Origin of the sequence: Roseibium sp., from assembly GCF_965276855.1 — a bacterium.
Taxonomy (GTDB): domain Bacteria; phylum Pseudomonadota; class Alphaproteobacteria; order Rhizobiales; family Stappiaceae; genus Roseibium.
This window is the reverse complement of the sequence record NZ_OZ255700.1, coordinates 4,008,716-4,065,425: the sequence shown is the minus strand read 5'-3', so window position 1 is coordinate 4,065,425 and position 56,710 is coordinate 4,008,716. Positions and strand designations below refer to the sequence as shown.

Sequence of the window (56,710 nt, the reverse complement as noted above, 5' to 3'; positions counted from 1 at the left end):
GAGCCGGGCGAGCTCCTGTCCCAGCATGTCCGGGAGGTCTTTTTTCTCTGATTGGCGGGTTTCAAGAGCCCGCGTAAGCAATAGCCCGCCGTCTGGATCCATGTACACGGGCGAAACGGCAACGCCCAGATCGGCGGCCAATTGCAAATTGTGGGCCTCTGCAAACCGGTCCACCAATGCTTCGGATCCGGCCTGACCGATACGCAAAAAGAACACGCCCTCCTGAGCCGAGATCCGCAAAACCTGATTGCTAAGACCATCCTTCCGCTCTGCAGACAGCACTTCTCCAAGAACAGCCTGGAGATCTGAATTGTTGTGCAGAACCTTTTCCAAAACCACTGATGGGCCGGCTGGTGTCATTGTGGAGGAATGTGGCAAGAAGAGCCTTTGACGTCTGACCGAAGAATTGAACGAGGACCCATGCAGGATATCCCCGCGCCCCATATCATCATCACCTATTGCCGCCAATGCAATTGGCTGCTCCGCTCGGCGTGGATGGCGCAGGAAATCCTGTCGACCTTTTCTGAAGAGGCGGGCGCCGTCACACTTGTTCCCGGCACAGGCGGGATTTTCACCATCACATGTGACGGCAGGCCGGTTTGGGACAGAAAAACCGACGGCGGCTTTCCGGAGGCCAAAATCCTGAAACAACGGCTTCGCGATTTGCTGTGGTCGGACAAGGATCTGGGGCATTCAGACACACCCGGCAGTCGCGCGTAGGATATTCCCGCCTGGGTAGAAACCCGTAGACAAGCAGAAATCGCAAAATATTCGGCAAAATTGCCTAAAATTCGGATCTTGTTAAATCCATTCCGGCACACTTGCAGGCGTTTTCAGACTGGACTGGGGCCCGCCCAATGCGCTTGCCAAATATGTCGTTCTTGAACTGGCCGATCAAAACACAACTTCAGATCGGCTTTGGCGCAATGCTCTTGTGCTCCGTCGGGGTCGGTGCCGGCGGATACCTCGCCGCGAGCCAGGTTCAAGAGTCCGTCACAACCTCAAAGGCGGCAAGTGATCTTCTGGGAGATATCCCGCCACTGCTTGCAGGTGCCGAAGCGTTCGGGCGCGACGGCACTGAGCAGACCGCCAGTGTGGTTGAAACGAGCATCAACACATTATCTGCAAGCAGCGATGAACTGGCCCGGAACAAACCAGAGGCCGCACAGCAGCTGACCCTGGCTGTTAGGGAGCTAGAAGTAAGCTTCCGCAATCTGAAAAACACCCGAAGTGCCCGTGATGAAGCGATTTCAAATCTTGATGGTTTGACATCTGGCCTGGTTGAAACGACCAACGAGGTGTTTGAACAGTACAAGGCCTTGGAAGCTTACCGTCTTGGTCTTGCCCTCAACAACGAAGGCAAGATGAACAACCTTTCCAAGGTCGCCCCGCGTCTTGCAGACATGCGGATCGCCGCGATCGTTCTGGAGCAGGAAACCAAAGCCTTTGTCAACGCACCGGACAAGGCAAACGCCAAAGCGCTTTCTGAGCGTGTCAAGGCGCTGGACAAGGACGCCAAGGCTGTCCGGCGTACCGTGAAGACAAAAACGCTCAGAGCCTCTGTCAAGGATCTCACCAAGGCGGGTAAAGCGTTTGAAAAACAAATCAAAGCGCACCTGAAGGCCGGTGCCAGCGACGGGACCGCTGCGGTTTGGTCCGAAACCTTCCAACCGGCTGTAGAACAACTCGTCGGCCTTACTACAACGATCATTGCAGAAGCCGAAGCGCCAATTGAGGAGCTGACGGCGGAATTGCGCGGGTTCGACAAAGCGACCGCAGACATCGCGCTCCTGTCCAATTTTACACAAGGCGTGGCCCGCAATGTCCTTGGCGTGCGCAGCGCCTATGCAGAGTACCTGACCACGTCCTCAGAAGCTTCGAGTGCCGCCTTTCAGACCTATCTCGGCGAAACCGAAACCCAGCTGGACGCTCTGGAAGGCATTCGCCAGTCATCCCTTCAATCCACGTCTGACAAGGCCTTTCTGGATCTTTTGAACGGTCCTTTGAACACGCTTGTCACGGCCGGTGGTGAAGCGCTGCCGGTCCTGCGCGCAACCTTTGCTGATGTCGTTACGAACAGCGATGCACAGAAGACCGGGCAAGCCCAATTTGCAACCGCAGCTTCGGCATTGAGCGAACAGGCAAGCACCATCAGCCGTGCCGCGGGTCTGACGGCCGTCTCCTCAGCAGCCACTGCCCGAACGCAGATTTCTATCGCCCTGCTGGTCGCATTGGTCATTGGTGTTGGTTTTGTCGTTCTCTTGTCAGGCGCGATCATTCGTCCGCTCCGATCCCTCACCAACGCCATGCGGCAACTGCAAGAGGGTCAAACCGACCTCAACTTGACCGCCGATAGCCGTAAGGATGAAATCGGAGACATGGCCCGCGCGGTCGGCACCTTCCGGGATCGCGAAGTGGAGCGTGTCGAACTGGAGCAACAGACCCAACGCGATGCGGAAACCGCGCTCAAACGCCAGCAGGCTGTCGATGCACTGGTTACCGAGTTCAGAGCTGATATTGAAGCCGCCCTGACCTCCGTCAATGGCAACATGCGGCAGCTTGAAGACACTGCCGAACATCTAACTGGAATTGCCCGCTCGACAACGGACAAAAGCGAAAACGTCAGCCATGCCTCAAGCCAGGCAAGCGACAACGTCCAGACGATTGCGGCTGCAACGGAGGAACTTTCAGCCTCCGTTCAGGAAGCCGGGCGGCAAGTCAACGCTACGCTCGGCCGCGTTGAAGACGTGACCCAAGCGACCCGGACGTCCAATGATCAGATCAAGGGACTGTCAGCCGCTGCTGAACGGATCGGTGCCGTGATCCAGCTCATTCAGGACATTGCCGAACAAACCAACCTTCTAGCTCTCAACGCAACAATCGAAGCCGCACGCGCCGGCGATGCAGGCAAAGGCTTTGCCGTGGTCGCAGCGGAAGTCAAGGAACTGGCGACGCAGACGTCGAAGGCAACCGATGAGATTTCCGGTCAGGTCTCGGAAATCCAAGGATCCACTGAAGCTGTCGTGGCAGCGATTACGGAAATCATGACCATGATGGACGAGGTCAACGAAACCGCAGCTGCAATGGCGGCATCCGTCGAGCAGCAGGCTGGCGCCACCTCCGAGATCTCTTCCGGTGTGACACAGGCAGCCGGTCAAACGGCCAGCGTTTCCGAAACAATCGGAGATCTCTCCCGCGGCTCCGGTGAAACCAGCCAGTCCGCCGCACAGGTTGAATCCATCGCGGATGAGGCCACACGGGAACTGGATGGTGTCACCCAACGGATCGACAGGTTCCTGAAGGACGTCGCTGCCGCTTAGGGAGGGTAAAGATTTAAAACGAGGTTGTATTTTCTGGTTACTCACTAAGATTGCATGATCTCAACAACAAAATCGGATTGCATAGAATTCCTTTTAGACCAACGCGTTCAATAAACTACTTTTAGGTGTATTAGAACGCGCATTCAACCGTATTGACAGGGAAATGTCGTTAATAAAGTATTAACGGCGATGTTTCGATGTGGATGGGCTGGAAATGCGCGGTTCGAATTTTGCAAGATTTTCCGTTTCAATTTTTTTGATGTTCATGTTGGCCAGTTGCGTAGGAGAAAATGGACCGATGCGCATGTCGGTGGCTCCTGTGATCGACAAAAATGAGATAATCAAGTCAAGTTCTGACGCCAAAGCTATCATTGATGCACTGAAACGAGATGCTGCGATTTCCAACGGGTCAAGCAATGACTATTACCTTGCGACTGTCGCAGGTTTCAATTTCGTCGACGATCAATGCGCAACCTATTTTGACAAGTTATTTCATCTAAACCGCCAAAAGAATGCTCTTAAAAGCGGTCTTAATTCTTTCAACAGAACTACCAACGCAATTCTGGCAATAACAAATGCCTCCACACTTTCGATGACGATCGTTGCGCAAGCATTTGGGATCACTTCCGAACTTGTCGATATTGTTGCAGGAACATACCTTTACGAGCTACCGCCTTCAGCAACGCTATCTTTCGTGAAACAGACACGGATTGCATATCGGCGGGGAGCTGAAAATATCAAGGCTCAAATCAATTCACCTGCAGTGGCTTACCGCCAAATTCAGGCTTACTTATCGCTATGCCAACCGCCAACAATTGAAGCTATGTTGAGTAAACACGTAGCAAATGTTGCGGGAATTCCCCAGACAAATGATGGGGAAGTGAATGTATTGGTGACTTCGGCTCCAACAGCAGATGCCTTACCCGCTGTGGAGCAGTTTTTACAATCTTCTTTTGACGTTCTGAACACACCGAACCAACCTTCGCCTGGGAAAACCGGTGGCAATGGTCTTCAACTCACCTCATTTGAAGCCAGCTTGACTAAAGAAGTGGTCGTCAGTTTTCAGGCAGCTCTTTGTGTAGAAACAGATGGCGTATGGGGGGCAGCGACCCGAGCCGCATTAGTCGAGTTTTTTAATGGAACCGGTTCACCCAGGCCGGATATTGCCCAAACAGGCCTGAAAGGAAATGACGATCTGATCAAACTAAGGGAAGCAGTGGCACTGCACCCGGTATGCAACAATGGCGAGCACAACAGCGCATTCCAACTTGGACAACTTGCAACATAAAACACTTATTCCGAGGAAAATTACTGCCTTTAATATTACTTCGGGAGACTTGTAATGCCGGTAATGATTACGACACGTACGCTGAGAGACGCTCCTTTTGGAAAAACCAAGAACATACAAGCGGAAGGCGGGACCCCTGTTAAAATACTCGATGACACATCATCATCAGCTTGGATAAATATTGAACTCCTGCATACAGGACTTTCCCCAAACCCAACGGGTTGGGTCAGCCGAAAATCTGTCGATCCAAATTCTGATGTCCTTGGGCCACTTAACAAGTCATTGTTTGCAATGGAGTGCGTGGTGTCAGCAAAAACATTTGGTATCAGCGCTCATTATATGATGGCTGTTGCTCAAATGCGCACCAATGTCACTGACGGTCCGTCTGGAACTCAACGGCATGGGCCATTTGGCTTTACCGATGCGGAATGGGAAGCGTTCCGACGCAATCACGAGTTTAATATCGACTTCTCATCAGCGAGTCGCGCAAGCTGGATTGCTCAATGCTGGGTATTTGCTTCACGAACTCATGTTGTACAATCGAAACTCGCAGATCTGCTTGGCAATCAACCGCAGGCCGTACAATTGGCTTTGGCACACATGATCGGGGCAACCGCGGCCACATTATGCATAAGATCGACAAATGCATTGGTAACTGATGTGCTGTCCACTGTAGACGTATCTGATCTTCAGTCCGAGGGATTAGACTCTGCTCTTCCGATTACAGATTTCGCAAATCTCCTCGGCGGCAAGACAGGTCATCAAGCAATAGAAGCAACCGCCAAAGCACTTCAAACATCGCTGGATGAGGTCTCGGATTTCATAAAGACCAGCGACGCCAACCTGATCAAGTTTGCTCAGGAACATTTACAGAAATCAGATAGTCAATCTGATTACACATCAGCGACAGAAATTGCCGGCAAACAAATTCGATACGAAGCACCAGACGGATCAATATTGTTGAAGAAGGGTGGCAGCGTCTCTTGGCGGTATAATAATCCTGGCAACATAACGAAAAGCACCTTTGCCAATAACAATGGCGCAATAGGGAACGGAACCAAATTCGCCATCTTTCCTTATGAAGACGTTGGCTACAAGGCACTCCAGACCCTTCTCTCAGGTAACAGCTACCGCAATCTGTCATTGCTCGAGGCCATGCGTAGATATGCTCCAGAAGCGGACAATAACCAACCGCATCAATATGCAGATTTCCTCTCCAATCTTACAGGAATATCTTTAGCACAGGTCATAGGAACTGTTTCACCAGACAAATTCGAAGCATTATGCCAAGGAATAAAAAGGTTTGAAGGGTGGAAGATAGGAACCGAAGAATTCACCCCAGGCACTACAGTTGTTTCACACCCAAGAACAGTTGACGCGATTGTGCGATCCGCAACACGGGAATGGGAACATTGGGGCAAGTCGACATGGAACACGATAACCAACACCAAGAACATAGGCCAGACTGAGCGCAGCCCAGGATATGCCGAATATGTTTATGACAACTACTATAAGGCGGCAGTAAAGGATCCGAATCCGGCTAATCGGCAGCATATGATCAAACGTATCAAGGAGGCCTCAGGTGTATCCTTGTATGCGTGGTCAGCAGTTGGGCTCTCCGGCATTTTTCATAAAGCAGGTATTCCCTTTGACGCGTTGCCGTTCGCACAAAGTCACTCAGTCTATATTCGAGCGTCAGTCAAAGCGCGGAACGATCCCCAGACGTCGACGATGTATGCGGGTTATGTCATTGATGAAGTTGCCCCTGAAGTGGGAGACATTGTTGGTTATGCTCGCGGTACCAGCGGACAATTCAGCCTACAGGATGCTCGAAACTGGTATAAAAAAACCGGCGCCTATAAATCTCATGCAGACATTGTAGTTGCCAAACGCGCTGGTGAAATCGATGTAATAGGTGCCAACGTATTGGATTCCGTAACAAAGAAAACCCTCAGAACCGACCCTTTAACCGGAAAACTGATTGATACATCCCACGCTTGGTTTGTAGTGATGAAAAGAAGACTGCCAAACTAACTCATTCGGCCAATCTGCCAAACAAGTCAAAGCAACCGCCGATCACGCAACCAGCGAGCTCAGCACCGCCAGCAGTCGCGTCCACCATTTCTTAAAGGACGTCGCCGCTGCCCAACACCGCATCGGCTCTGGCCCCGATCCTGTCCTGAACTCGCGCTCAGACCGGCTGGCCATCCGCATCAAGTGCCAGTGGCCCCAAACCCGATCTGAAGTGCTGAACGCAGGTTCCCCTGGGTTTTGTGTCTTACGCAGGCCAAAACGAGCCGCTTTTCATTATCCAAACGCCGCAAACACGTGACAAGCTGACGGATGTATTGTCACGTCTTGGGAGCCGCAGCATGACCGCTAAAAAGAACATTCTTATCCTGATGGTCGATCAGCTGAATGGCACCTTGTTTCCGGACGGCCCGGCGGATTTCCTGCACGCTCCAAATCTGAAGGCACTCGCCCAGCGCTCTATCCGGTTTCAAAACAGTTACACAGCCTCTCCGCTGTGCGCGCCGGGGCGGGCCAGTTTCATGTCCGGTCAGCTGCCGCGCAGGACCGGCGTTTATGACAACGCTGCCGAGTTTGCATCGGACATTCCGACCTATGCGCACCATCTGCGGCGGGCGGGCTACACGACATGCCTGTCGGGCAAGATGCACTTCGTCGGACCCGACCAAATGCACGGCTTCGAGGAGCGCCTGACCACCGACATCTACCCGGCCGATTTCGGCTGGACACCGGACTACCGCAAGCCGGGAGAGCGGATCGACTGGTGGTATCACAACATGGGCTCCGTCACCGGGGCCGGCGTTGCGGAAATCTCCAACCAGATGGAATATGACGACGACGTTGCCTTCCAGGCAGTCCGCAAGATCTACGATTACGGACGCGGCAAATACGACCGCCCGTTCTGCCTGACGGTCAGTTTCACCCATCCGCATGACCCTTATGTCGCCCGCAAGAAATACTGGGATCTTTACGAGGACTGCGATCACCTGTTGCCGGAGGTTCCAGCCAAGGCTTATGAGGATCACGATCCGCATTCCAAACGGATCTTCGATGCCAATGACTGGCGCAGCTTTGACATCACCGAAGACGACATCCGCCGCTCGCGCCGCGCCTATTACGCCAACATCTCTTATCTGATGACAAGATCGGCGAAATCCTGGCAGCCCTCGACGCCATGGATCTGGCGGACGACACCACGATCCTTTTCGTTTCCGATCACGGCGATATGCTCGGCGAGCGCGGCCTGTGGTTCAAGATGACCTTCTTCGAAGGCTCATCCCGCGTGCCCTTGATGATCTGCGACAAGGACCTGTCGCCCCATCTGGAAACGGCACCGGTCAGCACCCTCGATGTCCTGCCGACGGTCTGCGATCTGGCCGGCATCGACATGAGCGAGATCATGCCCTGGACGGACGGCACCAGCCTCGTTCCTCTTTCCAAGGGCGTAGCCCGGGCCGAACCGGTCCTCATGGAATATGCCGCAGAAGCCTCTTACGCGCCTCTGGTCGGCATCCGGGAGGGGGACTGGAAATACATCCATTGCGAACTCGACCCGCCCCAGCTGTTCAACCTTGCGGACGATCCGAAAGAACTGACCAATCTTGCAAACGATCCCGCCCATACCGAAACGGCCAAAACTTATGCCAAAAAGGTCTCGGAAACATGGGACATGCCCGCCTTTGACGGCGAAGTCCGCCAATCGCAGGCCCGCCGCTGGATCGTCTATGAAGCCCTGCGCAACGGCGCCTATTTCCCCTGGGACTACCAGCCCCTCCAAAAAGCCTCAGAACGCTACATGCGCAACCACATGGACCTCAACGAAGTCGAGGAAGGCCAGCGCTATCCAAGGGGCGAGTGAGAATGACCTCCTGACACCCTCCTGTCAGGAGACTGGCAAGAAGTCTGAGAAACTGGAACAAAGCCGCAACGGAGGGGTTTTCTCGGGCGGGGAGTCGGACCATATTGCAGCCCATGAGCAAACGCCCCCCGAAATCCTCCGCTGAAGATCCGAAAACGCCTGCCCAGCAAACGCCGGACGGTTTCGGCGAAACGCCGCAGAAGCCGCTGTCTGGCGCGCCCCTCTCCGGCTCCATATCCGACTGGGCCGCGGAAATCGCCGAGGAAGCGGAGAAGCCGGCGCCCCCCTCCAAATCCAGGATCAAGGATCCGTCGAAGCTCGCAGAGCTGGCACCGGGCGCGCCGGGATCGTCCAAGCGCACGGCCCGGACTTCCGCGAAGGAGCGCGAGCGGGCCGGAGGCGACGGGTCTGTTGCCGCCAATGTCGAGGAAGGCCGCAAGGCCAAGCTGTCTCCCAAGGGCGCGAAAGCACGTGGGACATATCCTGAGCCAAGCGAAGGCAAGGCCGACGGGCCGTCGTCCGGTCAGGACGCGCCCGCGCAGGCCAGCGCTAAAGCGCGTCGGGCCGTGAGCGCAAAAAAGGAAAAACCTACCAAATCCGCACGCGGTACGTCGATGGGCAAGGCGGACACGGCGCGTGAACGGGCTGCCGGGGGTCTCAATCCTGTCGCGGGCATGGACATGTCACTGGAGGAGGCCGAGGAGCTCGAAGCCAAGCTCAAGCAGCACAAGAAGGACAACAAGAAGAAAAAATCCGCCGCTGATGGCCGCTATGGCGAGCTCGGCGGCAATCAGGGCGCGACCGCGACCGTCGAGGCCCTGTCGGCGCTGATCGAAAGCGGCAACCCGCTGCACAAGAACGGCGAACTGTGGGTACCGCACCGGCCCGAGCGCCCGGCAAAATCCGAAGGCGGCGTGCCGATCAATCTGGCCTCCGAGTATGAGCCGAAGGGCGACCAGCCAACCGCCATTGCCGAACTGGTGGAGGGTGTTGATGGCGGCGAGCAGACCCAGGTGTTGCTCGGCGTCACCGGCTCCGGCAAGACCTACACCATGGCGCAGGTCATCCAGCGCACACAGCGCCCGGCGCTGATCCTGGCTCCCAACAAGACGCTGGCGGCCCAGCTCTACGGCGAGTTCAAGAGCTTCTTCCCGGACAACGCGGTCGAGTATTTCGTCTCCTACTACGACTATTACCAGCCGGAGGCCTACGTCCCGCGCACGGACACCTATATCGAGAAGGAAAGCTCGATCAACGAGCAGATCGACCGGATGCGTCACTCGGCGACCCGCGCCTTGCTGGAGCGCGACGACGTCATCATCGTGGCCTCCGTCTCCTGCATCTACGGTATCGGATCGGTCGAGACCTATACGGCGATGACCTTTGCCATCGAGGTGGGCGAGCGCATCGACCAGCGCCAGCTGATCGCCGATCTGGTCGCCCTGCAATACAAGCGCAACGACGCCGCCTTCCAGCGCGGAACGTTCCGGGTGCGTGGTGATACGATCGAACTGTTCCCGGCGCACTATGAGGACCGGGCGTGGCGGATTTCCCTGTTCGGCGACGAGATCGAGCAGATCACAGAGTTCGACCCGCTCACCGGCAAGAAATCCGGCGACATGAAGTCGGTGAAGATCTACGCCAACTCGCACTATGTGACGCCGAAACCAACGCTGCAGCAGGCCATCAAGTCCATCAAGACCGAGTTGAAGGGCCGTCTGGAAGAACTGAATGCCCATGGCCGCCTGCTGGAAGCCCAGCGGCTGGAACAGCGCACGATGTTCGATCTGGAAATGCTGGAGGCGACCGGCTCCTGCGCCGGGATCGAGAACTATTCGCGCTACCTCACCGGCCGCAAGCCGGGCGAGCCGCCCCCCACCCTGTTCGAATATCTGCCCGACAACGCCCTCGTCTTCGCCGACGAGAGCCATGTGACCATTCCGCAGATCGGCGCCATGTACCGGGGCGACTTCCGCCGTAAGGCGACGCTCGCCGAATACGGTTTCCGCCTTCCGTCCTGCATGGACAACCGGCCGCTGCGCTTTGAGGAATGGAACGCCATGCGGCCGCAGTCCGTTGCGGTCTCGGCCACCCCGGGCTCGTGGGAAATGGAAGAGGCCGGCGGCGTCTTCGCCGAACAGGTCATCCGCCCGACTGGCCTGGTCGATCCGGTGATCGACATCCGCCCCGCCTCCTCCCAGGTCGACGACCTTCTGGGCGAGGTGCGCGAGGTCGCCCAAAAAGGCTACCGCACGCTGGTCACCACCCTCACCAAGCGCATGGCTGAGGATCTCACCGAATATCTGCACGAAAACGGCGTGCGTGTGCGCTACATGCACTCCGACATCGACACGCTGGAGCGGATCGAGATTATCCGGGATCTGCGCCTTGGCGCGTTCGACGTGCTGGTCGGCATCAACCTGTTGCGTGAGGGCCTCGACATTCCCGAGTGCGCGCTGGTCGCGATCCTCGATGCGGACAAGGAGGGCTTCCTGCGCTCCGAAACCTCGCTGATCCAGACCATCGGCCGCGCGGCGCGGAACGTCGACGGCAAGGTGATCCTCTACGCCGACCAGATGACCGGCTCCATGGAGCGGGCGATCGCGGAGACCAACCGCCGCCGCGACAAGCAGCTGGCCTACAACGCCGAGCACGGCATCACGCCGGAAAGCGTCAAGCGTTCCATCGGCGACATTCTGGAAAGCGTCTACGAGCAGGACCACGTTACCGTCGATGCTGGGTTCGCCGAGGAAGGCTCGCTGGTCGGCCACAATCTGGCAGCGCACATCTCCGATCTGGAAAAACAGATGCGCGATGCCGCCGCCGATCTCGACTTCGAGACCGCGGCCCGCCTGCGCGACGAAATCAAGCGCCTGCAGGAAACCGAACTGGCCGTCGCCGACGACGCCATGGCCCGGCAATCGGACGTGGCCGGGGCCACCGGCGGCTACAAGGGCGACAAGAAATTCGGCGCCGGCGGCACCAAGGAAGGCGCGAGCGGCAAGAAGAAGGAAACGGCGAAGGACCGGGCCAAAGCAGCAAGGGAAAAGAATTCGGGCCAGGGGCCCGCAAGCCGAACAGGCGCCGCGCCTGATGGCGCGCCCTCGCGGAGCTCAGGCCGTCAGGCCGGTACGAGGGTGAGCGGATCAAGCAGACCCCGCAAGCCAACCCTGGACGAAATGACCAACGCGCGGACCGAAGTGCCGATGCCCAGAGGCCCGCTCCCGCAGAAACCAGCGCCCATCATCCAGGCCGAAGATGCCCCGCACCACACCCCTCGTGGAAAGATCGGGGTCGGGTCCTATGAGGATCCGGTGGACGAGAAAAAACGCCGCGGCCGGCCGAAGAAGAGCGGGCGGCCGGGGCGGTGATGAGAGCGAAAGTAGACCAAACACCACAGCTTTTGATTACATTTATTGTAACAAATATCGATATAAGTCGAATATCAAAATGCCGACCAGCCGTAAGGAACGGTATGGAAAATCGGTGGGGGTCGAAGTTCGATGGTGATCGGAATGAGCAAGAGTTTGGATGAGGAAATACAGGACCGACTGGACAAATTACAGAATGACGGAGCTTTGACAGACTTCGAAAAGAACATAAATAAATTTAATTTTTTTACTGCGTCGGGTATGCAGACCCAGGAAATTAAACACTCGAAAACGCTCTGTTTTTTGCTCGATCCACAGGAGAGCCACAAACAGGGTGACTTGTTTTTGCGAAAGTTTTTCGAGGGAATTTTTGATAATAAAAAGGTGCCAAAGAACCTTTCAGCAACTTACTGTGAAACAGAAGTAACCACGACTGAAGGTCGACGCATGGACATCAGAATTTACAATGATGTTGAGAAATTCTGCGTCTGCATCGAAAATAAAATATTTTCAGGTGAAAGCGAAGATCAGCTAGATCATTACTACAGATACATCAAAGATAAATACCCTGGTTATTGCAAGAAGTATGTTTTCCTTACTCCGGAAGGCGACCTGCCCAACAACGAAAGTGATCGCAAAAAATGGGACAGTGTCAGTTATCGTAATATCATGAAGATGATTGAAACCGCACAAGAAAAATCTCAAGCAGAATTTTCTGAAGACTTCAAATACTTCTTAGACCACTACAAATCATTTATCGAGGAACACATATTGAAAACTTCAGAAGAAGCAAAAAACGCATTAAAACTTTATAAAAGACACAAGAAGGCGTTTGATTTCATTATTCAAAACATTCCTTCCAAGCACTCCCAGATATTTGCGATATTGAGAGAGGCCCTAGAAACCAGCGTCTCGGAGACAGAAATTGTTTCCGACAATACAAAAATATTTAGATTCCGGCCCCTTAGTTGGTGTTTTTCAGCAGAACAGACACCCAAGACCGGTGCCTGGAAAGATAAGGCAATATTGTTCGAGGTCTCATTTAACGCAAAAGACGAGCTTGTGCTCGAATTGGTTCTTGCGAATGCGTCGATAGGCAGCAAAACAAGCTTCACGGACAAAACCCTTGCGGAGGAGCTCGACGTACAAAGTAAAACGGGCTGGCCAAGAATTAAGACACAAAAAGTGAAGATAAGAGCTCCAGACTTGGACGTAGAGGCCGATGAAGACCTAGAAAGAAATAGAAAAAAATTCACCGAAGAAATCAAGGAATTTTGGAAACCTTGGATAGAAAAGAAAAGCGACTGCATTGAAGACGTCTTGAACAGAAGGCGCGGCAATACAGACAAAGGAGTGTCCGGCTCTGGAAACAAGTAGGGCCGGTCGAGTGCGATACTGCCCTGCTCTATTCTACGTCAGTCCTGGCTCAACTATGGAATCCACTCCGTTGAAATTCCAAACGACACAGTGTTGCTAAGGGCAACATCACTGTATGCCTCCCCTACAGTGGTCATCCCCGCCTTGCGCGGGGATCCAATCCACCGCTCGGCATTGGCCAGAGACCTGTTTGAGCGCGCGGCTAAACCGCCACGCTGTGCTGCGTCCCTTTCCCAGCCCTCGGGGACCAATGGATCCCGCATCAGCTGCGGGATGACGGTAGAGGGTGGGGCAACTCGGTGCCGTTTCCCATTCGCTCTGTAAACGAGTAGACCCCGGATCAGGTCCGGGGTGAGGAAGTGCCTTCAACGCTGTCCCGGCCTCCGCGCCGGGACCAGGGAGAAGGTTACTCCGCATCGGGTCGTGGAAAAGCTCCCCATGTCAGAGACCAACGCTGGTGAAACAGGTCCCGGATCAAGTCCGGGACGGCGAGGCTTGCACTTCCTGACACTCAGAAATCTTGTCCACGCCCCCGCCCCCTGCCCATATACTTCTCCCGTGCCTGCTCACATGGGCTTTCCGGGGGACCGTCCCTTGGAAGGGAGCAGGCCGGGCTGGTCTGGGGCGGCGGGGTAACGATCCATGCACCGGACAAGGATCCGGGCGAGACGGCGGCAGGCAGTTGCCGCAGCGCCTTGAACAACGCCGGCGACTGTGGAGGGCGGGTGTTTTCCTGATACGAGAACACAAGACAAATCTCCCGCTGGCCCGTTGAAGAGCAAGCCGGATCCTCTTGAAGGCCCGGGCGGGGCGCATCGCGCTTTTGCCGAAGAAACGTATTTTTACATCTGCTGCGCAGGCAAGGCCTGACGCGCCCCGCCACTCCTGTGACCAACGGGAGGTATCTTGAGCAAAACGCCGGAGGAAATCCTTGCGGCGGCTTTTGTGCTGGCGTTTTCTGATGTTTGGCGTCCCGGCCTTCGCGCCGGGACCGGTCTCACGTCAATGAAGGCCCCGGATCGGGTCCGGGGCAGCAGCGCTTTCCGTGAGCTGGCTATTTCGGAAAAACCCGAAGGCCCCACGCGACATTCACCTTGAGCGATCGGCATACAAAAAGGCCGGAGCAACAAAGCTCCGGCCTTAAAGGGTCTTAATCGGGGTCGCGCCGCGGGATCCGTGGCCGCGCCGCCCAATCAGAACTTATCAGGCAGCAGACAGGTTGTCGGCTGCGGACTTGCCGGAACGGCGGTCCTGAACAACTTCGAAGCTGACCTTGTCACCTTCGTTCAAAGTTGCCATGCCAGCGCGCTCAACAGCGGAGATGTGGACGAACACGTCGTTGCCGCCGTCTTCCGGCTGAATGAAGCCGTAGCCTTTGGTGGTGTTGAAGAATTTAACGGTACCGATGGTCATAACGATGTCCTTTCAATCGGTCATAGAGTGATGCAAGGTCCGCAGTTTGCGATCCATGCGTGAAGTCGACGTTGAGAGGGAAGATCGTTCTTTGCGCGGTCGCCCGCGCGCGTACAAAGTTCGTCAGCAATATCGATGACTTGCGTATACTGAAGAAATGCGGCCTGTTAAAGGCAAAATGATTGGGGCTGCGATTTATATCAGAAGATTCCTTCGCAGCGGCTCGCCCACCGCCGAAGCCAATTGCCCACCTAGTGGGTATTGGTTCGCAATCAACCCGTTGAAAGATTAGCGGCGGATTTTGGAACCATCACGCAACATAAAAACTGTGTTTCAGATTACAGCGATTGTTAACACCCGCGCTATTATCAGTACAAAAGATACAAAAGCGCGGGCACACCGACCCCACGGGGAAGAAAAGACGCGCTGCCGGGTTGAGACTACGATGCAACCCGACCGATCAGAAGACCTAACCGGACCAAGACATGTCATTTGAAGCGAACGACGATAGTTATCCAGGCCAGGCCGTTGCCTATATTGTCGCGACCTGGGGCAGCCAGTCTTTTGTCAGCTCCGGCGTTTTGGTCGGCCGCAATGACGTTCTCACCGCCAGCCACTCGATCTACGACGCGACGCTCGGTGGATTGGCGGACGAAGTGAAGATCTATTTTTCTTTTGACCCCGACGATTCCAATCCGACGTTCTACATGCCTGCCTACTACAATTATTACACCGATTTTGACCCAGACAATGACGGGCTGATCTACAGCGGCGACAACCGCGCCTTTACCCTTGGCGGCGCAGAACGAGATATCGCCCTCCTCTCACTCAGCGAAGCAGCGGGAGACACATATGGCTGGTTCGGGATAAACTACAGCTTCACGGGCGGCGATGTCAGCGTTCTCGGATTTCCGGGGCGCTACGGCAACAACCTGACCTTCGACAGCGGCTATGCCTACAAGGATGTCGTCGATAATTATGTCGACACCAGTTTCCTGGAAATCAATTCAGGCAACAGTGGCGGCCCGATCTTTACTGGCAGCGGCAACGACGTCAGTGTTGTCGGCATTGTTTCGACCAGCGCGGCCGCGGCGTCGGTCGCCGGACATGAATCCTGGCTGACATCCAACATCGCCAGCAACGACGTCTACATCGAAACAACAACGACCACGACCACAACGACGCCGGTCGTGACTACAGTCGAGGACGCGATTTACAGATTTTACAACACAGATACCGGGACGCACTTCTACACTGCGAGTTCAAACGAGCGCGACACAATTATTGCCGCATCTGGCTCGATGAATTACGAAGGAATTGCCTTCAAGTCAGCCAGCTCAACCGCAAATCTTTCCGATCTGGTCAGTGTCTATCGTTTGTACAACACGGCGACAGGCACGCACCTTTATACCACCAGCGAAGATGAGCGCGCCAATCTCACCAACAACTCTCCCGACTTCAACTACGAAGGTATCGCATACAATGCCTATGCGAGTGACAATGGGAGCAATGCTGCGCTTTACCGCTTCTTCAACGGCACAACTGGCACGCACTTCTACACAGCTTCTGAAGCGGAGAAGACCGAACTGCAGACCGTGGGCCTCCTGACTTACGAAGGCATCGCTTACTACATTGACACGGCCTAGGAATGTAAAACCGCAGAACTGCGTGCGTTAACCATCCGGACATTTTGCCTCAAATGCGTGGGATATGGTACTTTTTGCAGTAACATTGCCCAGTGTAGTGTGATTGGCACCGTCTGAGTCGTTGTACGGCCCCTCCATTTGGGTTAAAAAAGGCTTAATGTATTGCGTATCCCGCGAGACCGATAACGTTCGCGGAACTTCAGGAGCACGGAATGGGCATTTTCTCGAAATCCTCGCGCCCCGGCGAAGGCCTGGACCAGAAGATCGAGACCGTAACGGAGCAAACACCGGAGCAGGACACGTCTTCCAACGTGGAACAGCTGTCGCCGTTCGCCTTGAGAATGCAGGAAAAGATGAACCAGCTGGATGGCCTGAAAGGCCGTGTCGGCGGGCTCACCCAGACCTTTGACCAGATGGCTGCCTTCGCTGCCGAAAGCCAGACCAGCATCCGCATGATGGCTGAATACATCGAGAGCTCACGCGCCAGCGTTGAGACCGAGGTCCGGCTGAAATCCGAAAACGCCAAAATCTCGACCGACCTGCTGGACGCTGAGCACAAGGTGAAAACACTCACCACGCAGCTCGAGGATGCACAGGCTGAAGTCCATTCGCTGCGCAAGCGCTCAACAGAAACACGCACCGCGCTGGAAACGGCTCGGAACGACATTGTCACGATCCGGGACAACAATAAGAAGATCAATGACGAGTACCGTCATCAGAGCGCTAAGCTGGTGGATGCCAATGCGCAAATTGCGGATCTGACCGGCAAGCTGAACGATCTCAAAGCCAAATTTGAGACTCTGGAGAAGCATGCAGAAAGCCTGAGTTCGGATCTTGAGGCTGTCAAACACCGCGAGAAGGAACTTCAGCAGAACCTCTCTGAGAGCGCTGCGCTTTTGGAAGAGGAAGTCCGCAAGAACAACCAGGCTTCGAGCGAGCTGGAATCCGCAAAACGCGAACTGATCGACTTCCGGAACGACAATATCGATCTGAAGTCGCACCTTGATGTCGCCAATCAGGAGCTTGTCTACGCCAAGTCCCGTTTGGAAGAAGAACAGCGCAAACACGACAACGAAGTTTACGCACTGAACGCCGAGATCGAGAACCTCTCCTCACAGCGCCGGATTGGCGCCCAATCCTTGCAGGAAATGGCCCGCGAGAATTCGACCATCAAGGAGCGGAACCGCGAACTCGTCAAGCGGATGCAGGAGATCGAGCACCTTCTCGACAGTGCTCAGAAAAACCACGAAAAAGACCGCAACGAGCTTATGGCAACAACTGCCAAGCTGCGGGAGGTCAACTTGCGCTACAACTCCGCACTCACCGATTTGAACCACCAGCGGAACCAGAACCAGAAATTCGCCGACAATCTTGAAGATCTGGTCGATGAGAACAAACGTTTGCAGCGGTACAAGATCCAGGTTGATACGGCGAATGAACAGATCGCTCAGCTGAAGACGGTGATCGCAAACTACCAGATGGCGATGGAAGGCCGGGGCCCGGCCGAAGAACTCGGGCTGACGGAAGGTTTCGACCCGGCAGCCGAACTTGGCATCACCGACCCGCTGACCGTTTCCAACGATGATGACGACCTCTTGGAAGACGTCGACGAGCCGGACGACGAAACCCCGGAGGATGATGGTCCGTCTGGCGGCAACGATAAGGTCGTCAAACTTCGGGACTGACACGCAATCTGGAAAAAGAAAACCCGGCTCAGCGCCGGGTTTTTCGTATCTGGAATATCAAGCTCAGCTACTCCAGGCAGTAGATTTCAAAGCTTCATTCGGGTTCAACATTGAACTGCAGGGGATACCCAAGACGGCCTGCAGCGTCGATTGCACGGGTGGCTTTTGTCTCAGCCACATCCTTCGGATAGACAGAGACAACACATGCGCCCTTTTGGTGAGCCGTCATCATCACGACTTCTGCCTGGGCGCTGTCCAACCGGAATTCACCTTTCAAGATGAGCACGACAAACTCGCGTGGGGTGTAGTCGTCATTCAGCAACACCACTTTATAGAGCTTCGGCTTCTCAGTCTTGGTTCGCTTGCTAAGGCGTAATTTCACATCAGAATCACTCATGAAATTACCTTTTGGATAGTGTCCGCAACCGCTGCTCTTGATAGTTAAGCCGGTGTTTGGCGGAGCCGATAGTCTCGCTCGCGTGCACGGGCAAACTTCAGCTGAAAGTGCAGCGTACGGAACACACCGCGTTTCACACAAAATGGACGCTCAGGATTTCTGCTGTAGTCGCACTATAGAACAGTACCTGCAAAAAACAATTGTGAAGCTGAGCCAACATACACCGGAAATGAAAAGAGCCCCACACAGACCGTGTGGGGCTCCATCAACTGAACCATTGGGGACGTTGAGTTTATGCAGCCGCGACGGTGTTCAGGAAATCGTCAATCCGCGTTGCCAATTGGCGCGTGTTGTCCGCGACTTCAGAAGAAGTGACGGAGACTTCACCGGCTGACTGGGTGGTGTCGTCAACAGCGGCCTTCACACCGGTCATATTCTCGCTGATCTCCCGGGTACCGGAGGCCACTTCCTGGATCGAGCTGCTAATCTCTGCAGTTGCAGATCCTTGCTGCTCCAGCGCTTCGGTGATGGAGTTGGTGAACTCGTTCACACGTTCCATAATGGTTGCAATCTCTTCGATCGCCGCCACAGAGTCTGCCGATGCGCCTTGGATGGCATTGATCTGCGCTGAGATTTCTTCCGTCGCCTTCGAGGTCTGCGTCGCCAATTCCTTCACCTCGGCGGCAACCACTGCAAAGCCTTTTCCAGCCTCACCTGCACGTGCTGCCTCGATGGTCGCGTTCAAAGCCAAGAGGTTTGTCTGTTCGGCAATCTCTTGGATCAACTGCAGAACAGCGCCGATCTTCTGTGCTGACGCAGCGAGACTTGCAACCTGTTCGTTTGCGGACGTGGCCTTGTCGTTGGCAGTCGACACGACTTCGCTGGTCTCACCAATCTGGCGGGAGATCTCACCGATGGAAGCGGACAGCTCCTCGGACGCGGAGGCAACGGTTTGAACGCTTGCATAAGCCTGTTCGGTCGCCGCGGCCACAGAAGCGGTGCGCTCGGTATTCGTGGTGGAAAGATCCATCAACACCGCTGAGATGTTGGCCATGCTGTCAGTCGACTGAGAGACAGGCTGCAGCAGACGCTGGCTATCATCCCGGAAGCTGGAGATCATCTCTTCAAGCGCTGTCTGGCGGCGGCGCTCGTTCTCGATGTTCTGCTGCTGCTCTTCTTCGAGCTCACGCTGCCGGAGACCGTTGTCTCGGAAAATCTCAACGGTTCTGGCCATCTGCCCCATCTCGTCAACCCGCTCAACATAGGGGATGGCGATATCATAGTTGCCGTTCGAGAGCGTTCCCATGGTGTCTGAAAGTGTGCCGATCTGACCGGTAATCCGGCGGATCAAAGCAACCAAAACGAGGGATACTGCAAAGATTGCAATAACCGTTATGACCAATGCGGTCATCAACGCTTCGCTACGTGCAGTGTTGATCGCAGAAATATCAAACGCGACGTACATCATTCCCAGTGTTTCAAAGGAGTCACCATCCTCACGGGTGATGGGTTTGATGCCAATCTCGTAAGTGGCGTTCGAGAAAAATGTCGTCGTCGCTGCGGCATCTTCACCGCGCATGCCCTCGGGGATCAGGTTGATCAGGTCTTCCGTTGTTCTTCCTGCTTCATCGCGAACCAGGGACGCAAAGACATCACCGTTTTTCTCTTGAACAACAGCCCAAGAAAAGTTTGGATTGTCGAGGAAGGGCGCAAGAAGCGTATTGGCGAGATCCTGGTCAAAGTCCCAAATCGCATTGCCCAAAGCCTGATTTGTCAAATTGGCGCTCATGCTGATTTGTTGTTCAAACGCCTGCTGTACACCTGCCACACGCTGTGACGATGTGATGTAAGCGAAGGCGACGAACGCGACCGCTACAACCGCCACGATTGGCACTGTCGTGGTGAATTTCACTGATTGCCAGAACTTCATAATCTTCCCCCATAAGGTTCGGGAAAGATATAATGGCAGACTGCAAATTTTCTCTTAATCGAGCGTTGGCAAAAACTCGACACTCAAAACAAAAGAACCACGAATATTGGGAATATATGCAATGTTTATCATAGAAGTTCAAAGTTTCTAAAGAAAAAGATAACGACTAAAAAACGCCGACCCTTCAACACATTTCCAGTTGCTTCGCACCAAGATGCTAGGTCAAACCGGCAATCCACAGTCCCACCAACTGCGTACACCAATGCACTTGTATAGGAGGCTGATTTGCGATCTCAGAAAAGACATCCCTGGAGCAAACACATCCTGTTTGCAGCAGCTCTATGTACTGCTCTGTTCACCTTCGGAACAAACCTTGCCCGTGCGGACCTCGGTGCTGCAATAGGTTCTGTTCCCTCGGCCAGTCTTGTGGGGGAAGGCCGAATGAAGTTCTTGGGTTTCAACGTTTTTGACGCAGAACTCTTCGCACCAAACGGAGTGTACTCCTCGACCAATCCGTTTGCGCTCCGGCTGACCTATCTCCGGAATTTCAAAGGCAAGGCAATTGCCGAAAAGTCCGCAGAAGAAATGGCCAAACAGGGGGTTTCTAAGGCTCAATTGGACGGCTGGACCAAACAAATGACAGCGATTTTTCCAAATGTGTCCTCCGGTCAGTCCGTAACTGGGGTCCGAACCGCATCTGGGAGCAGCCGTTTCTATTTTGGCAATAAAGAAATCGGCACTATTGCGGATCCGGCTTTCACGAGACATTTCTTTGACATCTGGCTCGGCAACAAAACTCAGAACCCGCGTCTTCGCGCAAAACTTGTCGGCACCGGTTCTTGACCATCTCAGATCAAACAGCAACCGAGGTCGGTCAAACCGTTAGTCGACCGGTAGGTGATCAGACCGCAAACCAGATTACGGCGCGGTCCATCCTGGTCTATGGCGCATTGGCATTCCCTCTGTCTTTCGCCGGCTTGCCGATCTATCTGCATGCGCCTGACTTCTATGCCGTCACATTGGGTCAGTCCCTTGCAAGCCTTGGTGTCGTCCTCCTGGCCCTCCGGCTGATTGACGCGTTTCAAGATCCGTTCATCGGCAGCATCAGCGACCGGCTTCACTCGCACCGGCCAAAAATCCTGGCTGTGGGGACTCTTATGTTGGGCGCAGGCTTCTGGATGCTGTTTCATCCGCTGGCCTCAGCACCTCTCGCATGGTTTGCGCTATCGGTTCTCATCTGCACCACCGGCTTTTCGATCGTCACGATCAACCTTCAAACCCTGGGCGGCTTATGGAAGTCGCGGCCCCAAGACCGGACACGGATCACCGGCGGGCGTGAAGCCCTTGGTCTTCTCGGATTGCTTGCTGCCGCCATAACGCCAACGGTTCTGACACAATGGGCCGGGCAAGAACAGGCGTTTCACTATTTGACGGTGGCTTATCTCCCGCTGCTTGTTGTCGGCTTGGTGCTTCTACTTTCATGGATGAAGACGGCCAAGCTCTCCGCCCCCAAAGAAGCGCATCACCGGCAAAACTGGCTGAGCCTGCTCAAAGACCGCTGGCGGTCAGTATTCTTTTCCCTCGTTCTTCTGAATACATTCGCCAGTGCTATTCCCGCGGTTCTTGTCCTCTTTTATGTGCGAGACCGGCTCGGCGCTGAGCCATATACAGGACTGTTTTTGCTGATCTATTTTCTAGCCGGCACTGCATCCATGCCGCTTTGGATCAAACTGGCTTCGAAGTTTGGGAAAATCCGGGCTTGGCAGCTCTCACTCGGGCTCGCGATCGTTACGTTTATATGGGCCGTATTTCTCGGCCGCGGAGACATTGCCGCCTATGCGGTTGTGTGCACGCTGTCGGGCCTGGCTCTCGGGGCCGACTTAGCCTTGCCGCCTGCCATTCTTGCAGACCATATCGACGCTGATGACCGCCAGACGGATGCATCGCGCCTTTTTTCACTGATGGCACTGCTTTCCAAGACGTCCCTTGCGGCTGCGACCGGATTGGCCCTGCCGATCCTCGGCGTTTTGGGCTATGTACCGGGGGGAGATATGACGCCGAGACTGGATTGGGTCCTAAGCCTCACATATGCAGCCCTCCCCTGTGCCTTGAAACTGGCAGCCCTCGGGAGTTTAATTTGGGCACAGGACATCCTGACAAAAAACAAGTCCGCTGTGTCTTGAACCGCTCCCTGCCCTCGCTCACAGGATTGAAACATGTCCGTACGGCCACCGCAGATCCTTCACAAACCGAAAGAAGATGAAGATCCGCTATCGCAGGCCCTGCAGAACGAGATCTTTAATGAGAAAGCGGCAACACTGTTCCGACTGCAGAAGCGGCTCGAAACCGCGTTACGAAAACTCGACGCGGCAAGGGCTAACGCAGAAGCTACAGAGGAAACAATCTCTCCCCACCTTGCCGAAGCCTGCGAGGCGCTTTGGTATGTCTCGATACAACGGGAGATGTGTGGATTGAGGAACAGCAGGGCCTATTATGACGAACTGCGTGTTCCGCATGATGTCCGGTTGCACATGGGGCCAAACATTCGCAAAGGGTCTTGAGAAGGCAGCGCATGCATTGCGTACGCGGCCGGACAAGCCTTTGTGATTTGTATCACTTCCTTGTTGATGGCTTGGATGTATGAGGTTCGCAGAGTTGCATCACGCCGATAAGAGTGTTTTTTTCGCAGCCATAAAACAAAATAATATGCCGCTTTGTAACGTTGCGTAATATACACGGTTACGGACCATTGAAATCCGCCACCCGCAAATCAAGGGTGCAATAATTCACGAGCGTTGGCCCCGAGCAAAAACATGAAACGCATCACTGTCGTCCATAGGGTCACCGCTCCCATTGCCATGTTCGCAATGTTTTTCTGCCTCGGGAATTTACTACCGATCGGTAGCGGCGACGGTTTCACAGCTACCGCCCATGCCCAATAAGTGCGAGTTGTCCCGGAAGGCAACAGATACCGCTCTCAACCGAAAATCCCCTTCGCTTCATCCCGCAGGACGTCCGCCTCCAATTCATCATACGATGCCAAATTCGAAAAGGTGCTGAGCGTTTTGCGGCGTGACAGGCGGCTGATGTCATCCATCAAGCGCGTCGCGAGCCGATATGGCATTGATCCAATCCATATCATTGGAGCGATCGTCGGCGAACACACCTACAATTATGACACTCTCGACAGCGCGCAGTCCTATTACGTAAAGGCCCTTGCTTACGCTGGCATCCGGTTTGATTTTGAGCTCAATGGCGAGCAAGTCGAAACCTTTGTGGAGCGCCCGCAATTTGACCGGTGCCGCAAGGAGCACGTGCAAAAAGCGAGCGACCGGCGCTGGTCCTGTTACGAACAAGTCTGGAACAGCCGCTTTCGCGGCAAAAGCGTCGATGGTGTCCGCTATCCACGGAAGAACTTCAACGAAGCGTTCTTTCAACCGCTCTATGCGGGTCAAAGCTTCGGTCTTGGACAGCTGAGCCCACTGACGGTTCTGAAGATGACCGATCGGGTGGCACGCACGAGCAATTTCCGCAAGTTGAAATCCACAAATCCGGAAGCCGTCTACAAAGCGACCATGGATCCTAACCAGTCATTGCACTACATGGCAGCGATCATCCGGGACGCGATCGACGCCTACAAGTCTGTCGGCAAAGTGGATATTTCAAAAAACCCCGGATTGACAGCAACGCTCTATAATCTCGGGGATCCCTGGAGCCGCGCGGCCAAATTCCGCCGCAGCGGCAACTCCTGGCCGCGCGAAAACTACTACGGCTGGCTGGTGAATGACCGGATCGAAGAGCTGGAATCATTGCTCTAATCGATCCGGCCGGATGCTCAGGTCAAGAATGGATTGGTCTGGCGTTCGTGGCCGAATGTCGATGCAGGCCCATGCCCGGGCAAGAACGAGATATCGTCACCAAGCGGAAGAAGCTTTTCAGTGATCGACTTGATCAGCGTCTCGTGGCTTCCTCCCGGCAGATCGGTCCGCCCGATCGACCCGGCAAAGAGCACATCGCCTGATATCGCCAGCCGCAACTCCTTGTCGATAAAAACCAGATGGCCTGGTGAATGACCCGGGCAGTGCAGGACGTCGAATTCACGTCCCGCCATTGTCAGAACGTCCCCTTCCTGCATCCACTTATCAGGCGATACGGGTTTGGCTTCCCCCATGCCGAATTGCGCCGCCTGATCGGCAACCCGGTCGATCAAGGGCTGATCGGCCTCATGCGGTCCCTCGACAGGAACTGAAAGGCGTTCGGCAAGATCAGCAGCGCCACCGATGTGATCTATGTGGCCGTGGGTCAGGACAATCTTCTCGACTTTCACGCCTTTTTCTTTGACTGCGGCCATGATGGTGTCGACATCGCCGCCCGGATCAACGACAGCGCCCACCATGGTCGCAGGGTTCCAGATCACAGAGCAGTTCTGCTGGAACCCCGTGACAGGCACAATCATGATCTGGATCGGCGGCATCTCCTCACCCTGGCCAGTCTCTCCTGCCCCGGCATCCGAATTCGACATGTCTTGCGCCACTGTTATCTCCTGGATGAATGTTATCCTGCCCCTTGTAACAAATACGGGACAAATCGCCAGAGCCGCATGTTTGTAATGGTCCATGGGTTCACCTTGCGGCGTTGATTTCGTAAAAGGTGAGAGGCTCTTGTTGGAAGAGCTAAAGAAATCAGGTTCGGCACCGAATGACGTTACGACTGTTCAGCGCTGTCACGGCAACTCTTCTGGCCCTAGGAATTGCCGGAAGCGCCCAAGCTCAGCCAGGCCGCACAGCGCCGGTGTTCGATACTTGGCTTGTCGATTGCGCAAGCACGGGAGTGTGCTTCTCCTCATCATTCACCCGGAACCAGTCCGTCTGGGTTGATTTGCGGATTGTCCGGGATTGGCGCGCGGATGCCCAACCGCTGCTGCGGCTGACCACAAACACTGTTCTCCCCCAGACCGGCACACTGCGCTTCGATGTCGACGGGACAACGATAGAGTCCCTACCAATCGAACAATTGCGGGAAATCCAGGCGGGAGTGACATCCCCAGCCGGATTTCGGCCACTGGGCGGGGAAGGCTTCTGGTACCCAACGGGTGCAGTCACCTCCACACTGCTTACAGCTCTGCAAACAGGGCAAGAACTGACCGTACACATACCCAGAGAAGGCAGCGCGGAGACAGTTTCCGTTTCCATTCCTCTGCAGGGACTAAAGTCGGGCCTTCTCTGGCTGGACAACCGGCAAAACCGGACAGGAACGGCGTCAGCCATTGTCTCGCCCGGAGCTGAGCCTCCGGTCAACGCACCGCATGCGCTTCCAATTTTGGCTCCGGAGGAGCTCCCAGCCGAAGTTTCCGCGATTTGGCACGCCAACCGGCTCTGTTCTTCCATCGACCCGACCATTTTTGCCAGCCTGAATGCAGTCCGTGTTCCGCTGGAGGACGGCGCATCCCTTTATATCGTGCCGTGTGGTGCTCCGACGGCTTATAACAGCCCTTATGTCGCGATCTATGCGGGCAAGGATGGGGCTGCACGTCAGGTGCATGTCGCCAGAATGTCTGAAAGCGGTCCAATCGCCACCGATTTGATTTACAATGCCCGTTGGGTGCCAGCCGATCGCCAGTTGATCAGCTACTTCAAAGGATCTGGAGTTGGCGAATGCGGACTGTGGAACAGATGGGTCTGGAACGGCACTGGATTGGTGTTGCTTGAAGAAGCTTCGCGCAAAACGTGTGATAACACGGAGCCAGACTTGTCCAATTGGTCAAACACTTGGCCTCTAAAAAACGCGTCTAAATAACCTTTCCCCTAAGGATTTTCTTGCGATTTTCACAATCGCGCCCTTATGATGTTTCCGCAGCGGATGGAATGGGGTGCGGCAGCTCTACTTCACCCTGATCCTTGAGTTTGGTGAGCGCATCTCGATGTGGTCTCCGATTTAGGCTCGGCCGAAAAGGCGGGTGAGAATTGGCGTTAGTGCCGGAATGGCACGGAAATTAAGGTGATTACGTAATGCACGATGGGGATTCGGACCGGCGGTCGCGTGGTCGGCGCGGCGGCAAGCGCGAGTTTGGCGGTCCGCAAGACTTCGGCAGTGACTTTGGCGGAAGCGACTTCGGTGGTGATTATGGCGGCGGCCGTGATGGCGGTCACCGGGGTGGGCGCGATAATGACTTTGGCGGCGGTGGTGGCCGTGGTGGTTATGGTGGCGGCGGTGGCCGTGACGGTGGCTACGGCGGCGGAGACCGCGGTGGTTACGGCGGCGGCGGCGGCCGGGGCGGATACGGAGGCGGTCGTGACGGCGGCTATGGCGGCAGCGGTGGTCGTGACGGTGGCTATGGCGGCGGAGACCGCGGTGGTTACGGCGGCGGCGGTGGCGGCCGAGATGGCGGCGGATACGGCGGTGGTGGCCGTGGTGGCTATGGCGGCGGCGGTGGTCGTGATGGTAGTGGCTACGGCGGTGGTGGCCGTGGCGGTTACGGCGGCGGCGGAGGTCGTGACGGCGGCTACGGTGGCGGCCGGGGCGGATACGGCGGCGGAAACCGTGAAGGGGGAGATCGTCCTCCACGGCGGGATTATCCGCCGGTCGAACGTGGGCCACGCCAATCCGGCGTTGTGAAATTCTTCAAGTCTGACAAAGGCTTCGGATTTATTACCCCTGACGATGGCGAGACCGATGTTTTCGTCCATATTTCGGCGGTTGAGCGGTCCGGACTTGCTTCCCTAGACAGCGGGCAACGCATTTCTTTCGAAACCGAGCCGGATCGCCGGGGCAAGGGCCCAAAAGCGGTGAACCTGCAAATGCTCGAGGAAGACGGTTCGAATGCCGGCGCTGACGAGCAGCCGGTCAACGACGGCACAGGCGAGCAGCCGGATTACGAATAAGCGGCACTCTTCCGGCACTGCCGGAAACACTGAAACAAGAAATTCCGGGCGCACCACTGGTGCGCCCGTTGTTTTGGGCAACCAGCCTGCTTTTATTGCCGCACGCCACGCACTATAAGGCTGCCAGAATGCGCATGAGAAAGGCAGCAGATGACGACAACTTCAAATCCGACCGCAACTGTCCGGCTGTTCCGCCCAGGGGATTTGAGCCACCTCCTGCCCCTGAACAACGCGGCCGTACCTGCTGTGAACGAATTGTCTGCAGAAGAACTTCTGGATCTAATCGGCCAGTCGCTTGTTTGCCTGGTTGCCGAAATCGACGAGGAGCCCGTAGGTTTTCTATTGTCGATCGGTGACGGCGCGGATTATGCCAGCGCGAACTACCAATGGCTGAGCGAAAACGTCTCCAACTTCTCCTATACAGACCGCATTTGTGTCGATGAACACCGGCGCGGCTTGAAGATCGGCGAAAAACTCTACCACGCCTTGTTCAAACACCTCAAAGACACCAGCCGCAGCTTTGTTTGTGAGGTGAACTCTAGACCACCAAATCCAGGTTCTTTGAGGTTCCATCAGCGGCTCGGATTTGAAGAAATTGGCACGGCGGATCACGGAGAAAAAGCCGTTGTTTTCCTGCGCAAAGTCCCGCTGAGCACTGCTGTATGAACTATCGCCACGCCTACCATGCCGGCAACATCGGTGATGTCCTGAAACATGCCGTTCTGGCGCGTCTGATCACGTATTTCCAGCGCAAGGAAAAGGGTTTTCGGGTCATCGACACCCATGCGGGGATCGGTCGTTACGATCTGATGTCCGAGGAAACCCAAAAGACGGGAGAGTGGCAACAGGGCATCGGTAAGGTGCTCGCCAGTGACATGCCGGAGAGTGTTTCGGAGCTTCTGGCACCCTGGCTTGAGGTGGTCCGCGGCGAAAATGGCGAAGGCTCCCTGAAAACGTACCCAGGCTCTCCCCTGCTTGCCCGGCGCATGCTGCGAAAACAGGACAGGTTGACCCTCACAGAGCTGCACCCGGCAGATTTCGAAACGCTTTCGAGACTTTTTTCGGGCGACCACCAGGTCAAAACGATCCATCTGGACGGCTGGCTTGCGCTTGGCGGTTTTCTGCCACCCAAGGAAAAGCGCGGACTTGTGCTGATTGACCCGGCATTTGAAAAAACGACCGAATTCAAAGACATGACCGCAGCGGTAATCAAGAGCTGGCGCAAGTGGCAAACGGGCACATTCGCGCTCTGGTATCCCATGAAAGACGCGCCCGCAATTGCCCGGATGCATAAGGACTTTGAGGAAGCGGGACTGCGCGACATCCTGGCTCTGGAACTAAATGCGGGCAAAAGCGGGCCGGACACAAGGATGTTGGGCTCGGGCATGACTATGGTTAACCCGCCCTTTACCCTTTCAGGCGAAATGAATGTAGTGCTTCCATGGCTCTGTGACACAGTTCGGCAAGGGCCGGGAGCCGACTGGAATGTTCAACAGATTGTCGGCGAATGACCCCATGAGCCGATTTTAACGATCCCTGCTTGACCTGCTCCCGGGTGTCCCCCATCGTCAGAGCAAGCATTTTTCGGAGGTTCGGCTATGAGTTTGTTTCGTGTTGCCCGCTTTGCCCTTCCTGTGCTGGCCCTGTCCGGGATTTTAACAGCTACCGCTTCAGCAGAAGATCACCGGGTTTATTTCTCCAGCGAGCGGTCCAATCAGTTGCCGGGCTGCGACGCCACCTCCGTTCAACGTGCGGTGCAAAATACGGTGAGCCGCGCACCCAGCTACTTCAATGGGGTCCGCATCGTCCAACTCGACAAGATCCGCGACACAACTTTCCGCGCCAACGTCTCCAGCGCTGTGAACCGCCGGTACTGCAGCGGAACAGCGAGCCTGTCGGACGGCAGCCGGGTTGCAGTCAAGTATCTGCTTGAATCCCACGCGGGTACATTTGGAATTGGCTGGAACGTCGAAACCTGTCTGAACCAGCGCGATAAGTGGTATGTTTATGGCGGTTCTTGTCGTACTCTGACACCTCAATAAAACAGAGCTGGACAAGTCACATTATGAGACTGGCGAAATTTCTGCAGCACCTTGCTGTAGCGGCTATTGTTGCCTTGGGAGTTTCGCCAACTGCCCACGCCGACACACCCGGTGATTTTGACTTCTATGTCCTCGCCCTCTCCTGGTCTCCCGCCTATTGCAGGGAAGCCGGGCCGGACGCAAGCCCTCACCAATGCAGTGCACAAACTCCCTTCCGCTTTATTGTCCATGGTCTCTGGCCACAATATGAGCGTGGCTATCCGGAAAGCTGTAGTACAAGCCAACGCCGCATCGACCGGCAGATCGCCTTTGACATGGACGACATCATGCCGAGCCATGGCCTGATCTTTCATCAGTGGAGAAAACACGGCACTTGTTCGGGCCTGGCACCCGAGGACTATTTTGATCTGACCCGGGACGCTTTCGAAAAAGTCAAAATTCCCAAGGCTTTTCGGACAATCAACAAACCCGGACAGGCCGCCCCATCCAAGATCGAAGCGGCATTCTCAAGCGTCAATCCGGGACTGTCCAAGGACGGCATCGCGATTGTTTGCGAACGCGGCGAACTTCAAGAAGTCCGTATCTGCATGTCGAAGGATCTGGAATTCCGCTCCTGTCCTTCTGTCGATCGCAGCGGCTGCCGCTCCGGTTCGCTCACCGTCGTCCCGCCAGCCGCCCGATAACACCTGACCTTCTCGTCTTCATGTAAGGAGTTTCACCATGATGAAATTGCGCTCGTCCCCGCCGTCACCGTTTGGACGCAAGGTCAAACTGGCAATGGCAATCCTGGGTCTCAAGGACCAGATCGAGGTTGTCGAGGCCAACACCGCAGACCCCTCGGATGATCTGCGCAGCCAAAACCCGCTCGGAAAGATCCCGGCACTCGTTCTGGAAAACGGCGAAGTCATCTATGACAGCTCGGTCATACTGGAGTATCTCGATTTCCTTGCGGGTGGCGGCAAGCTGTTTCCGCAAGGCGAAGCCCGCTATCTGGTTCTCCGGGACCAGGCACTGGCAAATGGGTTGATGGACGCGGCTATCCTGCGGGTTTACGAAAAACGCTTCAAGGAACCCAAGTTCCGCGACCCGGCTTGGGACAACTATCAAGCGGCAAAGATGGACCGGGCCCTGGCACATTTCGAAGCCAATGCCCCGGCTGCTCCGAGTTCAGCTGACGACATTGATGCTGGAACGCTTACGCTCGCCTGCGCTCTTGGATATCTGGACATTCGCTACAATGGCGACTGGCGATCTGATCATCCAAAACTGGTGGCCTGGCTGGACGCTTTTGAATCAGCAGTCCCTGCCTTTGCGGATACCAAGATGCCTGCAGCTCCGGTCCCGGAGAATGATCCGGCGCCCTTACGCTGATGCAAGAAGCCGGGCGCCCGTCCGGCTTTTTTACTTTCAGTGCATTATTGGTCGCCGCGCTCCAATGCGTGGAACATCCGGCCGCCTTCGGCGAACAGGATACAGCCGATCGCACTTAAGCCATAACAGGCAAATGCGAGCCCCAGCGGCATTGTCGACCCGTCAAAGAGCTGACCCATCACATACCCCAGGATGGCGCCGCCCAGAGTACTTAAGAAGCCGATCACCGAAGATGCAGTACCTGCGATATCGCCGAGCGGCTCCATCGCCATGGTGTTGAAATTCGCGCCCAAAAACCCGAACGTCGTCATGATCAGGGTTGTCAGGATGAGGAATAGCCACAAGCTTTCAAATCCCAACGCAGCAACGGCCGCCAGAAGTGCCCCCAACCCCGTGAAGATCAGTGCAGCGGTATGAGACAGGCGCCGCATACCGATGGCTTCCACCAGACGTGAATTCATGAAGGATGAAATTGCCATCGCTATGGCAATCCCGGCAAAAACCACAGGGAAGTAAGCACCCAGCCCAAAGACATCGACAAAAATCTGCTGCGACATGGCGAGGAACGCGAACAAACCGCCGAAAATGAAGGACAGTCCGATCGTATATCCAAGCGTCACACGGGTCGTGAGCGCCTTCCAGTAGGCCCCCGCAATATTGGATAACACCATCGGCCGCCGATGTTCCGGCGAAAGCGTTTCCGGCAGACGTATCCACGTCCACACCAACATGGCGACACCGGCAGCAAGGAGCATCGTAAAGATCCAATGCCAACCAGCAACGAACAGGATTGCCTGGCCAACGGACGGAGCGATGATAGGCACCGCCATGAACACCATCATGACAAGAGACATGACTTTTGCCATGCGCCGGCCGGTAAAACAGTCCCGCACGATTGAAAGTGCGGTCACACGCGCCGCTGCACAGCCGACCCCCTGCAACACACGGGCTGCCAGAAACTGAGTGAGGTCATTCGTGATGATCGCCGCAATGCTGGCAAGGCTGTAAAGCACCAGTCCGCCGATCAGAACCTTGCGGCGGCCGAGAGAGTCGGCGATCGGTCCGAAAAACAATTGTCCGCCGCCAAATCCCACCAAATAGAGCAGCAAAACGGTCTGGCGGTTGTTCTCTTCCTGGATATTGAGCGCCTCGCCAATGGCTGGGAGGGCGGGCAACATGACATCGATCGCAAGCGCATTCAGTGCCATAAGCAGAGCGATGATTGTAACAAATTCCGCAAAAGGAATGCCCGGGTCCCGAAGGGTTTCCGGTTTTGCTGCTCGAGCCGCAGGCTGTGGACCACTGGCCGGATAGTCATGATCACTGGAAGTATCGTTTTCTTTCACCAGGTATTCCGATCAAACGCAAAAGGCTCTCCCGACAAGATGATCGGCAGAGCACAATAATCTGGCGGGCCACCTCAGAGGTAGCGAACCGTTAGGATGCGACCCACCTCTCGGCATCCGCATCATCATCGGCCTTGGCCGCCACCCAAGTTTCAGCTTTCCCGGACACGAAGTGTTCTTTTTTCCAGAACGGTGCGCGGGTCTTTAGAAAATCCATCAAAAAGTCAGCCGCCTCAAAGGCGGCACGGCGGTGGGCAGACGCGGCAACGACCAGCACAATCTGTTCCCCCGGTCGTATCTTCCCATACCGATGCACGACTGTCAGGCCGGTCAGCGGCCACCGTTTCAGGGCGTCGCTGGCGATCCGTTCCAATTCGGCTTCGGCCATGCCAGGATAATGCTCGAGTTCCAGCGCCGCAAGCGTTCCGGCCTCATCGCGGCATAACCCTGTGAAGGAAACAAGGGCGCCCACATCCTGGCGCCCAGCTGTCAGCGTGTCCATTTCGGATTGCGCACTGAAGTCCTCAGCTTGAACCCGGACCGTTGCCTCCACTACCACGGCTTAGCCCCCTGTCATCGGCGGAAAGAAGGCCGCTTCCTTGGCATCACCAAGCTCCGCGTCAGCTTCCACATGCATCTGATCCAGGGCGACGCGGATGGCTTCTTCGTCTTCAAATGCAAATGCGTGATTGTCATCAATGGTCTTGAGATGACCGATCAAGTCCGCCACGGTCACAACAGTTGACGGCAATTCAATCGCTTCTTCTTCAACCCCAACACGCTCGCGCACCCAAGCAAAATAACGAATGTTCATTGTTCCCTCGACCGTTGACCGGTTCATCCCATTATTCCGTGATGAGGTGCCCGATCCCTGCACGGAAGTAATCGTACCCCGTATATAGGGTTAAAGTGGCCGCCACCCAAAGCGCAGTCAAACCAAGCAAGGACGTGTACGGGAAGATCAGGTCACCTGCAGGCCCCGCGAGAAGTAGGCCAATTGCAACCATCTGGACCGTGGTTTTCCATTTCGCCAGTTGGGTCACCGGCACACTGACCTGCAGCTCTGCAAGAAACTCGCGCAAACCAGACACCAGGATTTCGCGGCACAAGATGATGAGCGCTGCAATGATAGACCAGCCGCCGATCGTTCCATCCGCGGCAAGCATCAAAAGACATACAGAAACCAGCAACTTATCGGCAATCGGGTCAAGCATCCGGCCAAGAGCAGACTGCTGCTGCCAAGCACGCGCCAGATAGCCATCAAAGAAATCGGTGATCGCTGCGAGAACAAAGAGTCCGACCGCAATCCAGCGCGGCGTCGTTCCCTCGAAATAAAAACAAAACGCAACAGCCGGCACGGCCAGGATCCGGCCGTAGGTCAAGATATTCGGCAGACTGAAGGCGACGTTGTTTTTCATATTGGCTTTCTAAATCACCGTCTGTATTCGGCAGAAGACCTGTGGTCCGTGAGTTTGTCACGTTTCAGATTTGCGAGGATGCTGATCCAACGCTGGTCTACAAGGCCATATCTCGTCAAGCGGTCAAATGGAAGGATCAGCTGAAAATGCTGTCGCCCTGCTGGTCGATCATCATCTTGGCTTTCCGGATCATTTCATTCGCGGCTTCTGTTTCTCCCGGCAAGGTGTCCGCCCGGATGAACACATGGCTTTTCAGCTCTTCACCGTGCTGTTTTTCGATCCGTCCGCGGACCTGCCACTGCCCCCCATTTTGCTGAGGCTCAGCGATGATTGTGTAGCTGTCATACTCGACCGACACGCTATTGCCGGGCTTTTGCGGAGCATCTGACCCGCCGAACAATGACTTCAACACCTTGCCAAACATCTGGCCATCCTTCTCAAGAGGTAGATGCCGTTCTTTTAGGCCGGTCACGCGGGACCTTCAAGGCATGGATCGGTAGAGTCCGCTCAGTGAGCTATATCTTATTGCTTGTTTCCAAGATCACGGGCCGACCAGTGACGGCGGCAAAGGGAGATGTATTTATCATTTCCGCCAATGACCACCTGATCCCCTTCCTCGACGATTTTGCCGTCCCCGTCCAATCGGGCAACCATCGTGGCCTTGCGGCCGCACCAGCAGATCGTCTTGATCTCCTTGAGATTGTCGGAGATCGCCAGCAAAGCAGCACTTCCGGGAAACAGTTTGCCCTGAAAATCAGTCCGCAAGCCAAAACACATCACGGGAATACGCAGGCCATCTGCAACGCGTGCGAGTTGCCAAACCTGCTCCTCGGTCAGGAACTGGGCTTCATCGACCAATACCGCGTGGATCTCGCGCTCTTTTCGAACAGCATCCACATGCGCGTAAACGTCATCGGCAGACGAGAAGATATCCGCATCGGCCGCCAGCCCGATCCTGGAAGCTATCCGGCCCTTGCCCGCCCGATCATCCAGGGCCGCGATCAGCAACAGCGTATTCATACCACGTTCTTCGTAGTTGTAGGCAGCCTGCAGCAAGGCCGTGGATTTGCCCGCGTTCATGGAAGAGTAGTTGAAATAAAGTTTGGCCATCGGGCTTTCTTAAGGAATCGGTCGAAACGTCGATGCAGTCTTTCCAATCCGATGGCTGAGCTCAATTGTTTTCTGGCCCGCCGCGCAGGCTATCCCCGCCCTGTTTAAGATGGACTAGTCTTTAGCCTGTTCAGGAAGTTGAAGAGTAACCAGAAGCGGCCGGTGGTCAGACCCGATATGCGGACCCAGGGACACATTGACGATGCCAATATCCTTTGAGACAGCGAACTGATCCACTGGCGAGCCTAGAATCCAGCGCAAGCGGTAATCGAAGAAATACCGGGTCACCTGCGGAACACCATCCGGATAAGCGGTAACCAGATCATTTTCTTCAAGAGACTGGTGAAACCGCGCCGACCAGGGAGAGCTGTTCCAGTCTCCAACAACGATCAACGGATCGGCGCCGGCCTGGCGCAATTCCGCAATATCGGCGTCCATGGCTTCGAAATAAGCCCGCTTGTTTTGCCAGCGGCGGTTTGTCCGGGGACTGTCCGGATGCACCGCAATGAGGTCCACGGCTTGACCGTCAACATTCACTGACATCGAAAGGATTTCCCGATCGCCGTTGTAGTGGACGCTTGCCCCGGGCGGCGTCACGCCCGGTATCAAACGGGAGGACGTTTTCTCAATCGGGAAGCGGGAGAAAACGACCAATTCTCCGAGGTTTCCGGCAGAATACCATTCCGGATAGACACTGGGATTTGGTCCGCCGATGGGCACCCCGCGCTGATGCCACCGCATTTTCTGAATCGGCCAAAGTGTCTCCTGCAGCACAATGATGTCCGGGTCTATGTCCTCAAGGTAGCCGGTCAGAACCGGATCTCCGAGAAACAAGGCTTCCAAGTTTATGGAGACAATCTTGATTTCTCTAAAATCTGCAGAAGAGGCAAACAGCGGGGCTGTATTTTCAACCGTTCTGAGGCCTGTCACCACGGCCAGTATCATTGTGGAAACGGCCGCAATCACGACCAGCAACCGATAAGCCCCACGCAAACTGCGGACAAACCAAAAGCCGGCAATCGCACAGAGCGTACCGCCAATCCCTCCATACAGAAACTGCCAGAGGAAGAAGCTCATGTTGTCGGACAACCAGTAGTCCGGTGCGATGAAGGACGACAAGCCAAGAAACGCGGCGAACACCGCACCCAGACCACAGCACCAAGCCGCCAAAACGAGGAGCGGGCGGCCGATTTTCATCACCCTCTCAAACATCAGTGATCCGGCTTTTTGAGCTGTGTTGGTTCTGCTGGACGCGCAATACGGTTATGCCTTCTTAAGAACGAAGCGTGCCTTTGCCATTTACAGACTTCATCTTCAAACCACCAGCCAGTTCAACCGTGTTGCCGAACCACTGCACCGGGACTTATATGCCAATTGGCGGATAAATTACTCATGAAAGTGGTCGTAGACCAGACGGGCAATGGCTTCGGAGATGCCTGGGACAGCAGCAAGATCATCGACTCCGGCTTTGGAGACCGCTTTTGCGGTCCCGAAATGCGAGAGCAACGCCTTTTTTCGAGTGGGCCCAATACCGGCAATCTCGTCCAACGGGTTCTTGGCGATATCCTTTTTCCGGCGGGCCCTGTGAGAGCCGATCGCGAACCGGTGCGCTTCATCCCGCAGGCGTTGAACGAAATAAAGGACCGGATCCCGCTCTGGCAGCATGAACGACGGTTTGCCGGTGATGAAGAACTTCTCCCGACCGGCGTCCCGGTCCGGCCCCTTTGCGATCCCGACCAGCGGCACATCGGTCAGGCCAAGCTCTTCCAGTGTCTCCCGCGCAGCCGTGAGCTGTCCCTGCCCGCCGTCGATCAAAACCAGATTCGGCCAAGCTGGTACATCCGTGTCGACCGGGCCATCGGTCTCTGCTGCTTCCGGCGCATCTTCAGGGTTGGACGTTTCCCCTCCCTCTGGCCGGGCATGCTCTTTTATGAGACGTGAGAACCGGCGCGTCAGGACTTCCCGCATCATGCCGTAGTCATCGCCAGGAACCAGATCTTCTGACTTGATGTTGAACTTCCGGTAGTGCGCCTTTGCAAATCCTTCTGGGCCCGCAACGATCATGCCGCCGACAGCATTGGTGCCCATGATGTGCGAGTTGTCGTACACTTCGATACGGCGCGGAGGGGTCGCCAGGTCGAAAGCTTCCGCAACGCCTTTAAGCAACCTTGCCTGGCTTGAGGTTTCCGCAAGCCGCCGCCCCAATGCTTCGCGCGCATTTGTCATGGCGTGCAGGACAAGTTCTTTTTTCTCGCCGCGCTTGGGGACCGACACATCAACCTTCCGGCTCATCCGTTCGCTCAAGGCTTCTCCCAAAAGCTCTTGCTCACCGAGCGGATGAGACAACAGGATCTGTTTGGGCGCTGGCTTGTCGTCATAGAACTGGGCCAGGAAGCTTTCCAGAATGTCAGCCTCGTCCCAGGACTTGTCAGCCTTCGGGAAGTAGGCGCGGTTGCCCCAGTTTTGTCCCGTTCGGAAAAAGAATACCTGGACACAGGATTGCCCGCCCTCCTGGTGAATGGCGAAGACGTCTGCTTCATCCACCGTTTGGGGGTTGATGCCCTGATGCGCCTGAACGTGAGACAGCGCTGCCAAACGGTCCCGATAGATCGCCGCCCGCTCGAATTCCAGGTCCGCGGAAGCGGTTTCCATCTGGGCAGCCAACTGTTCTTTGATCAGTTGGCTGCGTCCGGACAAAAACGCCTTCGCTTCTGAGACGAGGCCCGCATAGTCCTCCGGCGCGATTTCCCCGGTACACGGTCCGGCGCACCGCTTGATCTGATATTGAAGACAGGGCCGTGTTCGGTTTTCGTAATAGCTGTCCGAACAGGTCCGGATCAAAAAAGCCTTTTGCAGGGCATTGATCGTCCGGTCGACGGCCCCGGCAGACGCGAATGGGCCGAAATAGTCGCCCTTGCGCTTGCGAGCCCCCCTGTGTTTGACGATGGCTGCAGATTCATGATCACCAGTGACCAGAATATAGGGAAATGACTTATCATCCCGCAAAAGCACGTTGAAGCGCGGCCTGAACCGTTTGATCAGGTTGGCTTCAAGCAGCAGGGCTTCCGGTTCGGTGTTGGTGACGACAAATTCCATCGCGGCCGTCGCAAGGATCATGCGCATGATCCGGTTCGATTGCCCCTGCAGGCGGGTGTAGCTGGTCACCCGTTTCTTCAGGCTTCGCGCCTTGCCGACGTAGAGAACCTCTCCGTTTTCATCGAGCATGCGGTAAACACCAGGCCCGTTGGGCAGACGCTTGACCTCGCGGGCGATAACTTCAACCCCCTTCAGAACCGGCGAATCCTCAGCGCCTTTCGAGTTTTTTGTTGAAGTATCGGTTTCGGACACGTCGCCCATGCTGGTCCTTTTTTGAGGATCGGAGAGTATTGGTCTGAAGTCGTCTGAAAGGCGTGGTTCGCCTCACTCAGCCGGCATAGCCCAGCATGTAAACGCTGGCGATGTAAAGGCCATAGGCCGCTGTCATGACAAACCCTGAAATCCGGCCAAGACAGACCTTGAACCCGGCGAGCGCGGTCAACAACACCGCACAGGCGAGCATCACCCAGATGTCGAGCTTCAGCACCTCTTGCGGCACATCGATTGGAACAACGACGGCCGTGATGCCGATTATTGCAAGAAGGTTGAAGATATTCGATCCGATGACGTTGCCGATCGCTACGGCGCCATGCTGCCGGATTGCGGCCATAACGGTTGTTGCAAGTTCCGGAAGGGAGGTTCCAAGCGCGATCACCGTCAAACCAATCACTGCATCGCTCACACCCCAGGCCGTTGCGATGGTCGTTGCACCACTGATGGTGAAATGCGCACCAAGCGGAAGACCGACGAGACCCAGGCCGATGTAGATGAGCGCGACCCAAATGGAATCGGGAACGTCATCGACGTCGTCCAGTTCATCATCGTTATCCATGACCTCCGCGGTGACATCCGCACCAGCTGCAGCGGCTTTTAGATCTTTCCGATGGCGCCGCGCGGCAATTGTAGAACCACCAAGAAACACGGCCAGCAACGCCAAAAGAAGAATGCCCGACCACAGACCGATCGGCGAGAAGAAACAAAGCGCAATGAAAACAAGAGTGACGCCAACCATGAAGAGCGCGGTCCGGGTGGCGCCCTGTTCGCCGCAAGGTGTCGCAGCGATCAACGCGGGCATACCGAGCACCAGCAACACATTCGCAATGTTGGATCCGACCACATTGCCGATTGCAATCCCGCTGGCATTATCCAGCGCTGCCTTGAGGGAGATAACAAGTTCAGGCGCTGACGTGCCAAAAGCAACGATTGTCAAACCGATGACAAGATTGGGAATACCAAGCCTCTGAGCGACCCCGACAGAGCCTCTGACCAAGACATCGCCGGCAATGATGAGTGCAACCAATCCACCTGCCAGGCTTAAATAGTCAAACAGCATTCTGAGTTCCGGTTCGGGTCTGAGGGTTGAAATACGGCAGCTTTGGGATCGCCGTTCTTTCGACTGGGCGCGTTATACGCAATAGATTGGTGCGGGGAAAGCGGGGAACAAGGATCTTTCTTGTCCAGTCACTGCAAATCGCAACGGTCTTAATCTCTGGTTCACACTGACAGAAATTTGCCGCCATTAGTCATCAAAACTCCATAATCTCTGACCCGATCCGCCACAAACGATCTCCATATCTTCAATCCGGGGGAAGGTGTGGACGCGACTTCGAGCGCGTCTTGAATTGAATGAGTTAGTGTGGATCTGGAGTATTTTCAATGAACCGTCTTGCACTTGCAGGTTTTGCCCTCACCGCCAGCGCTGCAGGAGCGCTCGCTGCCGACCTGCCGCAGTCACCTGCACCGGCACCAGCATATGATGCTGTTCCCGCAGGTCAGCAAAGCATCGACTGGACCGGCTTTTACATTGGTACGCAGCTTGGCTGGGCCTTTGGCAACTTCGACAACAGCACCGGCGGCGCAAGCCGTGGCTTCAACGACAACGGTGTCGCTGGCGGAGCTTATGCCGGATACAATTTTCAGGTCACTCCGAATGTTGTCGTCGGTCTGGAATCCGATTTCAGCCTAACTGATCTTGAAAAGAGCGGTACCGTCAACGGTCTCTCCCTCAAGTCCAGTTCTGACTGGAACGCAAACTTCCGCGGCCGTCTCGGCTACGCGTTTGACCGCTACATGATCTATGGTGCGGGTGGTTTGGCCATCGCCGACCTGGAAGCAACAGCCAATGGTGTCTCCGACAGCAAAACCGCTCTCGGCTGGACATTGGGCGCTGGTGCTGAAGCCGCGATTACGTCCAATGTCGTTGCCCGCTTCGACTACAGCTACCAGGATTTCGGCGATCAGGACTTTAACCTCGGTGGAACCGGTGTCAGCACCGAGTTCAATGACCACCAGGTTCGGGCCGGTATTGCCTACAAGTTCTAAACCTGGAATTCTGGCAAACTTAAAAAGAAAACCCGGCGCAGGCGCGCCGGCTTTTCTTTGTTGCACGTTCAGCGGCTGAACTCGCCGAACTATATCTTTTCGGAAGCAATCAGCCAGTCGCTGCTGTTTTCATCTCGCCAACTTGCGGGCGGACGGCCGCATCATAGTCTTCCATCAACGTCTTGATAATGTCACCAACGACATAGCTGTTTCCGGCGATTTCAGACACCGGCGTCACTTCGGCAGCTGTCCCGGTGACGAAACACTGCTCAAAGCTTGAAAGCTCTTCCGGCATGATGACCCGTTCAACCACCTCAATGCCACGGTCTCTGGCGAGACCGATCACCGTCTGGCGGGTAATCCCGTTCAGGAAGCAGTCTGGCGTCGGCGTGTGGATCTTGCCGTCTTTTACGAAAAACACGTTCGCACCAGTCGCCTCGGCAACCTGACCGCGCCAGTCGAGCATGAGAGCATCTGTATAGCCCTTCGCTTCGGCGGCATGTTTGGAAATCGTGCAGATCATGTACAGACCGGCAGCCTTGGCCTTGAACGGAGCCGTTCTCGGATCCGGACGGCGATAGTCCGCCATATCAAGCCGAATACCCTTCAAACGCTCTTCCGGCGCAAAGTAGCTCGGCCATTCCCAAGCAGCGATCGCAAGGTGAATGGTGTTCTTCTGGGCGGAAATGCCCATCATCTCACTGCCGCGCCAAGCGACCGGGCGAATATAGGCGTCCGTCAAGTTCATGCGCGCAAGGGTTTCTTCCTTGGCAGCATTGATCTGCTCCGACGTCCAGGGAATTTCAAACCCGAGCTCGCGAGCAGATGCCAGCAGACGCTCGGTATGCTCTTCGGATTTGAAGATACGTCCGCCATAGGCGCGTTCACCTTCAAACACGCTGCTTCCGTAATGCAACCCGTGGCTCAACACATGCAGCTTGGCATCGGACCAGGGCACAAAAGTCCCGTCATACCAGATATCACCTGTCAGCTGATCAAAGGGCTGTGCAGCCATGTCTTAAACTCCCGCCCGCTCTCCTGAGCGTGTTTTCATTTTTCAGTCGCGTTTTCAATCGGCTCAGGCGTACAACGGCCCATTGAATGGCTGTATCTTTTGCACAGCACGCCAACTATCGGTATCTTGAGAAGCGCGCCGTTCCTGATTGGATTCGTTTGTCGTTAAATGCTGAAAAAAGCAACAAAACGACCAATCATTTCGCACACCGTGGTCAACAAGTAACAATCGGTCCTAAATAAGTCAATATGACTGACATAAATTTCAAAGCGTCCCTGCCCGCCGAATCCAAGCCTGTGAGCCAGTCCGAACCGGCAGGAGACAATGACGGAGCCGCAAACGCAGTTCCCTACGATCTGATCGAACTTTTGTTTTTTGCCTATCGCGATTTTACCGGCGATCCGGATGATGTTCTGGCGGAATATGATTTCGGCCGTGCCCATCACCGCGTTCTACATTTTGTGGAACGCAATCCTGGGATCATGGTGACTGACCTGCTTGGCATTTTGAGGATCACCAAACAAAGCCTCGGGCGGGTGCTGAAACAGTTGGTCGACGCGGATATCATCGAGCAGCGTGAAGGCCCGCATGATCGCCGCCAGCGCCTCTTGTATACAACAGAACGTGGACAGGTGCTTGCGGATGATCTTGCCCGCCTGCAGCAAAAGCGCCTTGAACGCGCCCTAATTGGACTGCCAGATGGCGCCGACGTGATAGTCCGGCAATTCTTGTTGCAAGTTATTGATCCTGAAGCCAGGAACGACATTGTCGGGCTGATCCGCAGTTCATACGAATTGAAAGACTGATCTGGCGTCCGCCGGGTTCATCGTTGGGAAGGACAAAAGCGCCGATGACTGTGACGGCTCCTGATGACAATGCGCCTCATCTCCTACTGGTGGATGACGACAGCCGGATCCGGGACCTGCTTGGACGGCTGTTGAAAGACAACGGATATCGCGTGTCTGCCGCGGCCAATGCGGCCGAAGCACGGGTTTGCCTGTCCGGGTTGGAGTTTGATCTGATCATTCTCGACGTCATGATGCCGGGTGAAACCGGAACGGAACTGGCAACGTCACTCCGGGAAACGTCACAGGTTCCAATACTGATGCTGACAGCAAGAACGGATGCTCCCGACAGGATTGCCGGCCTGGAAGCCGGTGTCGACGATTACCTCGGCAAGCCGTTTGAACCGAAAGAATTGTTGCTGCGCATCGGTGCCATTCTGCGCCGCGGCCAATACCAGCCGCCGACGACGGTGACCGAAATCCGGTTCGGGCCGTTTTGCTACAACACGTCCCGGGGTGAACTCAAAAACGGCGACAGCTCGATCCGTCTCACCGACCGCGAGAAACAGATCCTGTCGATTTTCGCAGAACAACCCGGCGCCACCGTTCCGCGGCACAAGATTGTCGGCGACGACAGTGGCCTCGGTGAACGGACGGTCGACGTCCAGATCAACAGGTTACGCCGGAAAATCGAAGACGATCCGGGCAACCCCGTCTACCTGCAAACCGTTCGGGGCATCGGCTACCGGCTTGCGTGTGACTAGGGCCTGTTGAATGGCGAGTATTGAAAGCTTTCTTCAGCGGTATGCAGCTTTTCTTCCCGTCAAGGCTGCTCATCGCGGCTATCGCCGCGTCTCCCGGTTTCTCTACCGGGTCATGCCGAAAGGCCTTTACACCCGAACCTTTCTGATCATCGTGATCCCGGTTGTCATACTGCAATCGGTGATCGCCTTCGTCTTCATGGAGCGGCACTATCAACTTGTGTCGCGGCGCATGTCTGAAGCTGTCGTTCGTGAGATCGCAGCAGTTGTCTATGTTCTTGAGAACTACCCGCAAGATCCGGAGCATACAAAGATCGAAGAGCTGGGCGCGCGGGCGCTCGGCATGTCCATGTCGATCCTGCCGCTGGAGCCGTTACCTCCCCCCGCTCCGAAGCCGTTTTTCGATGTCATTGATCAGGAGCTCAGCAAGGCGATCAGCCAACGGATCGGCCGGCCATTTTGGATCGATACCGTCGGCCGGTCGCGGTTTGTTGAAATTCGAATTCAGCTGCAAAATGAAGTCTTGCGAGTCTTTACGCGCCGGAGCCAGACCTTTGCCTCAAACTCACACATTTTCCTTGTGTGGATGTTTTCGACAGCCCTTGTTCTGATCATCATCGCGCTCTTGTTTTTGCGCAATCAAATGCGCCCGATCATCCGTCTTGCAAACGCGGCTGAGGCATTCGGCAAGGGCCGCCCGGTCGGTGATTACAAGGCAAGTGGAGCTTTGGAAGTCCGGCGCGCAGGTGTCGCCTTTGCGGACATGCGCCGGCGGATCGAACGGCAGATCGACCAGCGCACAACAATGCTAGCCGGTGTCAGCCACGATCTTCGTACTATCCTGACCCGCATGCGGCTACAGCTTGCGTTTCTTGGCGACACGCCGGAAAGCGAAGCCATGCGCAAGGACGTGGATGAAATGAGCAATATGCTGGAGGACTATCTGGCATTTGCCAAAGGCGATGGCGATGAAGAGCCGCAAGAGACCGATGTGGCGCTTTTGTTCGAAGAGCTTGAGGAAGAGAGCGAGATTTCCGGCAATAACGTCAAAGCCAGTTTTGACGGCCCCTCGGAAGTTCTGCTTCGCCGGAACTCGATGAAACGGTGCCTCTCAAACCTGGTGACCAACGGCTGTAAGTATGGGCAGCGCGTCGAGCTCAATGGAACGATTGAGAATGACTGGTTGATCATCACCGTCGATGATGACGGCCCGGGCATTCCCGAGGATCAGCGCGATATGGCGTTTCGTGCTTTTCACCGCCTTGATTTAGCCCGCAATCAGGACAAGACCGGGAGTGGCCTCGGCCTTGCAATTGCCCGCGATATCACGCGCTCACACGGCGGCGATCTCTACCTTGAAGACAGCCCGCTTGGCGGGCTGCGCGCCCGCCTCAGGATCCCGGCTTAAGTGACAATCGGATACATTGGGCTTGTAGACCTAATAGAGCCGCCCGCCGATTGGCACGTCCTTGTCGGGGGTCATCAGGACGACCTCCCCATCGGCGTCTGGGACACCGAGTGTGAGGACCTCAGACTTGACAGGTCCAATCTGGCGCGGTGGGAAGTTGACCACCGCCATGACCAAACGGCCAACAAGCGTTTCCGGCGTGTAGTGTTTCGTGATCTGGGCAGAGGTTTTCTTGGTTCCGATCTCTGGCCCGAAATCGATCCGGAGTTTGTAGGCAGGTTTCCGCGCTTCGGGAAACTCCTCGGCCTCAACAACACGGCCCACTCGGACGTCAACTTTCAAAAAATCATCAAAACTGATTTGGTCACTCACGGTTCGCTCCATTTTTGAGCGACCATGATCGCTAAATCAACGCGAGTAAACCCCGGAAATTAGGCGCCCTGCTCGGAGGACATCGGCGTTTCGATGTCGACCGCAAAGTCATCATCATCCCGGGCTCTACGGCGGTTTCGGCCGCGCCTGGATGCAGACTTGATGAATTTGCGCAATCCCTTCGCCATCCCTTCCAAACGGTTCAGGCGCTTCATGAAGGACACGCCATTGTCGAGTTCCTTATCCAGACGGGCCATGGTGCGCGGCATGCCCTCATCCGGTTCGTCCAGCCAGGTGTCAACGACTTTGGAAAATGCCATCACGAGCCCTTGGGCAACCACTGTGCCTTTTGCACCTGACAGCTCAATCCCGGCGGCCACCAACATCCATTTCTGGGAGCGTATCGCAATGCGATTGAATTCAAGTGCCAGGCCCGGGTCATCATCGGCTGCAGTTTTGAGAGCTCGAACAGCGTCCTTGTATTCAGCGAGAGCATCGATGCGGGTCATCAGGATATCAAACAGACGGTCCCGCGCAGGCTGATCATCCATACCCGCGTCGCGCTCGTCCAAAACCGCAGCGTCAATGCTCTCTGCAAATGATTCGACCAGAGCAAGTTTGGAGGGATACGTCCGCCGCAGATCCGACAATTTGACTTTGGCGGTCTCGGCAATCAGCTGAAGCGAGACATCCTCGTAGGGATGCTTTTCTAGCAACTCCAGAAAAACGCTTAGGATCTTCTGCTTTGTCTTGGCGGTTGCCATGCTCTGGTCTCCTGTTTCCTATCCGGAAGATAGGAGACCAGCGATGCGGCGAAAAGAGGTATCTCGCCGCACCCGTTGCGGTTCTAGCCCGCCAATTCTTTTGCCCGTTTCACAGCCGCCGCGACCGCCTCGGTCATGATGGGCTGGATTCCCCTGTCAGACATCAGAACATCCAAAGCGGCCGCGGTCGTTCCGTTCGGGCTGGTGACGTTCTGACGTAAAATTGCCGGGTCCTCTCCGGACTGATGCATCAATTCACCAGCTCCGCAAACTGTGGCTATGGCCAATTGCTCCGCGAGCTCCTCGGTCAACCCCACAGCTTTGCCGGCTTCTTTCAACGTTTCGGTCATGTAAAAAACATAGGCGGGTCCCGAACCGCTGACGCCGGTTACAAGGTCAATCTGGTCCTCACTGTCCAGCCAAACGACCTTGCCGACGGCGGAAAGCAACTGGGAGATCGTGTTCTTTTGCTCGTCCGTAACTTTTTCGGTCGGGTAAACTGCGGTAATGCCACGTTTCACCATGGCAGGCGTGTTCGGCATGCACCGTGCCGTCGGGACGTCTCCGAAAAACTCCTGAAACTTGCTTACCGGCGTTCCGGCGGCGACAGAGAGGATAAGAGTACTGGCGTCGCTGGCCGGCACCAAACCCGGAAGAACATCATCCATCATCTGCGGCTTAACGGCCACCAGTATGATACCCGCAGTCACATCATCCGGCATCTGCGCAGCATGACCAATGCCGTGTTTTTTCAAAAGCGCACCGATTTCCGGCGATAAATAGGGATCAACAACAAGAATGGATGCCGGATCAATTCCCTCCGCCATCCATCCAGACAACATCGCCCCACCCATCTTGCCGGCTCCGACAAGTACAAAGGGGCGCTCCTTGGAAAACGTCATGCTTCTCCTGCAGTTTCAAAAAGGGCTGTACTCAGTGCCTCAGAGGCGGAGTGGCCAGCCCAGACCACAAACTGGAAGGCTTGATAGAACCGCTCGCAGTTCTCAAGCGCATTGGCCAGCATGGCCTCGATTTGCGCCGATGTCGGCTCCGCCCCACCTGCGAGCAGCAGGGATTGGCGGAACATGACCACGCCTTCCTTGCTCCAGAGATCGAAATGGCCGGCCCACAGCTGCTCATTGACCAGCGCCAACAGCCGGACAACCTCGGTCTTTCGAAGCTCGGTCACCTTCAGGTCGAAGGCACACGCCAGATGCAGCGCCTCAACGTCCTCCATCCAGGAAAAGGAGACGTGGTAATCACACCAATTTCCGGCAATGGAAATCGTGATCTCATCATCATCTGAGCGCTCAAACGTCCAGTCGTTCAAGGCCGCAACAGTTTCGATGGTATCCACGGGATTCTCAGGTCGCTCGAAGTCGATCTCGATGAGGCTCATATGCCTTCTCCCCTTCCAGCCGGGGCCGAATACCCGATCAGGATAACCGGGTGGGCCGCCGGGGTAAGTCCCAAGCCGAGGAGCAATGGCGCGTCCTTGTCTGGCCCAATCGTTAGACCGGTTCCGCCTTGCTCCGACGAATCCCTGTTATCTTTGAGTATAGGTGCAGGAAGGACTTGAGGCCTACCTACCAATTTCGAGCAGAAAGCCGAAACTTGTGGACGAGTGAGCAGAAAATTTAGCCTTCCTGCCCAAAAACTCTGCAATTCCGCCGAGTTTGACTGTTACATCACTGACATCATTGATTAACAGAAATCGGCCGAGAACGTTGACAAAGCGACCGCTTAGCTCTTGCCGGAGGCCTTTTCACCGGCTCCTTCGAGTGCAGCGAGTCTTTCTTCCAGTTCATCAAGACGATCAAGAGCGCGGACGGCCATCTCTTTCACCGCTTCATGCTCTTCACGCGACACCAGATCCATGTCGGAAAGAAAGCGTTCCGCCTGGGCGCGAAATGCAGTCTCGACCTCGCGGCGCGCGCCTTGGGCAACACCGGCCGCATCGGTCATCAGCTTTGCGAAATCATCCAGCAGGCGATTTGGGCCTTGGGTCATGCCCTGCTCCTTTCAAGCATTAAATGTCTACCCGACAGGTATGAGGGTTTAAGGTGAACTTCAAGCGCTTAGATCAGGGAATGTCTGGCAAAACGAACCATATTTCAGTTCGCACCTCAAAGACGTGATACAGCGCGGCTTGACGCCTGATGCGAGATCGCGCATGCGTTGCCCACATCGGCATTTACTCCGAAACCGAGGGTCCCAGCTTGCCACCGCTTCTCGCCATTCCGTTTCCAGCGATTGATCCCGTTATCGTCGAAATAGGTCCGTTTGCCCTGCGCTGGTACGCGTTGGCCTATATCGTCGGCATTGTTTTGGCATGGCGGTACATGAGAGCCCTTGTGCTCAACGATACTCTCTGGGGACCACGGAACCGTCCAACCCCGGTCGATCTGGATGACTTCGTACTCTGGGGGACACTGGGTATTATCCTGGGCGGACGTCTTGGATATGTCCTGTTCTACAATCCCGCCTATTATCTCGCGAACCCGGGGGAAATTTTGGCGATCTGGTCGGGGGGCATGTCGTTTCATGGCGGCTTTGCCGGAACGGTTATTGCCATGATGCTGTTTGCCTGGAAACGCGGGCTCTCATTGTGGACCCTATTTGACCTTGCCGGCTGCGCGGCGCCCATCGGCATATTCTTCGGCCGGATGGCGAATTTCATCAACAGTGAGCTTTGGGGACGGCCGACAGATGTCCCGTGGGCTGTTGTCTTTCCAAACGCCGGACCTGAGCCGCGCCACCCAAGCCAGCTTTATGAAGCCGCCCTGGAAGGCGTGATCCTGTTTCTGGTGCTCCGCCTCTTGAGCCATCGCTTCAAATTGCTGCAGCGGCCAGGCTTTCTTGCCGGCGCTTTCGCTTGCGGCTACGGCGTGGGACGATCCATCGTCGAGCTCTACCGGGTCCCCGATGCCCACATCGGATATTTGAGCGGGTTCCTGACGATGGGAATGCTCTTGTCACTCCCGATGATCCTTGCCGGGATCGCGTTGATGGTCTGGTCCGCCAAACGAACTCGTCAGGCAGCTGATCAGTGACCGCACTCAAAGAGAAGCTTCGCCAACAGATCGCGGCAGAAGGTCCTATTTCTGTTGCCACCTACATGGCGCGCTGCCTCGGTGATCCGGAGCATGGGTACTATACCACCCGGGAGGCGTTCGGACGGAAAGGCGACTTCATTACGGCACCAGAAGTCAGCCAGATGTTTGGCGAACTCATCGGCGCAGTCTGCCTCAAAGCTTATGAAACGCAGGGCGCTCCGAGCGACTTCCAGCTGGTGGAGCTTGGCCCGGGCCGCGGCACGCTCATGGCCGACTTTCTCCGTGTGGCATCTAATCGGCCAGAGTTCCTGGAGGCAGCCACACTCAATCTCGTTGAGATGAGTCCGAGGTTGCGGCGGGTTCAATCGCAGACACTTCAGAACACACAGCTTCAGCCCAATTTCCGGAACACGTTTCAGAATGTACCGGACGGCCCCGTAATCGTGATTGCAAACGAGTTTTTTGATGCGCTCCCGATCCACCAGTTCGTCAAAACACCGAATGGTTGGAACGAACGCATGGTCGGACTTGAGACGTCTGGGAAACTGGAGTTTGGCGTGGGCCCTGCACAGCTGCCAGCTGACGCTATTCCCCCTGCCGCAATGAAAGCTCCGGAGGGGAGCATTTTGGAGACGCAGCCTGCGGCCAATGCAGTCGCCGAGGAAATTGCGACGCGTATTGCGGAACATGGCGGCTTTGCGCTGTTCATTGACTACGGCTACGCCCAAACGGCACCAGGCGATACGCTGCAAGCCCTTTACCGGCATTCTTATGATGATGTTTTGGCCCACCCTGGCGAGGCAGATCTCACCGCTCATGTAAATTTCGAAGCACTCGCAACTGCTGCAAGGAGAGAGGGTGCAGTGCCGCTTCCCCTCATCACTCAAGGCACATTTTTGCTTCAGTCAGGACTTCTGGAACGCGCCGGCGCTCTTGGTGCCGGAAAAACACCGGCAGATCAGGATACGATACGGGATGCGGTCGAACGGCTTGCCGCTCCGGACCAGATGGGCGATCTTTTTAAAGTTCTCGCGATTGCACCTGAGGGCCAAGTCTTTGCCCCATTCGAGCCGGCGAGTTAGAAGCGCCAACCAGACCTTGCGGTGACACACGATGGAGACCGAATGAAAATCGAGGCGGACGAGCTCAATTGCGATGGGATCACGCACGGCTTCTTCACGCGCAACGGCGGTGTATCCGGTGGTCTTTACGAGAGCTTGAACATTGGTCTCGGCTCTGATGACGAACGGCCTCTGGTTCTTGAAAACCGGAAGCGGGTTGCCGAGACATTCGGCATCGCGCCGGAGTACCTCGTCTCGCCTTACCAGATCCATTCTCCGGATGTGATCACGGTCGAAGGCCCTTGGGCAGAAGGCGCAGATCGCAAAGCTGATGCGCTGGTAACAAGAACCCCGAACGTGGCTCTCGGGGTAGCGACCGCGGACTGCGGACCGATTCTCTTTGCCGATCCGGAGGCCAAAGTTATTGGTGCAGCCCATTCCGGCTGGAAGGGGGCGATCTCAGGCGTCATGGAAAACACCCTTGAGGCCATGGAAAAGCTCGGCGCGAACAAACACAACATCCGCGCTGTACTCGGACCGACGATTTCACAGAATTCCTATGAGGTTGGACAGGAGTTCTTCGAACGGTTTGCAGATACGTCGCAAGCGAATGAGACATATTTCAAACCGTCATCGCGCGCGGAACACCACATGTTCGATCTACCTGCGTTCATTACAGATTGTCTAAAGAACCTCGGCCTTGCAAAGGTCACTTCAATCGATGTCTGCACCTATGTGGACGAGGACCGCTTTTTTTCTTATCGACGAACAACGCATCGCAAGGAACCGGATTACGGGCGCCAAATCAGTGCCATTATGATCCGTGCTTAACGAAAAATGAGGTTAGCATCGGGCCGCTTTTGCACCAGAACTGTCGGCCTGCTACCCAATTCGCCGCGAATAAAGCCGGATTGGCGGTTAGCTGCACCGGTTCTGCACCAAGCCTCTCGACCTACCGGACAAGTCGGGCTAAACCAGAAACCAAATCGGGGTGGGGTTCGGCAACTGCCGGAATCTGGCCCAAACGCCATGTGAGAGAATTCAGGCCAGCCATCTAAATGCCACATAGAACCGAATTCCCGATTCCCCGGATCCTCAAAGTTATCGGAGGGCTGCTTCTGGTAGGTGGCCTTGCTGCCTGTCAGGGCGCAAATCCCCCGCCAGCTGCGATCAACACAACGCCAGTCGCCCCGAGCTTCATACAACCCATTGATGAACAACAGGGCACGACGTTTGCCTTCGAGCCGTTTACCGGCGCCCCAGGCAACATTGCCGATGAGCTTTCCAATGAAATTGGTCAACAGGCTGCACTGCGCGGCCTTAAGCTTGTGCGGCGAGTCGGTGCTGACGCAACCTACCGGGTGAACGGATATCTCGCAGCGACGGGCCAACCCGGCAAAGGTACGGTTTTTTACGTTTTCGACATCGTTGACCGATCAGGGCGCCGCCTGAAACGGATTTCGGGTGCAGAGGAAACCGGAGGCTCTACTGGCGATCCCTGGACTGGGGCAACGTCCACGGTTCTGACCCGCATCGCAGAACGTTCTGTGGTTGAAATTTCCGCCTGGCTCAACCGATAAGGTCAACTTTAACCGGATAAATCAAAACCGGCGTCATAAAAACTAAAAAAACCGCATCTGACACCCTCAGCGCGGTTGTCGTCTGTCCGGTTGGTTGTTACAACGCCGCCGCCTGCCGAAGGTTTTCCCCCAAGAAGGCTTTGGGCAATCGGCACCTTGAACGACCTAACGCCCCAACCGCGTGTTTGCTTGGCCCCTCTTGGCCCTACAAACCCGGCTCCGCACCAGAAGGACTTGCGGCTTATGAAGATCGTCGCGGGCAATTCCAACCGAGCCCTGGCCGAGGAAATCTCCCAATACTTGGATGTTCCATTGGCCAAATGTCAGGTCAGGCGCTTCGCCGACCAGGAAATCTTCGTCGAAATCCAGGAAAATGTGCGCGGTGAGGACGTCTTTGTCGTCCAGCCGACAAGCTACCCGGCCAATGACCACCTTATGGAGCTGCTCATCATTATCGATGCGCTGCGCCGGTCATCTGCCCGCAGAATCACAGCCGTTATTCCTTACTTCGGATATGCCCGCCAGGACCGCCGCGCCTCCGGCCGGACACCTGTCTCGGCCAAGCTTGTTGCCAATCTGATCACGGAAGCCGGTGCTGACCGCGTGCTGACACTGGATCTGCACGCCGGCCAAATCCAGGGTTTCTTCGATATTCCGACGGACAACCTGTTCGCCGCACCGGTCATGACCCGCGACATCAAGGAACGCTATGCGACCAACAATGTCATGGTCGTCTCACCGGATGTCGGTGGCGTGGTTCGTGCCCGCGCGCTTGCAAAGCGCATCGAGGCTCCGCTGTCCATCGTCGACAAACGCCGCGACAAGCCTGGAGAATCGGAAGTCATGAACATCATTGGTGATGTAAATGGCTACGATTGCATTCTGGTGGATGACATCGTCGACAGTGGCGGCACGCTCTGCAATGCAGCGGATGCACTGCTTGCCAAGGGCGCCAAGTCAGTTACTGCCTATATCACCCACGGCGTTTTGTCCGGCGGTGCTGTTGCACGCGTAACCTCCTCCAAGCTGAAGGAACTGGTGATCACCAACTCCATCGAGCCGACGGCTGCCATCACTGCTGCGCCGAACATTCGCGCGATCTCGATTGCTCCCCTGATGGGCGAAGCAATCAACCGGACAGCCTTGGAAAAATCGGTTTCCAGTCTGTTCAACTGATTGGTCTGATAGACTTTTTGAAAGCGCCGGTTTTGCCGGCGCTTTTTTGTTTGAGTGAAACCATCTCCGATCAGTTGAGCTTGCCAGGCAGACTGAGGTCTCCAGAAGCTACGTCGAATACGTCGACTACGCACAGCAGCGGAGCGTGGATGTTCTGATTGACACGCAAAGCCGATGTCACCCCGTCATAGGACATCCCGTCAGCCACTGCCGGGTCATCAAAACTGACATTGATCGTGATCTCCTCACTTTTGAGCACCGGAGAGAAACCCGGGCTGTCGATGTAAATCGGCAATCCCGGCCAGGTCGCCGGCATTTTGGGCGAGGCCCCATCCGGGATATCCTTCACCGACAAAGCTCCTGCCTCACAGGCTTCGTTGGGCGTTAAAACAACCCAGTGCGAGTGCCATTTGGCGCCGTCGTTTGTGAGATCTCCGTCCCCATCTTCATCAAAGAGCGGTGTGTCATCAAAATCCGGGTGAGACGTTGCAACAAGTGCCAGGATCCCGTCTTCGCTTTCAAAGCCGACAGCGTCCGGCTTCAATGAGGTCGGCCAAACATAGGCCTCAACCGGAGCCCCGGCGAGTTGACCGGCCGGTTCAGGCGTCGTGGCCCCAGCGGTTCCCTTCAGCGTCATGTGAAAGGTCACAGTGCGTCCGGAGCGATGCACGTGTGCTGCCAGAATATCGTAGTTCTGGTCTATTTCGGCGTTTTCCGGCGACAGCACTGCGCCCTTTTGGTGAATTGCATGATCGCTGTGTGACCCGCCTGCCAGGGCGGCAACCGGCAAGGCAGCCAGGACAAGACTTCCAGCTAGTGTCTTCAACATGGGTGTTCTCCTTTTCAAAAAAAGACACCCTTCAATAATAGCGAGTCGATACTATTGCAAGTTTAATTTCGACTCGCTATAAAAAGATATGACCAGCGACCGCGACCACACCCGATTTATCTCAGATCTGATTGACCGCCTCGGCAGGCTGAACGCGGCCGAAGAATGGAATGGACCGCTCAACCCGTCACAATTCGCTGCACTTTCGTATCTCGCTCGGGCAAACAGGTTTTCGCGGGCGCCGTCTCATGTGGCCGACTACCTGGCAACCACCAGAGGCACAGCGTCTCAAACCTTGAAAGCACTGGCCCGGAAGGAGCTGATTGCCGAATTCCGACTTGAAGAAGACAAGCGGAGCATTCGTTATGACGTGACCGGTGACGGGCACGTGTTGCTGGCCGCGCAATCTGCAATGTCAGCCGCCATTTCGGCTCTTGAAGCTACGAACGCTGAAGCGTTAAAGGACGGACTGACAACGTTGGTCATGAAACTTCTGGAACAGCGCGATGCAAAGTCCTTCGGTCTTTGCAAAGAGTGTAGCCACCATCAATCAACGGATGCTGGCGGGTACTGCAACCTTCTGGACGTTCCGTTGAAGCCGCAGGAAGCTGAACAGATTTGCCATGAGCACACCCCTACCACAGGATGACTCTTAAAGATGACAACCGCACAGATCTTGGGCGTATATGCCGGAAAACCTGAGGACAGATGGGACGGGAAAGCAGCCTCTGCAATCCGCAAGTCTCTGATTCAGGGAGCTGTTCAGCTTACAGAAACCGGGATTGTGGAAGACCAGCAGGCGGATCTCGCGGTCCATGGCGGTCCTGAGAAAGCGCTGCACCACTATCCTTCAGAACACTACTCCGATTGGGCGGAGCTCTTTGGCACTTCCCCCTTCGCATACGAGCCCGGGACATTTGGCGAAAACATCTCGTCGTCCGGCTTCACCGAAGAAGATCTTTGTATTGGGGATGTCTTTGCGACCGGTACCGCCCGTCTTCAAATCTGCCAGGGCCGGCAGCCATGCTGGAAGCTCAACATGCACACCCAGAACCCTGCCCTTGCGGCGCATTTTCAGAAAACCGGCAAAACGGGCTGGTACTACCGGGTCCTGGAAACCGGCGTTTTCAAAGCAGGCGACAGTATGACCTTGATCGACCGACCCTGCCCGGATTGGAACCTGAGGGACGTAATTTTTGCCCGGTTCAACCCGAAACTGGAAAGCAGCACGGCGTCCGCACTTGCCAACCTGGCCGTACTTGCCGAACCATGGCGGGCCGCCTTCGCAAAGAAGGTCGACCCGGATTTTGTAGAAGATACGTCACGCCGGCTTCCTGGAAGCTAGGCGGGATCGCTCCTGGAACACTTAAGCAGCTTCAACGGCTTTGAGGAAACGGTCTACCGTGCCGCGGAGATCTTCGGTTTTATCGGCCACATCATTGGACGCCCGCAAGACGTCGGCAGCGGACGAGCTGGTCATCTGCGACTTGTCGCTGATTGCAACCATTGACCCCGCGACCGACCGTGTTCCTTGAGCAGCTTCCTGGACATTCGCCGAGATCTCAGTGGTCGCCTGTCCCTGCTCCTGAACCGCTGATGCAATGTTTCCGGTGTAATTGTCGACGGTTGCCATGGTTTCCGCGATGGTCCCGATCGCCGAAACAGCTTCCTTCGTCGCGGCCTGAACTTCAGACACCTGTGCCTCAATCTGCTCGGTTGCCTTGGCCGTCTGTGTCGCCAATTCCTTGACTTCGGACGCAACAACCGCAAACCCGCGGCCCGCCTCTCCGGCACGGGCGGCCTCAATCGTCGCATTGAGAGCAAGCAAGTTGGTCTGCTCGGCAATATCAGAGATCAGGTTCACAACATCACCGATGTTCTGAGCAAGCTGCGCCAGACCGCCTATCCGCTCGTTGGTCTCCTGAGCCGATCCAAGCGCGGCCCGGATAACCTCCGTGGTGCTGTCAACTTGCCGGCCAATCTCCTGAATAGACGCGGACAGCTCTTCGGAGGCAGACGCCACGGTCTGGACATTTGCAGACGCCTGCTCGGAGGCAGCTGACGCGTTCGTGGCTTCTCCGGACGTTTCATCCGCAATGCCATTCAGTCCCTCGGCGGCCGCCTGCATCTGATTGTTGTTGTGAACGACCGTATCCAGCATTTGCTCGACTTCGTCGCGGAAGGTTTCGATCAACGAACTGACCCGACGGGCTTGTTCTTGTTGCGCTTGCTGGTTGGCATTTTGCTCTGCCTCCAACCGCTCACGCTCCAACGCATTCTCCCGGAAAACGGCGACTGTGTCGGCAATTTCCTTGATCTCATCGTCGGAGGTCTGCTTGGGGACATTAACCGCCGTATCGCCTTTGGCCAGAGCGCCCATGACCCCCGCCAACCCATTGATCCGGCGGGACAACTGAACAGACACCCAAAGGCCGAGCAGCCCGGCACCAAGTGCGCAAACCACAGCGATGACCACTGTCCAGTTCCGCAGCTTCGCCAGCGGGGCGAGGACTTCAGCCGCGCTCTGCACGACGACAAGAGCATAGTTTTTGCCGAGATACTCAAACGGTACGGCTGCCGCGAATGATTCCTGTCCCTGCAGATCGTCCAAAACCTGGAATTCCGGTGCCCCACCAAGTGCATTGAGTATCGGGCTGCCCTGAAGCAGATCGCTCGTCACTTCGTCGACATCTGGTGTCCGAACGCTGTCGTTCTGAATGACACCATCAGCGTTGACCAAAAATACGTTTCCGGTTTCACCCAAACCGGCATATTTTCCCAACATGCTGCTGATGCGTGAGACAGCCGTCTCATAGATAGCAATCCCAATGACTTTTGATCCGACAGAAATCGGCACAGACAGGAAACCAACCGGCTTGTCGGTTGGTCCAGGATACCGTTCCGCGTCAAAAATATGCGCTTGATCCGGAGCGCCTGCTAACGCGGCTTGATATGCCTTGGAAGCCGCAGTTCCGCCCCATTCAGAAGATTTCAGGTTCTGGGCGAAATCAGCTTTCTTCTGGACCGAATAGACCACGTCGCCGTCCAGGTTCACCAAAAGGATCTCGTCCAGACTGTTCGATTCAGCAAAAGCGCGCAAGGCCGGATGATGCTTACTATGCGCCCGGTCGTAGGGCTTGCGGCCGGCCTTAACGAGGTCCGCCCGTTGATCCGCAGGGTGTGGATTGTCGGTAACGTAAACCTTGGTGAGGGTCGCCTGCGCCTTGTCCCCGTATTTGGCCCAGTTCTTGTCAAAGTCGGAATAGGCAGCCCTCAACCCCTTGCCAGATGCGTGACCTGTGACAAGGGCCTGCTTGGAGGACAAATAATCGGTCAGAGCATCCTTGCGGCTCTCAGCAAGGCCCATGAGCTTTTCTTCAGCCAGGTCCCGTACAGACTGGGCCCCGGACATATAACTCGCGATTCCGACACCTGCCGAACAGAACAACGCAATCCCGACCATGATGGCGGGAAGTTTCTGAGAGACTTTCAAGGGCTTTGCTCCGCAAAGAACGTGGGCAAGGCTCCCGCCTTGCCCGTTGAAATATTATAGATTTTCGACGTTCACACCGAACGTGACAGCACCGATGGGCTCACCACTATCCGGATCAACAACCGGCACACTGACCTGGCTCTGTAGAAGCTGAGTGCTCTCATCTTCTTCAAGATCACTGATGTGCACAGAGCTCGAACCCGCGCCGTAGGTCTCTTGCCATTTGGCCTCATCGCCTTGCCAATAGTCAGAGGTCACATCGCTCTGACCAACGTTGAGACCTTTGGCATCCATCACAAAGATCTCGGTAAAGAGACCATCGCTGCCATCTTGCAGATCGGCCAGATATCCGGACAGATCGTTTTCAAGCACGGCATCGATCATCGGCTGATCAACTGCTTCTGCTTCAGCGCGCCAGGTTTTGTCGAGCTCGTCGATCTTGGCCTGATCATGACCGGCAGTTTGCGTGTTCTGTGCCTTTACGGCCGCAATCACCTCAGAAGAGGAC

General features: G+C 55.7%; 53 protein-coding genes and 1 pseudogene (2 of these 54 cut by a window edge). 31 read left to right on the top strand and 23 right to left on the bottom strand.

Annotated elements, in window-relative coordinates; translation table 11 throughout:
• On the bottom strand, positions 1–378 hold the start of the coding sequence (locus ACQY4Z_RS18720) for a choline/ethanolamine kinase family protein (protein WP_428523800.1). It extends 540 nt beyond the left edge of the window; 378 of the gene's 918 nt are visible here — the first part of the coding sequence; it begins with the start codon at positions 376–378; its stop codon lies beyond the left edge, outside the window.
• A 42-nt stretch (positions 379–420) separates the two neighbouring features.
• Here ACQY4Z_RS18720 and ACQY4Z_RS18715 point away from each other — a divergent pair, with 42 nt between their 5' ends.
• The 7 genes and pseudogenes from ACQY4Z_RS18715 to ACQY4Z_RS18685 all read left to right on the top strand — a co-directional run bounded on the left by ACQY4Z_RS18715 (position 421) and on the right by ACQY4Z_RS18685 (position 13,245).
• Positions 421–720, top strand: coding sequence for a SelT/SelW/SelH family protein (locus tag ACQY4Z_RS18715; protein ID WP_428523798.1), 300 nt, complete (start codon positions 421–423; stop codon positions 718–720).
• Positions 721–857: 137 nt separating this feature from the next.
• The gene (locus tag ACQY4Z_RS18710; RefSeq protein ID WP_428523796.1) at positions 858–3,320 is read left to right on the top strand and encodes a methyl-accepting chemotaxis protein; all 2,463 of its coding nucleotides are present in this window, start codon (positions 858–860) and stop codon (positions 3,318–3,320) included.
• Positions 3,321–3,534: 214 nt separating this feature from the next.
• The gene (locus ACQY4Z_RS18705; protein WP_428523794.1) at positions 3,535–4,608 is read left to right on the top strand and encodes a hypothetical protein; all 1,074 of its coding nucleotides are present in this window, start codon (positions 3,535–3,537) and stop codon (positions 4,606–4,608) included.
• Positions 4,609–4,662: 54 nt separating this feature from the next.
• Positions 4,663–6,642 carry a DUF2272 domain-containing protein gene (locus ACQY4Z_RS18700; protein WP_428523792.1) on the top strand — a complete coding sequence of 660 codons (1,980 nt, stop codon included), beginning with the start codon at positions 4,663–4,665 and terminating at the stop codon, positions 6,640–6,642.
• A gap of 338 nt (positions 6,643–6,980) precedes the next feature.
• A pseudogene (betC, locus tag ACQY4Z_RS18695) lies at positions 6,981–8,497 on the top strand (choline-sulfatase).
• A 113-nt stretch (positions 8,498–8,610) separates the two neighbouring features.
• A complete protein-coding gene (uvrB, locus tag ACQY4Z_RS18690; protein WP_428523790.1) occupies positions 8,611–11,868 on the top strand; it encodes an excinuclease ABC subunit UvrB in 3,258 nt (1,085 codons plus the stop codon).
• Between the two features lie 144 nt (positions 11,869–12,012).
• Positions 12,013–13,245, top strand: a complete 1,233-nt coding sequence (locus tag ACQY4Z_RS18685) for a PD-(D/E)XK nuclease family protein (protein WP_428523788.1) — start codon at positions 12,013–12,015, stop codon at positions 13,243–13,245.
• Between the two features lie 1,203 nt (positions 13,246–14,448).
• Here ACQY4Z_RS18685 and ACQY4Z_RS18680 read toward each other — a convergent pair.
• Positions 14,449–14,658 carry a cold-shock protein gene (locus ACQY4Z_RS18680; protein ID WP_428523786.1) on the bottom strand — a complete coding sequence of 70 codons (210 nt, stop codon included), beginning with the start codon at positions 14,656–14,658 and terminating at the stop codon, positions 14,449–14,451.
• Positions 14,659–15,143: 485 nt separating this feature from the next.
• Here ACQY4Z_RS18680 and ACQY4Z_RS18675 point away from each other — a divergent pair, with 485 nt between their 5' ends.
• Complete coding sequence (locus ACQY4Z_RS18675; RefSeq protein ID WP_428523784.1) at positions 15,144–16,304, top strand: trypsin-like peptidase domain-containing protein; 1,161 nt, start codon at positions 15,144–15,146, stop codon at positions 16,302–16,304.
• Between the two features lie 212 nt (positions 16,305–16,516).
• Positions 16,517–17,989, top strand: coding sequence for a hypothetical protein (locus ACQY4Z_RS18670; protein ID WP_428523782.1), 1,473 nt, complete (start codon positions 16,517–16,519; stop codon positions 17,987–17,989).
• Positions 17,990–18,083: 94 nt separating this feature from the next.
• Here ACQY4Z_RS18670 and clpS read toward each other — a convergent pair whose 3' ends face one another.
• Both clpS and ACQY4Z_RS18660 read right to left on the bottom strand, forming a co-directional pair.
• Positions 18,084–18,386: an ATP-dependent Clp protease adapter ClpS gene (clpS, locus tag ACQY4Z_RS18665; RefSeq protein ID WP_428523780.1), complete on the bottom strand. Its 303-nt coding sequence runs from the start codon at positions 18,384–18,386 to the stop codon at positions 18,084–18,086.
• Positions 18,387–18,678: 292 nt separating this feature from the next.
• Positions 18,679–20,316, bottom strand: coding sequence for a methyl-accepting chemotaxis protein (locus tag ACQY4Z_RS18660; RefSeq protein ID WP_428523778.1), 1,638 nt, complete (start codon positions 20,314–20,316; stop codon positions 18,679–18,681).
• A 285-nt stretch (positions 20,317–20,601) separates the two neighbouring features.
• On the opposite strand from ACQY4Z_RS18660, the gene ACQY4Z_RS18655 reads away from it, so the two are divergent.
• From ACQY4Z_RS18655 to ACQY4Z_RS18640, 4 genes are all read left to right on the top strand, one after another.
• Entirely contained in the window at positions 20,602–21,159 is a 558-nt protein-coding gene (locus ACQY4Z_RS18655) for a chalcone isomerase family protein (protein WP_428523776.1), read from the top strand.
• Positions 21,156–22,499: an MFS transporter gene (locus tag ACQY4Z_RS18650; protein ID WP_428523774.1), complete on the top strand. Its 1,344-nt coding sequence runs from the start codon at positions 21,156–21,158 to the stop codon at positions 22,497–22,499. Before ACQY4Z_RS18655 ends, ACQY4Z_RS18650 begins: the two co-directional genes overlap by 4 nt.
• Positions 22,500–22,532: 33 nt before the next feature.
• Positions 22,533–22,877, top strand: a complete 345-nt coding sequence (locus ACQY4Z_RS18645; protein WP_428523772.1) for a DUF6665 family protein — start codon at positions 22,533–22,535, stop codon at positions 22,875–22,877.
• Between the two features lie 381 nt (positions 22,878–23,258).
• Positions 23,259–24,134 (top strand): DUF1402 family protein, encoded by an 876-nt coding sequence (locus tag ACQY4Z_RS18640; protein ID WP_428523770.1) that lies wholly within the window; start codon positions 23,259–23,261, stop codon positions 24,132–24,134.
• A 17-nt stretch (positions 24,135–24,151) separates the two neighbouring features.
• On the opposite strand, the gene ACQY4Z_RS18635 is transcribed toward ACQY4Z_RS18640, so the two are convergent.
• Positions 24,152–24,790: an MBL fold metallo-hydrolase gene (locus tag ACQY4Z_RS18635; RefSeq protein ID WP_040452398.1), complete on the bottom strand. Its 639-nt coding sequence runs from the start codon at positions 24,788–24,790 to the stop codon at positions 24,152–24,154.
• A 224-nt stretch (positions 24,791–25,014) separates the two neighbouring features.
• On the opposite strand from ACQY4Z_RS18635, the gene ACQY4Z_RS18630 reads away from it, so the two are divergent.
• The 7 genes from ACQY4Z_RS18630 (at position 25,015) to ACQY4Z_RS18600 (ending at position 30,610) form a co-directional block, all read left to right on the top strand.
• Entirely contained in the window at positions 25,015–26,112 is a 1,098-nt protein-coding gene (locus tag ACQY4Z_RS18630; protein WP_428523768.1) for a DUF1176 domain-containing protein, read from the top strand.
• 212 nt (positions 26,113–26,324) lie between these two features.
• Entirely contained in the window at positions 26,325–27,197 is an 873-nt protein-coding gene (locus ACQY4Z_RS18625) for a cold-shock protein (RefSeq protein ID WP_428523766.1), read from the top strand.
• A gap of 150 nt (positions 27,198–27,347) precedes the next feature.
• Entirely contained in the window at positions 27,348–27,863 is a 516-nt protein-coding gene (locus tag ACQY4Z_RS18620) for a GNAT family N-acetyltransferase (RefSeq protein WP_428523764.1), read from the top strand.
• Positions 27,860–28,708 (top strand): 23S rRNA (adenine(2030)-N(6))-methyltransferase RlmJ, encoded by an 849-nt coding sequence (locus tag ACQY4Z_RS18615; protein ID WP_428523762.1) that lies wholly within the window; start codon positions 27,860–27,862, stop codon positions 28,706–28,708. Before ACQY4Z_RS18620 ends, ACQY4Z_RS18615 begins: the two co-directional genes overlap by 4 nt.
• 87 nt (positions 28,709–28,795) lie before the next feature.
• A complete protein-coding gene (locus tag ACQY4Z_RS18610) occupies positions 28,796–29,239 on the top strand; it encodes a cytoplasmic protein (RefSeq protein ID WP_428523760.1) in 444 nt (147 codons plus the stop codon).
• Positions 29,240–29,262: 23 nt separating this feature from the next.
• Positions 29,263–29,922 carry a ribonuclease T2 family protein gene (locus ACQY4Z_RS18605; RefSeq protein WP_428523758.1) on the top strand — a complete coding sequence of 220 codons (660 nt, stop codon included), beginning with the start codon at positions 29,263–29,265 and terminating at the stop codon, positions 29,920–29,922.
• A gap of 37 nt (positions 29,923–29,959) precedes the next feature.
• The gene (locus ACQY4Z_RS18600; protein WP_428523756.1) at positions 29,960–30,610 is read left to right on the top strand and encodes a glutathione S-transferase family protein; all 651 of its coding nucleotides are present in this window, start codon (positions 29,960–29,962) and stop codon (positions 30,608–30,610) included.
• 44 nt (positions 30,611–30,654) lie between these two features.
• On the opposite strand, the gene ACQY4Z_RS18595 is transcribed toward ACQY4Z_RS18600, so the two are convergent.
• The 9 genes from ACQY4Z_RS18595 to ACQY4Z_RS18555 all read right to left on the bottom strand — a co-directional run bounded on the left by ACQY4Z_RS18595 (position 30,655) and on the right by ACQY4Z_RS18555 (position 38,913).
• Positions 30,655–31,956, bottom strand: a complete 1,302-nt coding sequence (locus tag ACQY4Z_RS18595) for a multidrug effflux MFS transporter (RefSeq protein ID WP_428523754.1) — start codon at positions 31,954–31,956, stop codon at positions 30,655–30,657.
• A 91-nt stretch (positions 31,957–32,047) separates the two neighbouring features.
• On the bottom strand, positions 32,048–32,458 hold the full coding sequence (locus ACQY4Z_RS18590; RefSeq protein ID WP_428529604.1) for a molybdenum cofactor biosynthesis protein MoaE: 411 nt from the start codon (positions 32,456–32,458) through the stop codon (positions 32,048–32,050).
• Positions 32,459–32,518: 60 nt separating this feature from the next.
• Complete coding sequence (gene moaD / locus ACQY4Z_RS18585; RefSeq protein ID WP_428523752.1) at positions 32,519–32,770, bottom strand: molybdopterin converting factor subunit 1; 252 nt, start codon at positions 32,768–32,770, stop codon at positions 32,519–32,521.
• A gap of 31 nt (positions 32,771–32,801) precedes the next feature.
• Positions 32,802–33,374, bottom strand: a complete 573-nt coding sequence (gene pgsA, locus ACQY4Z_RS18580) for a CDP-diacylglycerol--glycerol-3-phosphate 3-phosphatidyltransferase (protein ID WP_133946040.1) — start codon at positions 33,372–33,374, stop codon at positions 32,802–32,804.
• Positions 33,375–33,510: 136 nt separating this feature from the next.
• On the bottom strand, positions 33,511–33,846 hold the full coding sequence (locus ACQY4Z_RS18575; protein ID WP_428523749.1) for an HlyU family transcriptional regulator: 336 nt from the start codon (positions 33,844–33,846) through the stop codon (positions 33,511–33,513).
• A gap of 50 nt (positions 33,847–33,896) precedes the next feature.
• Positions 33,897–34,484, bottom strand: coding sequence for a thymidine kinase (locus tag ACQY4Z_RS18570; protein ID WP_428523747.1), 588 nt, complete (start codon positions 34,482–34,484; stop codon positions 33,897–33,899).
• Positions 34,485–34,598: 114 nt separating this feature from the next.
• A complete protein-coding gene (locus ACQY4Z_RS18565) occupies positions 34,599–35,681 on the bottom strand; it encodes an endonuclease/exonuclease/phosphatase family protein (RefSeq protein ID WP_428523745.1) in 1,083 nt (360 codons plus the stop codon).
• Between the two features lie 189 nt (positions 35,682–35,870).
• On the bottom strand, positions 35,871–37,841 hold the full coding sequence (uvrC, locus tag ACQY4Z_RS18560) for an excinuclease ABC subunit UvrC (protein ID WP_428523743.1): 1,971 nt from the start codon (positions 37,839–37,841) through the stop codon (positions 35,871–35,873).
• A 67-nt stretch (positions 37,842–37,908) separates the two neighbouring features.
• Positions 37,909–38,913 (bottom strand): calcium/sodium antiporter, encoded by a 1,005-nt coding sequence (locus ACQY4Z_RS18555; protein WP_428523741.1) that lies wholly within the window; start codon positions 38,911–38,913, stop codon positions 37,909–37,911.
• Positions 38,914–39,236: 323 nt separating this feature from the next.
• Between ACQY4Z_RS18555 and ACQY4Z_RS18550 the strand changes: the two genes are divergently transcribed.
• Positions 39,237–39,902: an outer membrane protein gene (locus ACQY4Z_RS18550; RefSeq protein WP_209174369.1), complete on the top strand. Its 666-nt coding sequence runs from the start codon at positions 39,237–39,239 to the stop codon at positions 39,900–39,902.
• 109 nt (positions 39,903–40,011) lie between these two features.
• On the opposite strand, the gene ACQY4Z_RS18545 is transcribed toward ACQY4Z_RS18550, so the two are convergent.
• Positions 40,012–40,917, bottom strand: coding sequence for a branched-chain amino acid aminotransferase (locus ACQY4Z_RS18545; protein WP_428523739.1), 906 nt, complete (start codon positions 40,915–40,917; stop codon positions 40,012–40,014).
• Between the two features lie 248 nt (positions 40,918–41,165).
• Here ACQY4Z_RS18545 and ACQY4Z_RS18540 point away from each other — a divergent pair, with 248 nt between their 5' ends.
• Genes ACQY4Z_RS18540 through ACQY4Z_RS18530 form a run of 3 tightly spaced genes read left to right on the top strand, consistent with a single transcriptional unit; the run spans position 41,166 to position 43,871 of the window.
• The gene (locus ACQY4Z_RS18540; RefSeq protein ID WP_208326649.1) at positions 41,166–41,723 is read left to right on the top strand and encodes a MarR family winged helix-turn-helix transcriptional regulator; all 558 of its coding nucleotides are present in this window, start codon (positions 41,166–41,168) and stop codon (positions 41,721–41,723) included.
• Positions 41,724–41,767: 44 nt separating this feature from the next.
• Positions 41,768–42,466, top strand: a complete 699-nt coding sequence (locus ACQY4Z_RS18535) for a response regulator (RefSeq protein ID WP_133946027.1) — start codon at positions 41,768–41,770, stop codon at positions 42,464–42,466.
• Positions 42,467–42,476: 10 nt separating this feature from the next.
• A complete protein-coding gene (locus tag ACQY4Z_RS18530) occupies positions 42,477–43,871 on the top strand; it encodes an ATP-binding protein (protein ID WP_428523736.1) in 1,395 nt (464 codons plus the stop codon).
• Positions 43,872–43,901: 30 nt separating this feature from the next.
• Here the strand turns inward: ACQY4Z_RS18530 and ACQY4Z_RS18525 are convergent, their stop codons facing one another.
• The 5 genes from ACQY4Z_RS18525 to ACQY4Z_RS18505 form a co-directional block, all read right to left on the bottom strand.
• Complete coding sequence (locus ACQY4Z_RS18525) at positions 43,902–44,255, bottom strand: tRNA-binding protein (protein WP_428523734.1); 354 nt, start codon at positions 44,253–44,255, stop codon at positions 43,902–43,904.
• A gap of 47 nt (positions 44,256–44,302) precedes the next feature.
• Positions 44,303–45,007, bottom strand: a complete 705-nt coding sequence (locus ACQY4Z_RS18520) for a TetR/AcrR family transcriptional regulator (protein WP_428523732.1) — start codon at positions 45,005–45,007, stop codon at positions 44,303–44,305.
• A gap of 83 nt (positions 45,008–45,090) precedes the next feature.
• The gene (proC, locus tag ACQY4Z_RS18515; protein WP_428523730.1) at positions 45,091–45,909 is read right to left on the bottom strand and encodes a pyrroline-5-carboxylate reductase; all 819 of its coding nucleotides are present in this window, start codon (positions 45,907–45,909) and stop codon (positions 45,091–45,093) included.
• The gene (locus tag ACQY4Z_RS18510) at positions 45,906–46,406 is read right to left on the bottom strand and encodes a YbjN domain-containing protein (protein ID WP_008190119.1); all 501 of its coding nucleotides are present in this window, start codon (positions 46,404–46,406) and stop codon (positions 45,906–45,908) included. The genes proC and ACQY4Z_RS18510 overlap by 4 nt, the downstream gene beginning before the upstream one ends.
• 344 nt (positions 46,407–46,750) lie before the next feature.
• Positions 46,751–47,017 (bottom strand): accessory factor UbiK family protein, encoded by a 267-nt coding sequence (locus ACQY4Z_RS18505; protein ID WP_209180903.1) that lies wholly within the window; start codon positions 47,015–47,017, stop codon positions 46,751–46,753.
• Between the two features lie 149 nt (positions 47,018–47,166).
• On the opposite strand from ACQY4Z_RS18505, the gene lgt reads away from it, so the two are divergent.
• From lgt to ACQY4Z_RS18480, 5 genes are all read left to right on the top strand, one after another.
• Positions 47,167–48,060, top strand: a complete 894-nt coding sequence (gene lgt, locus ACQY4Z_RS18500) for a prolipoprotein diacylglyceryl transferase (RefSeq protein WP_428523727.1) — start codon at positions 47,167–47,169, stop codon at positions 48,058–48,060.
• Entirely contained in the window at positions 48,057–49,145 is a 1,089-nt protein-coding gene (locus ACQY4Z_RS18495; RefSeq protein WP_428523725.1) for a class I SAM-dependent methyltransferase, read from the top strand. The genes lgt and ACQY4Z_RS18495 overlap by 4 nt, the downstream gene beginning before the upstream one ends.
• 42 nt (positions 49,146–49,187) lie before the next feature.
• The gene (gene pgeF, locus ACQY4Z_RS18490; RefSeq protein ID WP_428523723.1) at positions 49,188–49,955 is read left to right on the top strand and encodes a peptidoglycan editing factor PgeF; all 768 of its coding nucleotides are present in this window, start codon (positions 49,188–49,190) and stop codon (positions 49,953–49,955) included.
• 227 nt (positions 49,956–50,182) lie between these two features.
• A complete protein-coding gene (locus ACQY4Z_RS18485; RefSeq protein WP_428523721.1) occupies positions 50,183–50,704 on the top strand; it encodes a hypothetical protein in 522 nt (173 codons plus the stop codon).
• A gap of 243 nt (positions 50,705–50,947) precedes the next feature.
• Positions 50,948–51,880 (top strand): ribose-phosphate pyrophosphokinase, encoded by a 933-nt coding sequence (locus ACQY4Z_RS18480; protein WP_428523719.1) that lies wholly within the window; start codon positions 50,948–50,950, stop codon positions 51,878–51,880.
• Positions 51,881–51,950: 70 nt separating this feature from the next.
• Here ACQY4Z_RS18480 and ACQY4Z_RS18475 read toward each other — a convergent pair whose 3' ends face one another.
• Positions 51,951–52,709, bottom strand: coding sequence for a hypothetical protein (locus ACQY4Z_RS18475; protein ID WP_428523717.1), 759 nt, complete (start codon positions 52,707–52,709; stop codon positions 51,951–51,953).
• Between the two features lie 88 nt (positions 52,710–52,797).
• Between ACQY4Z_RS18475 and ACQY4Z_RS18470 the strand changes: the two genes are divergently transcribed.
• Both ACQY4Z_RS18470 and ACQY4Z_RS18465 read left to right on the top strand, forming a co-directional pair.
• On the top strand, positions 52,798–53,358 hold the full coding sequence (locus tag ACQY4Z_RS18470) for a MarR family transcriptional regulator (protein WP_428523715.1): 561 nt from the start codon (positions 52,798–52,800) through the stop codon (positions 53,356–53,358).
• Positions 53,359–53,367: 9 nt separating this feature from the next.
• Positions 53,368–54,054 carry an MOSC domain-containing protein gene (locus ACQY4Z_RS18465; protein WP_428523713.1) on the top strand — a complete coding sequence of 229 codons (687 nt, stop codon included), beginning with the start codon at positions 53,368–53,370 and terminating at the stop codon, positions 54,052–54,054.
• 21 nt (positions 54,055–54,075) lie between these two features.
• Here the strand turns inward: ACQY4Z_RS18465 and ACQY4Z_RS18460 are convergent, their stop codons facing one another.
• Entirely contained in the window at positions 54,076–56,202 is a 2,127-nt protein-coding gene (locus ACQY4Z_RS18460; RefSeq protein WP_428523711.1) for a methyl-accepting chemotaxis protein, read from the bottom strand.
• A gap of 54 nt (positions 56,203–56,256) precedes the next feature.
• On the bottom strand, positions 56,257–56,710 hold the 3' portion of the coding sequence (locus ACQY4Z_RS18455; RefSeq protein ID WP_428523709.1) for a hypothetical protein. 116 nt of this gene lie beyond the right edge of the window; 454 of the gene's 570 nt are visible here — the last part of the coding sequence; its start codon lies beyond the right edge, outside the window; it ends in the stop codon at positions 56,257–56,259.

What these genes read in the sequence shown, in the direction of transcription:
- ACQY4Z_RS18615 (WP_428523762.1), top strand. Translation starts at nt 27,860, where the DNA reads ATGAACTATCGCCACGCCTACCATGCCGGCAACATCGGTGATGTCCTG.
- ACQY4Z_RS18605 (WP_428523758.1), top strand. Translation starts at nt 29,263, where the DNA reads ATGAGACTGGCGAAATTTCTGCAGCACCTTGCTGTAGCGGCTATTGTT.
- ACQY4Z_RS18600 (WP_428523756.1), top strand. Translation starts at nt 29,960, where the DNA reads ATGATGAAATTGCGCTCGTCCCCGCCGTCACCGTTTGGACGCAAGGTC.
- ACQY4Z_RS18670 (WP_428523782.1), top strand. Translation starts at nt 16,517, where the DNA reads ATGGGCATTTTCTCGAAATCCTCGCGCCCCGGCGAAGGCCTGGACCAG.
- ACQY4Z_RS18675 (WP_428523784.1), top strand. Translation starts at nt 15,144, where the DNA reads ATGTCATTTGAAGCGAACGACGATAGTTATCCAGGCCAGGCCGTTGCC.
- ACQY4Z_RS18685 (WP_428523788.1), top strand. Translation starts at nt 12,013, where the DNA reads ATGAGCAAGAGTTTGGATGAGGAAATACAGGACCGACTGGACAAATTA.
- ACQY4Z_RS18475 (WP_428523717.1), bottom strand. Translation starts at nt 52,709, where the DNA reads ATGTTGAAGACACTAGCTGGAAGTCTTGTCCTGGCTGCCTTGCCGGTT.
- uvrB (WP_428523790.1), top strand. Translation starts at nt 8,611, where the DNA reads ATGAGCAAACGCCCCCCGAAATCCTCCGCTGAAGATCCGAAAACGCCT.
- clpS (WP_428523780.1), bottom strand. Translation starts at nt 18,386, where the DNA reads ATGAGTGATTCTGATGTGAAATTACGCCTTAGCAAGCGAACCAAGACT.
- ACQY4Z_RS18535 (WP_133946027.1), top strand. Translation starts at nt 41,768, where the DNA reads ATGACTGTGACGGCTCCTGATGACAATGCGCCTCATCTCCTACTGGTG.
- ACQY4Z_RS18635 (WP_040452398.1), bottom strand. Translation starts at nt 24,790, where the DNA reads ATGCCGCCGATCCAGATCATGATTGTGCCTGTCACGGGGTTCCAGCAG.
- ACQY4Z_RS18660 (WP_428523778.1), bottom strand. Translation starts at nt 20,316, where the DNA reads ATGAAGTTCTGGCAATCAGTGAAATTCACCACGACAGTGCCAATCGTG.
- ACQY4Z_RS18590 (WP_428529604.1), bottom strand. Translation starts at nt 32,458, where the DNA reads ATGGACACGCTGACAGCTGGGCGCCAGGATGTGGGCGCCCTTGTTTCC.
- uvrC (WP_428523743.1), bottom strand. Translation starts at nt 37,841, where the DNA reads ATGGGCGACGTGTCCGAAACCGATACTTCAACAAAAAACTCGAAAGGC.
- ACQY4Z_RS18710 (WP_428523796.1), top strand. Translation starts at nt 858, where the DNA reads ATGCGCTTGCCAAATATGTCGTTCTTGAACTGGCCGATCAAAACACAA.
- ACQY4Z_RS18610 (WP_428523760.1), top strand. Translation starts at nt 28,796, where the DNA reads ATGAGTTTGTTTCGTGTTGCCCGCTTTGCCCTTCCTGTGCTGGCCCTG.
- ACQY4Z_RS18510 (WP_008190119.1), bottom strand. Translation starts at nt 46,406, where the DNA reads ATGAGCCTCATCGAGATCGACTTCGAGCGACCTGAGAATCCCGTGGAT.
- ACQY4Z_RS18630 (WP_428523768.1), top strand. Translation starts at nt 25,015, where the DNA reads ATGACGTTACGACTGTTCAGCGCTGTCACGGCAACTCTTCTGGCCCTA.
- ACQY4Z_RS18525 (WP_428523734.1), bottom strand. Translation starts at nt 44,255, where the DNA reads ATGGAGCGAACCGTGAGTGACCAAATCAGTTTTGATGATTTTTTGAAA.
- ACQY4Z_RS18545 (WP_428523739.1), bottom strand. Translation starts at nt 40,917, where the DNA reads ATGGCTGCACAGCCCTTTGATCAGCTGACAGGTGATATCTGGTATGAC.
- ACQY4Z_RS18550 (WP_209174369.1), top strand. Translation starts at nt 39,237, where the DNA reads ATGAACCGTCTTGCACTTGCAGGTTTTGCCCTCACCGCCAGCGCTGCA.
- ACQY4Z_RS18520 (WP_428523732.1), bottom strand. Translation starts at nt 45,007, where the DNA reads ATGGCAACCGCCAAGACAAAGCAGAAGATCCTAAGCGTTTTTCTGGAG.
- ACQY4Z_RS18465 (WP_428523713.1), top strand. Translation starts at nt 53,368, where the DNA reads ATGACAACCGCACAGATCTTGGGCGTATATGCCGGAAAACCTGAGGAC.
- ACQY4Z_RS18485 (WP_428523721.1), top strand. Translation starts at nt 50,183, where the DNA reads ATGCCACATAGAACCGAATTCCCGATTCCCCGGATCCTCAAAGTTATC.
- ACQY4Z_RS18555 (WP_428523741.1), bottom strand. Translation starts at nt 38,913, where the DNA reads ATGCTGTTTGACTATTTAAGCCTGGCAGGTGGATTGGTTGCACTCATC.
- ACQY4Z_RS18565 (WP_428523745.1), bottom strand. Translation starts at nt 35,681, where the DNA reads ATGAAAATCGGCCGCCCGCTCCTCGTTTTGGCGGCTTGGTGCTGTGGT.
- proC (WP_428523730.1), bottom strand. Translation starts at nt 45,909, where the DNA reads ATGACGTTTTCCAAGGAGCGCCCCTTTGTACTTGTCGGAGCCGGCAAG.
- ACQY4Z_RS18680 (WP_428523786.1), bottom strand. Translation starts at nt 14,658, where the DNA reads ATGACCATCGGTACCGTTAAATTCTTCAACACCACCAAAGGCTACGGC.
- ACQY4Z_RS18570 (WP_428523747.1), bottom strand. Translation starts at nt 34,484, where the DNA reads ATGGCCAAACTTTATTTCAACTACTCTTCCATGAACGCGGGCAAATCC.
- ACQY4Z_RS18625 (WP_428523766.1), top strand. Translation starts at nt 26,325, where the DNA reads ATGCACGATGGGGATTCGGACCGGCGGTCGCGTGGTCGGCGCGGCGGC.
- ACQY4Z_RS18480 (WP_428523719.1), top strand. Translation starts at nt 50,948, where the DNA reads ATGAAGATCGTCGCGGGCAATTCCAACCGAGCCCTGGCCGAGGAAATC.
- pgsA (WP_133946040.1), bottom strand. Translation starts at nt 33,374, where the DNA reads ATGAAAAACAACGTCGCCTTCAGTCTGCCGAATATCTTGACCTACGGC.
- ACQY4Z_RS18700 (WP_428523792.1), top strand. Translation starts at nt 4,663, where the DNA reads ATGCCGGTAATGATTACGACACGTACGCTGAGAGACGCTCCTTTTGGA.
- ACQY4Z_RS18540 (WP_208326649.1), top strand. Translation starts at nt 41,166, where the DNA reads ATGACTGACATAAATTTCAAAGCGTCCCTGCCCGCCGAATCCAAGCCT.
- ACQY4Z_RS18645 (WP_428523772.1), top strand. Translation starts at nt 22,533, where the DNA reads ATGTCCGTACGGCCACCGCAGATCCTTCACAAACCGAAAGAAGATGAA.
- ACQY4Z_RS18620 (WP_428523764.1), top strand. Translation starts at nt 27,348, where the DNA reads ATGACGACAACTTCAAATCCGACCGCAACTGTCCGGCTGTTCCGCCCA.
- ACQY4Z_RS18505 (WP_209180903.1), bottom strand. Translation starts at nt 47,017, where the DNA reads ATGACCCAAGGCCCAAATCGCCTGCTGGATGATTTCGCAAAGCTGATG.
- moaD (WP_428523752.1), bottom strand. Translation starts at nt 32,770, where the DNA reads ATGAACATTCGTTATTTTGCTTGGGTGCGCGAGCGTGTTGGGGTTGAA.
- ACQY4Z_RS18470 (WP_428523715.1), top strand. Translation starts at nt 52,798, where the DNA reads ATGACCAGCGACCGCGACCACACCCGATTTATCTCAGATCTGATTGAC.
- ACQY4Z_RS18715 (WP_428523798.1), top strand. Translation starts at nt 421, where the DNA reads ATGCAGGATATCCCCGCGCCCCATATCATCATCACCTATTGCCGCCAA.
- pgeF (WP_428523723.1), top strand. Translation starts at nt 49,188, where the DNA reads ATGAAAATCGAGGCGGACGAGCTCAATTGCGATGGGATCACGCACGGC.
- ACQY4Z_RS18530 (WP_428523736.1), top strand. Translation starts at nt 42,477, where the DNA reads ATGGCGAGTATTGAAAGCTTTCTTCAGCGGTATGCAGCTTTTCTTCCC.
- lgt (WP_428523727.1), top strand. Translation starts at nt 47,167, where the DNA reads ATGCGAGATCGCGCATGCGTTGCCCACATCGGCATTTACTCCGAAACC.
- ACQY4Z_RS18705 (WP_428523794.1), top strand. Translation starts at nt 3,535, where the DNA reads ATGCGCGGTTCGAATTTTGCAAGATTTTCCGTTTCAATTTTTTTGATG.